The following is a 56,750-nucleotide window of genomic DNA, read 5'->3' as shown; positions in this document are numbered from 1 at the left end:
ACGTCGTGCTGATGCCGTCCTTCGTCAATCTCGGCGCCTATGTCGACGAGGCGACCATGGTCGACACCTGGTCGACGGTCGGCTCCTGCGCCCAGATCGGCAAGCGCGTGCACATTTCCGGCGGCGTCGGCATCGGCGGCGTGCTGGAGCCGCTGCAGGCCGGTCCCGTCATCATCGAGGATGACTGCTTCATCGGCGCGCGCTCGGAGGTTGCCGAAGGCGTGGTCGTGCGCAAGGGCGCGGTGCTGTCGATGGGCGTGTTCCTGGGCGCCTCGACCAAGATCGTCGACCGCGAGACCGGCGAGGTTTTCGTCGGCGAGGTGCCGGAATATGCCGTCGTGGTGCCGGGCGCGCTGCCGGGCAAGCCGATGAAGAACGGCCAGATCGGCCCCTCCACCGCCTGCGCCGTCATCGTCAAGCGCGTCGACGAGCGCACCCGCTCCAAGACCTCGATCAACGAGCTGTTGCGCGACTGATCGAACCCCCATTGCGGTGAAGACGACGAATCTCCGGACCGGCCACGCCGCCCGTCCGGAGATCGCCCATGGATTGGACCTGGTTTCTGTTCCGCTTCGACGGCCGCATCAACCGCGCCAAGCTCTGGCTGTCGCTGCTGGTGATCTTTGGCTGGATGCTCTTCGCCGTAGCGCTGATGGCCGGCGCAAGCCGGCTGCTGGGCGGCCCGGCGGTCGCCAAGCTCAATCTCGCCGACATCTTTGCAGTCCTCGACCCCGACACCTTTCGCGGCCTGACGCGTGCCGATCTCCCGTCCGTCGCCGTCCATGTCGTTCTCACCCCGGTGTTCGCCTGGGTGTTTGCTGCGGGCGTCATCAAGCGGCTGCACGACCGCGACAAGAGCGGCTGGTGGATGGTGCCGTTCTTCGTCGGTCCCGGACTGGCCAACCAGTACGCCGAGCGCCTGCCCGGCACGATCCTTCCGACGATCATGGAGGGCCTGACCGCACTGCTCTCGCTGTGGGGCTTCATCGAGTTGTACTGCCTGGCCGGCGATCGTTGGACCAATCGGTTTGGGCCGAGCCCCTTGGCGAAGGTCGGGCCCAGCGGACGCTGCGGCCAGCAGACCCCGCCGCGGGGCGCCTGGGACCAGCACAAGGAGCTGGAATTCGCGCCGCATGTGAGCAGCCCCGCTGCTGGCCGAAGCGGCAATCGGCAGCACTAGCCGGCTGCCAAATGAGCATGTTAAGCGGAGGACATGACGGATGCCCTCACCATCACCCGCGACCTGATCCGCTGTCCCTCCGTGACCCCCGCCGATGCCGGGGCGCTCGGCGTGCTCGAAACCCTGCTGAAAGAGGCGGGGTTCACCACACATCGCGTGACGTTCTCCGAAGCCGGCACTCCCGACATCGACAACCTCTATGCCCGCATCGGAACCGATGGGCCGCACATCACCTTCGCCGGTCACACCGATGTCGTGCCGCCCGGCGATGAAGCGGCGTGGAGCCTGCCCGCGTTCTCGGGCGAGGTGAAGGACGGCTACATCTATGGCCGTGGCGCAGTCGACATGAAAGGCGGCATCGCCTGCAGCGTCGCCGCGGCGCTGGACTATCTGCGCGACAAGGGTGGACGGCCGAGAGGCTCGATCTCGTTCCTCATCACCGGCGACGAAGAGGATGTGTCGATCAACGGCACCATCAAGCTGCTGCAATGGGCGGCCGAGCGCGGCGAGCGCTTCGACCACTGCGTGCTCGGCGAGCCGTCGAACCAGGAAGTCATGGGTGACTGCATCAAGATCGGCCGCCGCGGCTCGCAGTCGGGCACCCTGATCGTCGAGGGCAAGCAGGGCCACGTCGCCTATCCGCACCGCGCCTCGAACCCCGTGCCGGATATCTCGCGCCTGATCGTGGCCTTGTCGGACGAACCGCTCGACCACGGCAGCGCGCAGTTCCAGCCGTCGAACCTCGAATTCACCACGGTCGACGTCGGCAACGCCGCCAGCAATGTCATTCCCGGACTGGCGCGGGCGAAATTCAACATCCGCTACAATGACTGCCATACGCAGGAGACGCTGCGCGCGCTGGTCGAGGAGCGGCTGGCGAAGGCCTGCGGCAATCGCATCCGCGCCCGCATCGACTGGCTGCCGTCGAACTCCAACGTGTTCCTGACCAAGCCCGGACCGTTCACCGACCTCGCGGTTGCCGCGATCGAGAGCGTGACGGGCCGCAAGCCGGAGCTCTCGACCACCGGCGGCACCTCGGACGCGCGCTTCATCTCGAGCTACTGCCCGGTGATCGAGTTCGGCCTGGTCGGCCAGACCATGCACCAGATCGACGAGCGCGCCTCGGTCGCCGACATCGCCACCCTGACGAAGATCTATCGCGGCATTCTCGATCGCTACTTCGCGTGACCCACTCGCTGCGGATCATTGCGAGCACAGCGAGGGATCCAGGGTGTCTCCGCGGCAGCGATCTTGATCGCTTCGCGCCTCGATTGTGCGCCACCGCAATCTCCAGTGGAGCAGCCTCAATTAGTAGTCGACCTTCACGAGATAGAGCCCTTCCGGTGGCGCGACGACGCCACAGGCGGCGCGATTGCGCGCGGCGAGCGCGGCGGCGAGATCATCTGCGGTCCAGCGGCCCTGCCCGACCCACACCAGCGAGCCGACCATCGAGCGCACCTGGCTATGCAGATAGGAGCGCGCGGAGGTGAGGATGGTGATCGCATCGCCGTCCCTCACGACATCGAGTTGATCGAGCGTCTTCTCCGGCGACTTCGCCTGACATTCCGTATCGCGGAAGGTCGTGAAATCATGCCTGCCGAGCAGCCGCTGCGCCGCCGCATGCATCGCCTCCGAATCCAGCCGCTGCGGCACGCGCCAGACGCGGCCGACCTCGAGCGCAAGATTGGAGCGGCGATTGACGATGCGATAGCGGTAGTGCCGCTTCCGCGCGGAGAACCGCGCTTCGAAGCTGTCGGGCACGATCTCGGCATGGAGCACCGCAACCGGGTTCGGCCGCAGATGCGCGTTGAGTGCGTCGCGCAGCTTGTCGGGGCGGAACTCCTTGGCGATGTCGCAATGCGCGACCTGCCCCATGGCGTGGACGCCGGCGTCGGTACGGCCAGAACCGTGCACGCGCGTCGGCACGCCGCAGGTCGCCTGCACCGCCGCTTCCAGCGCGCCCTGCACCGACGGCAAGGTCGCCTGCAGCTGCCAGCCGCAGAACGGCGCGCCGTCATATTCGATGGTGAGCTTGTAGCGGGGCATCGCCTCGATCGCGTTTGGCCGTCATTGCCGGGCTTGACCCGGCAATCCATCCATGGACGAAGCTTGTTCGCGAGATGGATGCGCGGGTCAAGCCCGCGCATGACGAGCTGAATTGGTCAGCCGAAGCGCCGGCCCGGCGCGACGGGCGTGCCGCGCAGGAAATCCGCGGCTTTCATCGGGCCCTTGCCGGCGCGCTGCAGCTCGGTGACGCGGATGGCGCCGTCGGCGCAGGCGATGGTGAGCTGCTCGTCGAGCACGGCGCCGGGCTCGCCCCGGCCGTCGGCGAGCGCGCAGCGCAGGATCTTCAAACGCGCCGCCTCGCCATCGAGGGTGACCTCGCTCCAGGCGCCGGGGAACGGCGACAGGCCGTGGATGTGACGCAGCACCGTATGCGCCGGCTTCGTCCAGTCGATCCGCGCCTCGGCCTTCTCGATCTTGGCCGCGTAGGTCACGCCGTCCTCGGCCTGCTTCGTCAACGTCAGCCCGCCGCGCGCCAGCGCCGCGATCGCGCGCACCATCAGGTCGGCGCCGATCCGCGACAGGCGATCGTGCAGGTCGGACGCCGTCATCGCGTCAGTGATGGGCAGACGCTCGGCCATCGCGACGTCGCCGGTGTCGAGACCGACATCCATCTTCATGACCATCACGCCGCTTTCGGCGTCCCCTGCCATGATGGCACGGTTGATCGGCGCAGCGCCGCGCCAGCGCGGCAGCAGCGAGGCGTGGAGGTTGTAGCAGCCGAGTTTTGGTGCATCGAGAATCGCCTGCGGCAGGATCATGCCATAGGCGACGACGACGGCGGCGTCGGCCTGGTGGGCGCGGAACGCAGCCAGCGCGTCCTCGGTCTTCAGCGTCTTCGGCGTGAGCACGGGAATGCCGAGCCGCCGCGCCTCGGTCTCGATCGGAGTCGGGGCCAAGGCCAAGCCACGGCGGCCACCGGGCTTCGGCGCGCGCGTGTAGACGGCCACGATCTCGTGGCCGTGGCCGGCGAGCTCGAGCAGGGTCGGCACGGCGAAATCCGGCGTGCCCATGAAGATCAGGCGAAGCGGCATCTGGTGCGCCCCTCAAGGCTTCATCCTGCCGTCATTGGCCGGGCTCGTCCCGGCCATCCACGTCGCAATGCCAACGCGAGAGGCAAGACGTGGATGCCCGGGTCAAGCCCGGGCATGACGGAGGAGAGAGTTGATCGTTACTCGCCGGCGCGCTTGGCGGCCTTGGTGAACTTCTTCATCACGCGGTCGCGCTTGAGCTTCGACAGATAGTCGATGAATAGCACGCCGTTGAGATGGTCGATCTCGTGCTGGATGCAGGTGGCGTAGAGCCCCTCCGCATCCTCCTCGCGGACCAGCCCGTCGAGATCGGTGAAGCGTACGCGCACACGCGCCGGCCGCTCGACCTCCTCGTAATATTCGGGGATCGACAGGCAACCTTCCTCGTAGACCGACAGCTCGTCCGACTTGGCAACGATCTCCGGATTGATGAAGACGCGCGGCTCGCGCTTGCCTTCCCCGTTCGCGTCGGGCTTGGCCAGATCCATGGTGATGACGCGCAGCGGCTGCGCGACCTGAATCGCTGCGAGCCCGATGCCTGGCGCGTCGTACATGGTCTGAAACATGTCGTCGACCAGCTGCCGGATCTCCGGCGTGACCTTCTCGACCGGCTTGGACACCAGCCGCAACTGCCGGTCCGGCAGGATGATGATTTCTCTTAGGGACATGGCGCGCGATTTAAGCCGCGGAACCGGCGCGGTCAATGTGATGGCTCGCAGTTAAGACTTCGCTAACCATGAATTTCAATGTCTCGTTAACCATGATTCTTTACCCGGCCTTAACCATAAACGTTCTCTCTTCGTTCGCGAGGTCTTGCGAATCGGATAGACGGGGGTGATGACCGCCAGCCAGTCCCTCAATCCTGTCGTCGTCATGATCGGCGATCTGCCGGTGCGCGCCAGCGACGCGCTGATCGGGTTTGGCGTGCTGGTTCTGCTCCTGCTGCTGATGATCGTCGCGGCCGTGGTGCGCTCCGGCCGGCGCGGCGCCGAGCTCGCGGCCCAGCAGGCGATACGCGCCGATGAGATCGAACAGCGGTTCGGCGAGATGATCCGGGTGCAGAGCGAGGCCTCCGGCCGGGTCGACGCGATGGCGCAGCTGCTTGCCGGGCGGCAGGTGGACCTGGCGCGCAGCGTCAACGAGCGGCTCGACGCCGTCACCCATCGCGTCGGCCAATCGATGGAGCAGACCACGCGCCACACCATGGATTCCTTGCGCGTGCTGCACGAGCGGCTCGGCATCATCGACAACGCGCATCGCGATCTCAGCGAGCTCACGACACAGGTCACGACCTTGCGCGACGTGCTCGCCAACAAGCAGTCGCGTGGCGCATTCGGCCAGGCGCGCATGGAGGCGATCGTCCAGGACGGGCTGCCGAAGGGCAGCTACGCCTTCCAGTACACGCTCGTCAGCGGCAAGCGGCCGGACTGCGTCGTGTTCCTGCCCGACACGCGGCCGCTGTGCATCGACGCCAAGTTTCCGCTCGAGGCAGTGACCGCGCTGCACGACGCGGAGACGGAGGACGAAAAGCGCGCCGCCGCGCAGCGCCTGCGCACCGACGTGCTGCGCCACGTCAACGACATCGCCGAGAAGTACCTCGTGGTCGGCGAGACGCAGGACACGGCGCTGATGTTCGTGCCGTCGGAATCGGTCTACGCCGAGATCCATGACGGCTTCGACGATGTCATCCAGAGAGCCTATCGCGCCCGTGTCGTGCTGGTGTCGCCGTCGCTGCTGATGCTCGCGATCCAGGTCATGCAGCAGATCATGAAGGACGCGCGCATCCGCGACGCCGCCGACCAGATCCGCAACGAGGTCATCCATCTCGGCGACGACCTCGGCCGCCTGCGCGAGCGCGTGCTCAAGCTGCAGAAGCATTTTGGCGATGTCGGCGAGGACATCCGCCAGATCCTCATCTCCGCCGACAAGATCGAAAAGCGCGCCGCGCGGATCGAGGAGCTCGATTTCAGCAAGCCGGATGCGCCGGCGGACTCTCCGCGCGTTGCGCCGGGCGCGGGCGCGACGCCGGACCTGTTTCCGCTGGCGGGGCGGATGCAGGCGGGGGAATGACCGCGGCGTCGCGAAAGCTGTCCAGATCTGCTACCACCCATCGATGACCGCACCTGACGCCGCCTCCGACATCAGAGCAACCGCTGCAAAGCCTGAGGCCAAGCTCGCCCCCACCTGGCGCGAAAGCATGGCCGTCTACCTGCAGCCGCGCGTGCTCGTGGTGCTGTTCCTCGGCTTCTCCTCAGGTCTGCCGCTGGCGCTGTCCGGCTCGACGCTTCAGATCTGGATGCGCGAGCTCGGCGTCGATCTCGGGACCATCGGGCTGTTCGCGCTGGTCGGCACGCCCTACACGCTGAAATTCCTTTGGGCGCCGCTGGTCGACGCGCTGCACGTGCCGCTGCTGACGCGCGCCTTCGGGCGGCGGCGCGGCTGGCTGGTGTTCGCGCAATTGCTGCTGATCGCGGCCATCCTGCTGCTGGCCGTGACTGACCCGGCGCATGCGCCGTTCATGGTCGCGCTGGCCGCGCTGCTGGTCGCCGCGATGTCGGCGACCCAGGACATCGTGGTCGATGCCTTCCGCGTCGAGAGCCTTCCGGAGAGCGAGCAAGCCGCGGGCATGGCGGCGTATGTCGCCGCCTACCGCATCGGCATGCTGGTCTCGACCGCCGGCGCGCTGGTGGTGGTCAGTGCATTCGAGAACTCGGGGTTGACGCGTCCGTCGTCCTGGATGTGGGGCTATGTCGCGATGGCCGGAATGGTGCTGATTGGCACGATCACGGCCCTCGCGGCGACCGAGCCGGCACAGTCGCAGCAGGCGGAGGCCGCGATGGGCGCGGACACCGCGCTCACCCGCGTGATGCATGCGGCCGCCGGAGCCTTCGTCGAGTTCCTCAGCCGACGTGATGCGCTCACGGCGCTCGCCTTCGTCGTGCTGTTCAAGTTCACCGACGCCTTCTCCGGCACGATGACCGCGCCGTTCGTGATCGATCTCGGCTTCAGCAAGGTCGACTACGCAGCGATCGTGAAAGGCGTCGGCCTCGCCGCCACGCTCGCCGGCGGCTTTGCCGGCGGCTTCGTCGCGCGGCGCTATTCGCTCGCCACCAGCCTGTGGATCGGCGGCATCGTGCAGGCGCTGGCCAACCTGTCGTTCTCATGGCTCGCCATCGTCGGCGTCAATCAATGGGCGCTGGCGCTGGCGATCTCTGCGGAGAACTTCACCAGCGCGATCGGCACCGTGATCTTCGTCGCCTATCTCTCTGCGCTGTGCCAGAATCCGCTGCACACCGCGACCCAATATGCGCTGCTCACCGCACTCGCCGCGGTTGGACGAACCTATCTGTCATCGGGCGCGGGCTATGTGGCGAAGGCGACCGGCTGGCCCACATTCTTCGTCATCTGCGCGCTCGTCGCGATCCCGAGCCTCGTGCTGCTTGCTTGGCTGCAGCGGCGCGGGCATTTCGATGAATTGGGGCCAGTGAAGGTCTAGCTGCCGCCTGGAGTTAGACTGTCATCCTCCGCGAAGGCGGGTGATCCGGCATTGCGGAGACGTCGGCGATCGACCGCGAGACCGCGGCGTACTGGATCGCCCGGTCAAGCGGGGCGATGACAGCGGAAATCGTGGCGTTGCATTCGCGTGAATGCTCCCAGCGGCCTCAACGCTTCACCAAGCTCCACTTGGTCACGACCGCCTCGCTCATCTGTCCCGCATCATGCGCGCAGGCGATCTCGTCGACCTTGACCGCGATCTGCTTGCCGAGCAACCCCTTGAGCTGCGACGCCTGAGCCGTGTTCGCGGTGACGAGCTGGAACGTCTCCGGGCCGGTCTCGAGATTGCACAACCCGCTCGGCGGCGGCAGACGGCGCGGCTCGCTGGTGATCTGATAGGCCGCGGAGGGCTGGCCCGGCTTGGCGCCTTTCAGCTTCAGCGCGTTCAGCTCGCCGGACAGCACGTCACCGGCATTGAGCGGCTTGCCGACCTTCTGCGGTGTCTCGCTCTGCTGCGCCAGGACGGACGGAGCCGAGAGCGCCACCCAAATCGCGCCCAAAGCCAGCCGTTTGCCGAATCCGCGTTTCGTCATCATTCCACTTTCGTCTGTGCCTAGAACAAGGTCCGCTGCCGCATCGCGGCCGAGAGCGTGCCTTCGTCGAGATAGTCGAGCTCGCCGCCGACCGGCACGCCATGCGCCAGCCGCGTGACCTTGACGTTCGCCTCCTGCAGGAGGTCGGTGATGTAGTGGGCGGTGGTCTGGCCATCGACCGTCGCGTTCAATGCGAGGATGATCTCCTGCACCTCCGGCGCATGCGCGCGCTGCACCAGCGCGTCGATGGTGAGGTCCTGCGGACCGACTCCGTCGAGCGGCGACAAGGTGCCGCCGAGCACGTGATAGCGGCCGTTCGAGGCCTTGGCGCGCTCCAGCGCCCAGAGATCGGCGACATCGGCGACGACGACGATCATCGCGGGATCGCGCCGCGGATCGGTGCACACCGTACAGGGATTCTGGGTATCGATGTTGCCGCAGGTCTTGCAGACCTGGATGCGGTCGATCGCGACCTGCAGCGCCGAGGCGAGCGGCACCATCAGCGCCTCGCGCTTCTTGATCAGATGGAGCGCGGCACGCCGCGCCGAGCGCGGCCCGAGGCCGGGCAGGCGCGCAAGCAGCTGGATCAGGCGTTCGATCTCAGGACCGGCGACGGCCATCAGTTCACGAATGTCATCGGGTCAACTAACCAAAACCGAAGCCTGGCGGCAGGCCGAGCTTGCCGGTGATGGCCTGCATCTTCTCCTGCATCGCGGCTTCCGCCTTGCGCCGCGCGTCGCCGTGCGCGGTGACCAGCAGGTCTTCCAGGATCTCGGCCTCCTCCGGCTTGAGCAGCGACGGATCGATCTTGATGCTCTTCACGTCCATCTTGGCGGTCATGCGCACGGCGACCAGACCGCCGCCCGAGATGCCCTCGACCTCGACGTTGCCGAGCTCCTCCTGCATTTCCTGCATCTTCGTCTGCAGCTGCGCCGCCTGTTTCATCATGCCGAGAAAGTCAGCCATCGGAGCACCTCATCATCAGCCTTCTTGTTGAGCATGATCTTTCGGAAGACCGGTTTCCACGTTTCCGGATCATGCTCTAGAAATCGTCATCGTCGGACTCGTCGGGCGGCTCGACAGCACTGGCGTCCGATTCGGGCGGCTCGGGGGCGAGCCGGCGCACTTCGACCACCTTGGTGCCCGGGAACCGCGCCAGGATCTCCTGTACGCGCGGATCGGCCTCCGCCGCCGCCTCGCGCTCGCTCTTGGCGCGCAGATTCTGCTCGCGCAAGGTCGCCTGACCCGGCTCGTTGGAAACGATCACCGTCCAGCGCCGGCCGGTCCAGTCTTCCAGCTTGCGGCCGAGGTCCGAGACAAGCGAGCGTTGCGCCGTCCGTTCCAGCGCGATCTCCAGCCGTCCCTCTTCGAAGCGGACCAGCCGCACGTCCATCTCCAGCGCGCTCTTGGTGATCAGGTCACGATTCTTGCCGGCCAGCGCGACAAGTTCCTGGAAGCTCGCCAAGCGCAGCGCGGGCTGGTCCTGCGATGCCGGTGACGGCTGCGATGACATCGCCTGCGGGCGCATCGAACCGCCGACCGCGGCGAGCGTCGGGCCTTGCGCGCGCGGCGCCTGCATCGGCGCCGACGTCATCACAGGCGGCGTTCCCGCGCTCATGGTGGATGCCGGCGCAGGACGTGCCCCGCCGCCGTTCGTGACGATCGGCGAGCCACCACCGTTCTGGTCGATCATCCGAATGGCTTCGTCAGGCGTCGGCAGATCGGCCGCATAGGCAATCCGCACCAGCACCATTTCCGCCGCAGCCGCAGGCCGCGTCGCACCTTGAGTCTCGGCGATGCCCTTCAGCAGCATCTGCCACATCCGCGACAGCACGCGCATCGATAGCTTGGTGGCGAAGTCGCGCGCGCGCAGCCGCTCGGTCTCGCTGAAGGCGACGTTGTCAGCCGTGGCCGGCACGACCTTCACCCGGGTGACGAAGTTCACGAACTCGGCCAGGTCCGACAGCACGACCACGGGGTCGGCGCCGACGTCATATTGCTCGCGGAATTCCTTGAAGGCGGCGGCGATGTCGCCGCTTGCGAGATGGTGGAACAGGTCGATGACGCGAGTGCGGTCGGCGAGGCCGAGCATCTGCCGGACATCGTCGGCGCGGACTTCTCCGGCGCTGTGCGCGATCGCCTGATCGAGCAGCGACAAGGAATCGCGCACCGAGCCTTCGGCGGCGCGCGCGATGATGCCGAGCGCCTCGGGCTCGATCGTCACGCCTTCCTTGGTCGCGATGCCCGAAAGATGTTTCATCAGCACGTCGGCCTCGACCCGCCTCAGGTCGAAGCGCTGGCAGCGCGACAGCACCGTCACCGGGACCTTGCGAATCTCGGTGGTGGCGAACACGAACTTGGCGTGCTCCGGCGGCTCCTCCAAGGTCTTCAGGAAGGCGTTGAACGCCGCCGTCGACAGCATGTGGACTTCGTCGATGATGTAGACCTTGTAGCGCGCGCTGGCCGGCGCATAGCGGACGCTGTCGTTGATCTGGCGGACGTCGTCGACGCCGGTATGCGACGCCGCGTCCATCTCCAGGATGTCCATGTGCCGGCTTTCCATGATCGCCTGGCAATGGGTGCCGAGCACCGGCATGTGGATCGTCGGGCCCTTCACCGAACCGTCGGGCAGCTCGTAGTTCAGGGCGCGGGCGAGGATGCGGGCGGTGGTGGTCTTGCCGACGCCGCGGACGCCGGTCAGGATCCAGGCCTGCGGAATCCGGCCGGTCTCGAACGCGTTCGAGACCGTGCGCACCACGGCCTCCTGGCCGATCAGATCCGCGAAGCTGGAGGGGCGGTATTTGCGCGCCAGCACCCGGTAGGGCTTGGCGGGAGCGTCGGCGCTGTCAGGCGGAACAGGTGGGGCGCCAGCGTCAGTCATCGAGCGATCCGCAAGTGAGCATTCCAGTCCGGCATCGATCGCGATCGTCGACGCCATCAGCCTCGACGCAATCAACCGGAGCGCGGTCGAGCGCCCGCCCTGCGCGGGGTCCCCGCCATCTTTGCGCGATTCGCTCGAAAAAACAGGTAGGAGACTGACGAGCGACCCGATCCGGACCTCGTTAGGGCTGCTTCCTTCCGGACCTGACCCGGTTGGCGAGTGGCTCGTCCACCGCCAATCTCCCGCTGCCTATTTGGGGCCAAACGGTCCGGAAAGCAAGCGCGAGCTTCGCCGGCCCGCTCTACCGCCCCGCGGGCTTGTGCCGCAGCTCGGAAAGGCTTTAGGTGCCGTCGAGCTCCCGCCTGACCATCCGCCAGGAACCGCCGCATGCCCGAATCAGCCTGGTCGCTGCATCCGCAACTTGCGAAGGATACGATCGACATTGGCGACCTGCCGCTGTCCCGCGTGCTGGTGATCAAGGACGCGAACTATCCCTGGCTGCTGCTGGTGCCGCGGCGCGAGGGCGCGGTCGAGATCATCGATCTCGACGAGGTCGCGCAGGCGCAGCTGATGACCGAGATCACGCGGGCGTCACGCGCGCTCAAAGAGATCACCAAATGCGACAAACTCAACGTCGCCGCGCTCGGCAACATGGTGCCGCAGTTGCACGTCCACATCATCGCGCGACGCACAAGTGACGTGGCCTGGCCGCGACCGGTGTGGGGCGCCGCGCCGCCCGTGCCCCACGATGCGCAGGAGGTGCAGCAGTTCATCAGCGCTATCAGGCGCAAGATCTGGCTAGGGTGAGAGATGTCGCCATTCGACTTGTTTCCGCTGGGCAAGCCGGCCTTCGTCGGCCATCCGATCGATCGCGCCGCCCATCTGCGCTTCCACGACGACAAGCTGATTGCCTTCGAGAGCAAGCCGTCGACGCGGGCCTATGTCGTGCATCGCGATTCGCTGGTGCTGAAGCGCGAGGGCGACCAGCTGCGCGCGCTGCTGTCGATCGACGAGGCGCTGAAGTTCGGTGCCAATCCGGGAACGATCTTCCTCGGGCTGCAGGACGGAGCGGCCGTGTTCGGCATGGGCATCTCGCCGGCCGCGGTCGAGAAGCTCGCCGGGCGGGAGGACGTGTCCGTGACCGAGTTGCGCGGCATGGCGATGCAGGGCGCGATCCCGGTCGACCAGCTCGCCACCATCGCGATGGCCAAGTCCCTGGTGTCCTGGCATCAGCGCCACGGCTTCTGCGCCAATTGCGGCGCCAAGACCGCCATGCGCGAGGGCGGCTGGAAGCGCGAATGCCCGAGCTGCAAGACGGAGCATTTCCCGCGCACCGATCCGGTCGTGATTTCGCTGGTCGCCTCCGGCGACAAGTGCCTGCTCGGGCGGCAGAAGCAGTTTCCGACCGGCATGTATTCCTGCCTCGCCGGCTTCGTCGAGGCGGCTGAGACGATCGAGGACGCCGTCCGTCGCGAGGTGTTCGAAGAATCCGGCATTCGCTGCACCGACGTGACTTATTACATGACCCAGCCTTGGCCCTACCCCTCGTCGTTGATGATCGGCTGCAGCGCCCGGGCGCTCAACGAAGACATCGTCATCGACCGCACCGAGCTCGAGGACGTGCGCTGGTTCAGCCGCGACGAGGCCCGGCAGATGCTGCTGCGGCAGCATCCGGATGGCTTGGCAGGACCGCATCCGTTCGCCATTGCTCATCATCTGGTCGGCCGCTGGTTGAAAGAGAACGACGAGCGGTAGCAGGAAACCAGCCTGCCTCGCCGCGGAAACGGCCAGACCCGGCGGCAAAGGGCTGAACGGCCGATCCTTGCCTTGGAACGATTTTCTCTATATGAGGGTTTTATAGCCTTCTTATGGAACAAGTTTCTCCATGACCGATGTCGCCGCCCAAGGCTCCGAGGCCAATCGCCGGCTCGATGCGATCGACCGCAAGATTCTGATGGTCCTGCAGGAGGACGCATCGCTGTCCGTCGCCGAGATCGGCGATCGGGTCGGATTGTCGTCGACACCGTGCTGGAAGCGCATCCAGCGGCTGGAGGCCGATGGCGTGATCCTGCGCCGGGTGGCCCTGGTCGATCAGAACAAGATCGGGCTCGGCATCTCCGTGTTCGTGTCGGTGGAGAGCGCGGACCATTCCGAGGCCTGGCTGCGCAAATTCGCCGAGGCGGTCAGCTCGATGCCGGAGGTGATGGAGTTCTACCGGATGGCCGGCGACGTCGACTACATGCTGCGCGTCGTCGTTGCGGACATGCAGAGCTACGATGTCTTCTACAAGAAGCTGATCAGCGCGGTGCCTCTCAAGAACGTCACCTCGCGCTTCGCCATGGAGAAGATCAAGTCGGTCACGGCGCTGCCGGTGCCGCCGGTCTGAGCCGAGCATTCCGGGCCGCTTGGATGTTGCAGCGCTGGCGTCCCCAAACTCAGGCGTCATCCCTAACGAACGTTTACCGGAAGTTATTCCCATCCCTCTATTCTTGGATGCGATGACGTCCGGTGCAACCATACCTCAGTCTTCGCGCCCGTGGCTCAATGCCACGGCGCTTCTGATCGCGAGCTTTGTCGCGGTCGCCGCGCTGTCACTCCAAGTGCGCGCGGGGAGCGAAATCGTGGCCGTCGCTTTCCCACCTTGGTGGAGCGCGCAACACGCAATGCTCGCCGCGGCCTCGGCTGACGCCGCGCTCGTGCGCACAACGGCCATTTCATCGCTGCTGGTCGTTCGTCCCGGCGAACACGACGGCTCGGCGCGGCTGCGCGAGGCCGGCGCCTGGCTCATCATCGATCCGCAGGCGGTCTCTGCCTGCTTTGCAAAATGATCAAAATGATCTCTTTGGGGGAATCGGAAATGAACGTCGAGACCAGCGATCTGGCAACCCTCCGGCACACGACCAGCAAGCTTCTGCTGGCGATGCTCTGGGTTCACGTTCCGCTCTCCCTCATCATCGGGCTGTCGCGCGGCGACTGGCTGATGCCAACCATGCTCATGATCGTCATGGCCGTGGTGGCAACCCTTTCCTGGCGCAGCGCCGGCGACGCCTTGTCGACCCAGCTCACCGTCGCAGTCGCCGTCATGGGCGGCGTATCCGTGCTCGTCTACCAGATGTCCGGACATCCCTGGCAGATCGACATGCACATGTATTTTTTCGCCGCGCTCGCCTGTCTGGTCGCATATTGCGACTACCGGCCGATCCTGGCCGGCACGGTCGCCGTCGCGCTGCATCATCTGGTCCTGAACTTCGTCTTTCCTGCAGCGATCTACCCGGGCGGCGCTGATTTCGGCCGCGTTGTGCTGCATGCGGTCATCCTGCTGATCGAGGCCGGCGTTCTCATCGCCCTTGCGCTCAAGCTGACGCAGCTGTTCGAAACCAGCGCGCGCAAGACCGCGGAAGCCGAATCGGCGATCGCGGCCGAAGCGCGCGCCAACGCCGAGCGGTTCGAGGCCGAGCAACGCGTCAAGCAGCAGGCCGATCTTGCCCGTCGCGAGCTCGCCGAAGGCTTCGAGCGCAAGATCGGGGGCATCGTCGAGGCGGTGGCCGTCGCCGCCAACGAGATGCAGAGCCTGTCCTCGTCGATGAGCCGGAGCAGCGCGGAGTCCTCGCGCCAGACGTCGGCCGCGGCCGGCGCCTCGCAACAGGCGTCGACCAATGTCGAGACGGTCGCTGCCGCAACGGAAGAGCTGACCGCGTCGATCAACAATATCTCACAGCAGGTGACGCGGTCGGCGGAGATCGCCGCGAAAGCGGCGGACGAAGCTCGCCGCACCAACACGGTGGTCGAGAGCCTGGCTGCCGGCACCCAGAAGATCGGCGAGGTGGTGACGCTGATCCAGACGATCGCCAGCCAGACCAACCTGCTGGCGCTGAACGCCACCATCGAGGCGGCGCGCGCCGGCGAGCACGGCAAGGGTTTTGCCGTCGTGGCAAGCGAGGTCAAGGCGCTCGCCAATCAGACCGCGAAGGCCACCGAGGAAATTTCCAGCCAGGTGCAGAGCATCCAGAGCGCAACGGGTGACGCCGTCTCCGCCATCCAGGCGATCGGGGGAACGATTGCCGAGATCGACGACATCTCCAAGGAGATCGCCACCGCGGTCGAGCAGCAGGGCCTCGCCACCGGGGAAATTTCCGGCAACGTGCAGCAGGCGGCCGAAGGCACGCGGCTGGTCAGCCAAAGCATGGGCAGCGTGACCCGCGCTTCCGACGAGACCGGCAGCGCCGCCTCGCGGCTGCTGGAATCCGCGAACGGACTCACCTCGCAATCGAGCCGACTCAAATCCGAGGTCGATCAGTTCCTGAGCTCCCTGAGGGCCGCTTGATCGCATCGAACAGGATGGGATCGGCGCGAGCATCGGCCCTAGCGGGATATCATCAACGCGGCCTCAGATCGTCTGGTTGTAGGCGCCGACTTCGGGATGCGTCCGCAGCACCTCGTTGACCGCCTCGAACATGTCGTGCATGCGCCGCTCGGACACCGGGCTTTCGACCACCACCACGAGTTCGGGCTTGTTCGATGAGGCCCGCACCAGACCCCAGCTGCCGTCTTCGACCGTGACGCGGACGCCGTTGACGGTGACGAGATCGCGGATCTGCTGCCCCGCCACCTTGCTGCCCTGCCGCTGCAGCGCCTGGAAGTGCTTCACGACGGCGTCGGCGACGCCGTATTTGACCTCGTCGCCACAATGCGGCGACATGGTCGGCGACGACCAGGTCTTTGGCAGCGCGTCCTTCAGGTCGGCCATCGACTTGCCCGGCGCCCGATCGAGCATCTCGCAGATCGCGATCGCCGAGACCAGACCGTCGTCATAGCCCCGCCCGAACGGGCGGTTGAAGAAGAAGTGGCCCGACTTCTCGAAGCCGGCAAGCGCACCGAGCTCGTTGGTGCGGCGCTTCATGTAGGAATGGCCTGTCTTCCAATACGCCGTCTTCGCGCCCTGCGCCTGCAGCACGGGATCGGTCATGAACAGGCCGGTTGACTTCACGTCGACGACAAACTGCGCGTCCTTGTGGATCGCCGACATGTCGCGCGCCAGCATCACGCCGACCTTGTCCGCGAAGATCTCCTCGCCGGTGTTGTCGACTACGCCGCAGCGATCGCCGTCGCCATCGAAGCCGAGGCCGACATCGGCCTTATGCGCGAGCACGGCATCGCGGATGGCATGCAGCATCTCCATGTCTTCGGGATTGGGATTGTATTTCGGGAAGGTGTGATCGAGCTCAGTGTCGAGCGGAATGACCTCGCAGCCGATCGCCTCGAGCACGTCAGGCGCGAACGCGCCGGCGGTGCCGTTGCCGCAGGCCGCAACGACCTTGAGCCTGCGCTTCAGCTTCGGCCTGCTGGTGAGATCGGCGATGTAGCGCGCCGGGAAATTCTCGTGGAACTGATAGGAGCCGCCGCCGGCGTTCTTGAACTCGGCGTTGAGCACGATCTCCTTCAGCCGGGTCATCTCTTCCGGGCCGAAGGTGAGCGGGCGGTTGGCACCCATCTTCACGCCGGTCCACCCATTGTCGTTGTGCGAGGCGGTCACCATGGCGACGCAGGGCACATCGAGATCGAACTGGGCGAAATAGGCCATCGGCGTCACCGCAAGGCCGATGTCGTGCACCTTGCAGCCGGCGGCCATCAGGCCCGAGATCAGGGCGTATTTGATCGAGGCGGAGTAGCCGCGGAAATCGTGCCCGGTCACGATCTCCCGCTTGACGCCGCGTTCGGCGATCAGCGCGCCCAGCCCCATGCCGAGCGCCTGCACCCCCATCAAGTTGATTTCCTTGCTGAAGAGCCAGCGCGCGTCATATTCGCGGAAGCCCGTCGGCTTCACCATCGGCTCGGATTCGAAGGCGTAGGTATTGGGAACCAGGACGGGCTTGGGTTTCGGAAACATCAGGAGACGGCCTCGGGAAATCACATCAACGGAAGAATGCAGTCGTGCCTGATACGACGTCGGACGACAATGGCAGAAGGCAGATGAATGCAGGCAACAATCAGGCGGGACCGCCCCGTCCGCTGAACCAATCCGCCTGCCGGTATATGGGGGCCGTCACTGCATGCACCAAGATGCGGTGAAGGCGCAGCCTACTGCTCCAACACCATCTGGCCGTTGGCGTAGGCGAAGCGCTTCAGCTTGGACAGGAAGGACAGGCCAAGCAGGTTCTCCGACAGCGCGGTATCGGGCAGCACCAGGGCATCGACGTCGCGCACGGTGAGCTCGCCGAGCTCGACCATCGCGAGCCTGGCGCGGGCCGCCTTCACGGTGCCGTTCGCCGTGGTCACGGTGGCGGTGTAGTCGCCGCGCGCCGGACGGAGGCCGAAGCGGGCGGCCGAACTCTCGTTCAGCGCGACCATCGAGGCGCCGGTATCCACCATGAAGCTGATGCGCTGACCGTCGATGCGGCCGTCGGCGCGGAAGTGACCGCGACGGTCGGTCGGAATGCTGAGGCTGCGCTGGCCCGCGGCAGAGGATTCCACCGTGGCAACCCGCGCGGACGGTGTCGCGGATGCCGACGCGGGGGTCAGGCGATCGGCCAGTTGCGCCATGAAGGTGCCGAGACCGACGAGAACGGCCGCAAAGATCATTATGTTACGCATGACGCAAACGCCCGACTTTACCCCGCAACCGATTTGACCATCAAAGCCGCTGACGGGCGACTGCGAGTGACCGGCTGCCGCCGCCATTTTGGCGAAAACGATGAGTGAAGCGTTAACGACAACGACGGCGGCGGTACAATTTGCATGAGCTATGTCCCCCGCGGCTTGGCCCGCCGGGTCGGCTCGGCATGGGCGGGATCGTCGGGCCAGGGATGGCGCGGATAGCGGCCGCGCAGATCGGTGCGGACCGCGGCATAGGAGCCGCGCCAGAAGCCGGGCAGATCGCGCGTCACCTGCACCGGCCGCTGCGCCGGCGACAGCAGTTCCAGCACCAGCGGCACGGCCCCCCTGGCGATAGACGGATGGACGTTGAGACCGAACAGCTCCTGCAGCCGGACCGCGATGGTGGGCCCCTGCTCAGCCTCGTAGTCGATCGCCAGCATGGTGCCGGTCGGCGCCTCGAAATGGGTCGGCGCCTCCCGGTCGAGCCGGGCGCGCAGATCCCACGGCAGCAGCGCCATCACGGCATCGGAGACGTCGCCGGGCGAGGCGTCCTTGAGCGAGGTCTTGTCGGCCAGCAGCGGCACCAGCCACTCCTCCCGCCGCTCGGCGAGGCCCGCGTCCGACAGGTCCGGCCAGCTGTCGCCCTCCGCCTTGCGCAGGAAGGCGACGCGATCGCGCCATTGTCTGGCGGCCTTCGACCAGGGCAGCCGGTCGAGCCCGGCCGCGCAGATTCCTTCCGCGAAGATGCGCGCGGTCTCCTCCGAAGGCGTCAGCGCGACCGGCGCATCGGCCATGGTGATCGCGTGCAGCTTGCGCTTGCGGCGCGCCCGCAATGCCATCGCGCCATGATCGAAGCTGACCTCGTCCTTGGCTTCGATATGCGCAGCGAAGTGGCGCTCGATGTCCTCGATCGCCAGCGGGGCCGCCAGCAGGATACGGCCGCTGGCCGCCGTTCCCGTCAGCTCACCGACCGCGATATAGGGCACGCGCGCCAGCGACGAGGTTGGGTCGACGGCAGCGCCGCGGCCATTGGCGAGCACGAAGCTGCCATTGCCGCGATTGCGCGCCACCCGGTCGGGAAAGGCGAAGGCGAGCATCAGGCCGGTGGAGATATCCGCTTCTCCGGCGGGGGCGGACGCGGACGACACCTGCTGCGCCCACCGCCGCACCAGGTCGCGGGCACTTTGCGCGCGCGGCGAGCGGTCGCGGCGGAACTGATCGAGCCGCACCTCGAGATCAACGCTGTCGCCGCCCAGCCCGCGCTCGGTCAGGATGGCGGCGATGTCGGCGGCCTGCGCCGCCGCGCCGTGGTCGGCGGCATCGACGATCATCCGCGCCAGCCGCGGCGGCAGCGCCAGCGCCCGCAGCCGCCGGCCCTCGTCGGTCAGCCTGCCATCGGCATCGAGCGCATCGAGCTCGCGCAGCAGGTCCCTCGCCTCCTTCCAAGCCGGTTGCGGCGGCGGATCGAGGAAGCTCAGCGTGGAGGGGTCACTGACACCCCATTGCGCCAGATCGAGGACCAGCGAGGACAGGTCGGCGCTGAGAATTTCCGGCTGCGTATAGGCCGCCAGCGAGGCCGTCTGCGGCTCGTCCCATAACCGGTAGCAGACGCCAGGCTCGGTGCGGCCGGCGCGGCCGCGGCGCTGATCCACGGCGGCGCGCGAAGCCCGCACCGTCTCCAGCCTGGTCAGGCCGATGTCCGGCTCGTAGCGCGGCACCCGGGCGAGGCCGGAATCGACCACGATGCGCACGCCCTCGATGGTCAGCGAGGTCTCGGCAATCGAGGTCGCCAGCACCACCTTGCGCTGCCCCTTCGGGGCGGGCGAGATGGCGCGGTCCTGCACGGCGGAATCGAGCGCGCCGAACAGCGGCACGATCTCGACGCTGGCATCGTGGACGCGCTCGGCCAGCATGGTCTGGGTGCGCCGGATTTCGGCGGCCCCCGGCAGGAACGCCAGCACCGAGCCCGCGTCGGCGCGCAGCGCGGCCGCGATGGTCTCAGCCATCTGGCGTTCGACCGGCGCATCCGGCTTGCGGCCGACATAGCGCGTCTCGACCGGATAGGCGCGGCCTTCGCTCTCGACCACCGGCGCATTGCCGAGCAGGCTGGCGACGCGGGCGCCGTCGAGCGTCGCCGACATCACGAGGATGCGGAGATCCTCGCGCAAGCCCTGCTGCGCATCGCGTGCCAAAGCGAGGCCCAGATCGGCATCGAGCGAGCGCTCGTGGAATTCGTCGAACAGCACGGCGGCGACGCCGGTGAGCTCGGGATCGTCGAGGATCTGCCGGGTGAAGATGCCTTCGGTGACGACCTCGATGCGGGTCGCGCGCGAGACCTTCGAGCCGAATCGTACGCGATAGCCGACGGTCTCGCCGGCACGCTCGCCGAGCGACTTCGCCATCCGCTCGGCGCTGGCGCGGGCGGCGATCCGGCGCGGCTCCAGCACGATGATCTTGTTGGTCCCGACCCACGGCGCATCGCGCAGCGCCAGCGGCACCCGGGTCGTCTTGCCGGCACCAGGCGGCGCCACCAGCACGGCGGTGCTGCTGCGTGCGAGCGTGCCGGACAGTTCGTCCAGCACGGCATCGATGGGCAGCGGTGTATCGAAGCGAAGCGGCAATCGTCGAACCCGTCATTGCCCGCGAAGGCGGGCCATCCAGTAAACGCAGATCTCGCAGATGACGAAGATCGGGCGTACTGGATACCCCGCCCTCGCGGGGTATGACAACGCCATGTCACGCACGCCGCATCACGCGCCCTTCACGCCCGGCCGGCCCACGCTCTCGTAGACGAAGCCGTGCGCCGCCATCTCATCCGGGCGGTAGACGTTGCGCAGGTCGACGACGACAGGACTGGCCATCACCTCCTTGAGGCGATCGAGATCCATGGCGCGGTACTGCACCCATTCGGTCACCAGCACGATCGCATCGGCGCCCGTCGCGCACGCATAGGGATCGTCGTAATAGGCGATCTCCGGCAGCTCCTTCTTGGCCTGCTCGATGCCGACGGGATCATGCGCCCGCACCTTGGCGCCCATGTCGAGCAACCCGGTCACCAGCGGGATCGACGGCGCCTCGCGCATGTCGTCGGTCTCCGGCTTGAAGGTGAGGCCGAGCACAGCGACTGTCTTGCCGCGCAGATTGCCGCCGACGGCATGCGCCACCTTGCGCGCCATCGCACGCTTGCGGTTGTCGTTGACGGCCAGGACGGATTCGACGATGCGCAACTGCGTATCGTAGTCCTGCGCGATCTTGATCAGTGCGCGCGTGTCCTTCGGGAAGCACGAGCCGCCGAAGCCGGGACCGGCATGCAGGAACTTGGCGCCGATGCGGTTGTCGAGACCGATGCCGCGCGCCACCTCCTGCACGTCGGCGCCGACCTTCTCCGCGAGATCGGCGACCTCGTTGATGAAGGTGATCTTGGTCGCGAGGAACGCGTTGGCGGCGTATTTGATCAGCTCGGCGGTGCGCCGCGCCGTGTACATGACCGGCGCCTGGTTCAGCGACAACGGCCGATAGATGTCGCCGAGCACCTTGCGACCGCGGTCATCGTCGGTACCGACCACGATACGATCGGGCCATTTGAAGTCGCGGATCGCCGCACCCTCGCGCAGGAATTCCGGATTGGAGGCGACCACGACGTCGGCCGCCGGATTGGTCTCGCGGATGATGCGCTCGACCTCGTCGCCGGTACCGACCGGCACGGTCGATTTGGTCACGACGACCGTGAAGCCAGTGAGCGACGCGGCGATCTCGCGCGCCGCGGCATAGACGTAGGTGAGGTCGGCGTGACCGTCGCCGCGCCGCGACGGCGTACCGACCGCGATGAACACGGCGTCGGCTTCCGCGACCGGCTGCTTGAGATCGGTGGTGAAATCGAGCCGCTTGGCCTTCACGTTGGCCGCGACCAGCGCATCCAGCCCGGGCTCGAAGATCGGGATTTCTCCGCGATGCAGCGCGGCGATCTTGCTCTCGTCCTTGTCCACGCAGGTCACCTGGTGACCGAAATCGGCGAAGCAGGCACCGGACACCAGACCCACATAGCCCGTGCCGATCATCGCAATTCGCATCGAAACCCATCCTTCAAGGTTAATACTTTCGCGTCTTAAACCATTTGCGGTTCAAGGGGAATTTAGAAAACGGCATGACGTTTGGATGACAGAGAGGAGTATTAACGGCTCTGCCCGACAATGCGGCAGCTCCGCGCCAAAGAGGGACAGCATGACCGCGAATGGTACGCCGAAAACGGCCGGAACCGAGACGCGCATCGACTGGGTGGACTACGCCAAGGGTATCTGCATCATCATGGTGGTGATGATGCATTCGGTGCTGGGCGTCGAGCTCACCGCCGGCGAGACCGGCTTCATGCACGCCGTCGTCGCCTTCGCCAAGCCGTTCCGGATGCCCGACTTCTTCCTGATTTCCGGCCTGTTTCTGCCACTGGTCATCAACCGCGACTGGCGCACCTATCTCGACCGCAAGGTCGTGCATTTCGCCTATTTCTACGTGCTGTGGGTGACCATCCAGTTCGGCTTCAAGGCGCCCGGCTTCGCCGCCGCGTCCGGCTGGCCGCACGCCGGCTATATGTATCTGGAATCCTTCATCGAGCCGTTCGGCACGCTGTGGTTCATCTATCTGCTGCCGATCTTCTTCGTCGTCATCAAACTGACACGGAGGCTGCCGGCGCCGGTGATCTGGGGCATCGCGGCCGGCCTCGAAATGGCGCACATCGTTACCGGCTGGACCGTGATCGACGAATTCTGCGCCCGCTTCGTCTACATCTATTCGGGCTATCTGTTCGCGACCTACATCTTCGCAGTGTCGGACCGGGCCCGCGCGCAGCCCATGCTCGCGATCATCGGCCTGCTCGCCTGGGCTGTCATCAACCAGTCGCTGGTGAACCTCGGCGTCAGCGAGTGGCCGGCTGTCTCCCTCATGCTCGGCTATGCCGGCGCCGTCGCCATCATCATCGCCGGCACGCTGCTGGCGCGCGCGCAGCTCCTCAACGCATTGCGGTTCTGCGGCGAGCATTCGATCGTGATCTATCTCGCCTTCTTCCTGCCGATGGCGGCGACGCGTACGGTGCTGCTGAAGACCGGGATCCTCACGGACATCGGAACGATCTCGCTGCTCGTCACCATCGCCGGCGTGCTCGGCGCGCTCGCGATCTGGCGCCTCGCGCTGCGTACCGGCGCCCGCTTCCTGTTCGAACGCCCGATCGCGTTCTGGATCGCGCCGCCAAAGCCGAAGGCTGTGTTGCAGCCGGCGGAGTAGCCACATCCATGGTGTCGTCCCGGGCGAAGACCCGGGACCCATAACCGCCGTCCTCCATGTGAGGCACGCTGTGGCTCCAGCATGCCGCCTCATCACCGCCTGGGAGTGTAGGTCCCGGGTCGGCGCCCCGCCAGCGCTTCGCGCCGTCGGGGCTTGCCTGGGACGACAGCGGAGTTTTTGGCGCGAGCACGGCTCGCAGCCGGCGCCGATTTGCGTGGGGAACGCGCCGGATTCTGCCGTTCCGAGGGTGTCAATCCCGGCCAAATTCCCTACATTGCGGCCATGCCCAAAGCTCCCCAGAAAGCCGCCGCCACGCCCGCCGCCCCTGTGCCTGCCGCCGCCAAGAATTTGGCGAAGGGCGCGGCCAAAGGCGATCATGTGTTCCTGGTCGACGGCTCGTCCTACATCTTCCGCGCCTATCACGCGCTACCGCCGCTCAACCGCAAGTCCGACGGTCTGAATCTCAATGCCGTGCTCGGCTTCTGCAACATGCTGTGGAAGCTGCTGCGCGACATGCCCGAGACCGACCGGCCGACGCATCTGGCGATCGTGTTCGACAAGTCCGAGGTCACGTTCCGCAACAAGATCTATGCCGACTACAAGGCGCACCGGCCGCCGGCGCCCGACGACCTGATCCCGCAATTCGCGCTGATCCGCGAGGCGGTCCGCGCCTTCGACCTGCCGTGCCTGGAGCAGTCGGGCTTCGAGGCCGACGACCTGATCGCGACCTATGCGCGGCTCGCCTGCGAGCGCGGCGCCACCACCACCATCGTGTCCTCGGACAAGGACCTGATGCAGCTCGTCAACGACTGCGTCACGATGTACGACACGATGAAGGACCGACGCATCGGCGTCGCCGAGGTGATCGAGAAGTTCGGCGTGCCGCCGGAGAAGGTGGTCGAGGTGCAGGCGCTGGCCGGCGATTCCACCGACAACGTGCCGGGCGTGCCCGGCATCGGCATCAAGACCGCGGCGCAGTTGATCACCGACTATGGCGACCTCGAAGGCCTGCTGACGCGCGCGGGCGAGATCAAGCAGCCGAAGCGACGCGAGGCTTTGATCGAGAACGCCGAGAAGGCGCGGATCTCGCGCCAGCTGGTGCTGCTCGACGACAAGGTCGCGCTCGAGGTGCCGCTGGACGATCTGGCCGTCCACGAGCCCGATCCGCGCAAGCTGATCGCCTTCCTCAAGGCGATGGAGTTCTCGACGCTGACGCGACGCGTCGCGGAGTATTCGCAGATCGATCCGGCGGATGTGACGGCGGATGAGCAGTTGAAAAGTGGCGCAGGCACTGCTCCCTCCGTTCCCTCCCCCCTTGTGGGGGAGGGTCAGGGAGGGGGGCGCTCCACGAGCGGTCCCTCCGGAGCACCCCCCTCCCCAACCCTCCCCCACAAGGGGGGAGGGAGCCCCCGCACCGGAGATCCGCGGATAGACAAGTCCGCAATGAGCAAGGGCACTCCGGCTGGACTTGCCGAGTCCAGGGCCGAGGCGGCGAAGAGCGCGCGGATCGATCGCGACAAATATCAGACCGTGCGCAGCCTGCCTGAGCTGAACGACTGGCTGGCGCGCGTGCACGATCTCGGCCGTGTCACGATCGATGTGAAGGCCAGCTCGATCGACCCGATGCAGGCGAGCCTGTGCGGCCTTTCGCTGGCGCTGGCGCCGGGCGAGGCCTGCTACATCCCGCTGGCGCATCGCCAGGCCGGCGATGGCGGCGGGTTGTTCGATGCCGGGCTCGCGCCCGACCAGATCAAGGAGAGCGATGCGCTTGCGGCGCTGAAGCCGATCCTCGAATCGGCCGGGTTGCTGAAGATCGGCTACAACATCAAGTTCCTCGCCGTGCTGCTGGCGCAACACGGCATCATCCTTGCGAATGTCGACGACATCCTGCTGATGAGCTACGCGCTCGACGCCGGGCGCGGCTCGCACAAGCTCGACTCGCTGGCCGAGCACGTGCTCGCCCACGCCCTCCTCAGCGAGAGCGAGCTGATCGGCAGCGGCCGGAACAAGCTGACATTCGAGCAGGTCGCAATCGATCGCGCCACCGCGCATTCCGCGGAAGCCGCCGATGTCATCCATCGCGTCTGGCGCGTGCTGAAGCCGCGCCTCACGGCCGAGCGCATGATCGCCGTCTACGAGACCTTGGAGCGGCCGCTGGTCTCCGTGCTCGCACGCATGGAGCGGCGCGGCATCTCGATCGACCGGCAGGTGCTGTCGCGCCTCTCCGGCGACTTTGCCCAGACGGCGGCGCGCGTCGAGGCCGAGCTGCAGGAGCTGGCCGGCGAGCCGATCAATGTCGGTAGCCCCAAGCAGATCGGCGACATCCTGTTCGGCAAGATGGGGCTTTCGGGCGGCACCAAGACCAAGACCGGCGCCTGGTCGACATCCGCATCGATCCTCGATGACCTCGCCGAGCAAGGCAACGATTTCGCGCGCAAGATCCTGGAATGGCGCCAGGTCTCGAAGCTGAAATCGACCTACACCGATGCGCTGCCGACCTATGTCAACCCGCAGACGCATCGCGTGCACACCACCTATGCCCTGGCGGCGACCACGACGGGACGGCTGTCGTCGAACGAGCCGAACCTGCAGAACATCCCGGTCCGGACCGAGGACGGTCGCAAGATCCGCCGCGCCTTCATCGCCGCACCCGGCCACAAGCTGGTGTCGGCCGACTACTCGCAGATCGAGCTGCGGCTGCTGGCGGAGATCGCCGACATTCCCGTGCTGAAGCAGGCGTTCAAGGACGGGCTCGACATCCACGCGATGACGGCCTCGGAAATGTTCGGCGTGCCGATCAAGGACATGCCGAGCGAAGTCCGCCGCCGGGCCAAGGCGATCAATTTCGGCATCATCTACGGCATCTCCGCCTTCGGCCTCGCCAACCAGCTCGGCATCGCCCGCGAGGAGGCTTCGGCCTACATCAAGCGCTATTTCGAGCGCTTCCCCGGCATCCGCGACTATATGGACGAGACCCGCGAGTTCTGCCGCAAGAACGGCTATGTCGTCACGCTGTTCGGCCGCAAGTGCCATTACCCGGAGATCAAGGCGTCGAACGCCTCGGTCCGCGCCTTCAACGAGCGCGCCGCGATCAACGCGCGGCTGCAGGGCACGGCTGCGGACATCATCCGCCGCGCCATGACGCGGGTGGAAGAGGCGCTGGCGCAAAAGAAGCTGTCGGCTCAGATGCTGCTGCAGGTGCATGACGAATTGATCTTCGAGGTCCCGGACGACGAGGTCGCGGCAACTCTGCCGGTCGTGCAGCACGTCATGCAGGACGCGCCGTTCCCGGCCGTGCTGCTGTCGGTCCCGCTGCACGTCGACGCACGCGCGGCTGATAATTGGGACGAGGCGCATTGAGCTGATAACACGGCGCCCTCCTGCATCATCGACGGTTGGTGGAGGCCTCGCTGTATCGCCGCCCCCTTCTGTCGTCCCGGCCTTGAGCCGGGATCCATACCCCCAGGGAATGGTTTGAGGCGCACTGGTCATTGGCCCTTTGCCCGACACGACCGCCGCGGCGTATGGGTCCCGGATCGGCGCCGTGCCGCGCTGGCGCGCGTCACGGCTTGTCCGGGACGACAGCGGGGCGAGAAGACGCATTCACGTTTCAAACAACTGACGACAGAATAAGGACAAGGATTTGCATTCTCGCGGCACATCGTGCCCGAGGCTTGCGATCAGTCGGCCCTTTTGCAACGGCGCAAAGGGCGCAGGGAAGGCCGGGCCCCGACTGAGGCCCGTGGCCCGCCTGCGAAAAAAATGCAGGCGGCAGGTACCACAGGTTCAGCCGGACAGACCCGGCCCTCCCTGCGCGATGGGTTGAACGTCTGCTCCGCGCTCTTGTGTGTTCGAAACCTGCCAGAATGTGCGAACGGGCGGTTCTGACCAACCGCCCGTCGCTGGATCTGAGCCCGATCGTGCTCAAAGGCCCTAGAGCCTGTCGGGGAGCGTGGGACAGGTCCGGTGTCTTCCTTCAACCCGAACAGTTGCACGGGCTTCGAGCCCGCACCTTGCAAGGAAGGGAGCTGGATGATGGCACAGAATGATCTCGTTGTCGCGGGTGTCGATGTCGCCAAGGATAAGGTCGATGCTTGTACCCGAGCGCCCGGGTCCAAGCAGATGTTTGAAAGGACGAAGGAAGGCCAGCGCGACTTCGTGGCGTGGCTGCGCCGGCACGGCGTCACCAAGGTCGTGATGGAGGCCAGCGGCGGCTACGAGCGGGAGTGGGCCAAACTGGTGCGAGCCGCCAAGATCGACGTTCGTATCGTCGATCCAAAGCGGGTGCGGAGCTTCGCTCAATCGGCCGGGCGCCTGGCCAAGAACGACAGTATCGATGCGGACACGATCGCCTGGTTCGCCGAGACCTTCAACGAAGCTGCGGTGCAAGCCTACGATGCCGCCCGAGAGAAGCTTCAGCAGATGGTCAATGTGCGCCAAGCGACGAAAGATATGCTGGTCAGACTGAAGAACCAGGGCGAGCATAAATTGCCTGTAGAAGTACAGCGTCTGCATACGCGCATCGCCAAGGCGATCAGCGCCGAGCTGGCCGAGCTCGAGGCAGAGATCTCCGCCCTGATCGAAAGCACGCCGCATTTTGCGGAGCTCGCCGAGATCATCGAAAGCGTTCCGGGCATCGGCCGCACGACGTGTGCTACGCTGATAGCAACCATGCCGGAGCTCGGCCAGACCAGCGACAAAGCCGTCGCGGCGCTGCTGGGTGTTGCGCCGTACGATGATGACAGTGGCCGGCGTCGCGGGGATCGGCACGTCAAGGGCGGACGCCGCAGAACTCGCAACACATTCTACATGGCCTGCGTGGGCGCCGCGACGCGGTGCAATCCAGTCCTGAAGGCCTTCTACGAGCGCCTGCTCGCCCAAGGTAAGTTGAAGAAGGTCGCGCTGACCGCCTGCATGCGCAAGCTGATCTGCATTCTCAACGTCATGGTCAAACGCCGCCAAAAGTGGAATCCGGCGCTCCACGTTGTGAACGGGTCGAGCGCCTCATAGCCGCTCGGGCTCCGCCCGAGCGCACGCCAAGCCAACAGACCGGCGAGCGGACGGGGTCAAGGCCGTCAGCCGCCGAAGGCGGTGGCGCGCCTTCGCGCCAGCCTTGAGGCCGGCCGATCACCGGTCTACAAAAAAGACAGTTGCTCCCCGGGGACCGGCTTGTTTGCCCCCGTCACCAGCGCGACACGTGATGTCACGCAGGCTTGGCGCCAGCTTCGGGGCGCCAGGACCACACGGCTTGAACGTCCGCGAGCTGCCAATCGTCCAGCGCATCAGCACCTGACAGGCCCGCGGCCACCGCTCCCCGCCTCTACGTATCGTGACGACGCGTACGCCCCTCTGCATGAGGACGGGATGCACGGATCAAACCATGATTTCGGAAAAATAGCAACAAGAAAGTTTTGGGGCGAGAACGTTGCTTGATGCGGCGGCGACGCCGGCCCCCAACCGAGGTCACTCGGCCCCCGCGGCGATTTTACCTGTCGTTAGGCACGATGAGATCGCGCCTGGTCATCCGGACGGCCGGTAACACGGCGTGCAGCGTGCCCTGGCAGAGTTGGAGGGGCACCGCGTGCGCGTGATCGCGTGACGGCATCGACCAACCCTACGCCACGACTGCGCCGATGGCGCCGAACACCCTGGCCTCGACAGGCTCCCATGACCGCGATCTCATCCGCAGCCCACCCCGAGATGCGCGACCGGCGCGCGCTGCTGATCGTGCTGGTCGCGCTCGTGCTCTACAATGGCGCCTATCTCGTCAGCTGGGCGCTGTCCTCGCCGCAGCCGGCGTTCGGTGACTTCTTCGGCCTGTGGTCGTTCGGCAAGTATGCCGCGCTGTCTGGCGCCGGCATCTACGATCCTGTCGCGCTCGCGCGCTACCAGCAGACGCTGGATCCCGCCCTCGGCGGCGGCGGATTTCCCTATCCTTACCCGCCGACCTTCCTGCTGGCGTTGATCCCACTGGGGATGCTGGCGCTGCCTGTCGCCTATGTCTCTTGGATCTCGGTGACGTTCGCGCTGCATGGCCTGGCGACGCTCGGCCGCGACTGGCGCTCGCTGTCGGGCCTTGCGCTGCTCGCCGCGCCGACGACGCTGATCAACGCGATCACCGGCCAGAACGGTTTTCTCTCGGCGGCCTTGCTGATCGGCGGACTGCGCCTGCTCGCGCGCCATCCCGTCATTGCCGGCGTCCTGCTCGGCCTGCTCGCCTACAAGCCGCAATTCGTGCTGTTGATGCCGGTCGTGCTGCTGGCGTCGCGCAACTGGCGCGCCATCCTGTCGGCCATCGCCACGACCGTGATCGTCGCGGTCGTTACCAGCGCTGCGCTCGATCCGTGGATCTGGCTCGAATGGATCGTGAAGTTTCCGAGCTATCAGGCGCAATTGCAGGCCAACCAGCCCAGCCTCGATCACATGATGCCGACGGTCATCGCGGGCCTGCACACGCTCGGCGCGCCGCCGCCGATCGGCTACCTGGTTCAGCTGCTGTTGTCCTGCTCCATCGTCGTGATGGTCTGGGATGCGTGGCGACGCGGCTCAACGCAGCAGGCGATCGCGCTGGTCGCGGTCGGCAGCATCATCGCCACGCCCTATGCGATGATCTATGACATGCCGATGGTGGCGGCGGGGATCGCGATCCACTGGAAGGCGCGGAGCGACGCCGGAGAGCCGATCGCGCCGCTGGAGATCGGCGTGGTGATCGCGCTGGGGGCCTGCCTGCTCGCCATGATCGGGCACTCCGTGCCGCTCGCGGCGGCCATTCTGCTGGTGCTGCTGGCATTGAGCATCGCCGGTGTGTTCGACCGCTCCGGCAGACGGCTGCCGGCGCTGAACGCCGCGCCGCCGCCGGCGGGCTGATTGCTCTCGGTGCAATCGATCGGATGACGATGCGTGATCGTCCGCGCTAAAGCAGGCGGCAGAGATCCCGATCATCGAGCCAGTCATGCCGCACACATCGTCCCTGCTCGCCTTCGCGCTCGTCTCGCTCGGCATGGTGCTGACGCCCGGGCCGAACATGATCTATCTGATCTCGCGCTCGATCACGCAGGGCCACGCCGCCGGCCTGATCTCGCTCGGCGGCGTCGCCACAGGCTTTCTGGCCTACATGCTGGCCGCGGCGTTCGGCATCACGGCGCTGCTGTTTGCCGTGCCGTTCGCCTATGACGCGCTGCGCCTCGCCGGCGCGGCCTACCTGCTTTATCTGTCCTGGCAGGCGGTGAAGCCGGGCGGACGCTCGCCATTCCAGGTGAGGAAGCTCGCCATCGACAGCCCGCGTCGGCTGTTCCTGATGGGGCTCGCCACCAACCTGCTGAACCCGAAGATCGCGATGCTGTATCTGGCGCTGCTGCCGCAGTTCATCGATCCCGCCGTCGGCAGCGTGCTGACGCAGTCGGTGGTGCTGGGCGCGATCCAGATCGTGATCAGCGTCAGCGTCAACGCCATGATCGCCATGGCGGCGGGATCGATCGCGCTGTTCCTGGCGACACGGCCGAGCTGGGCGCTGGTACAGCGCTATCTGATGGGCACGGTGCTCGCGGGACTTGCGGTGCGCATGGCGCTGGAGGCGCGACGGGGGTGAGGCTCGACCCGGCTCTCGGAAGTCTCCGTCAAACCGATACTGCCTGTGTGGCTCCCTCTCCCCCGCCCTCCCCCCGCAGGCGGGAGAGGGAGCGCACCGCCGATGTGGAAAATGCGGCGCCTTTCGTCGACGGAGGCGGTTCTCAATCCAGCTTCGCCTCCATGCCGCGCTTCACGGCGGGGCGGGCCATCAGGGTATCGTACCAGCGCTTGACGTGGGGGAAGTCGGCCAGATCGACCTTGTGGCGCGGGTGGCGCCAGGCCCAGCCGAGAATGGCGAAGTCGGCGATCGAGAGCGCGCCTGCGACGAACTCGTGCTGCGCCAGCCGGCGGTCGAGCACGCCATAGAGCCGGACCGTCTCGGCCATGTAGCGCTTGAGGCCGTAGGCGCGGTCCTGTTCGTCGGTCAGCGCGATGAAATGGTGCACCTGGCCGGGCATCGGGCCGAAACCGCCCATCTGCCACATCAGCCATTCATAGACCGGGATCCGCTCGGCGACGGATCTCGGCAGGAACTGGCCGGTCTTCTCGGCCAGATAGAGCAGGATGGCGCCGGACTCGAACACGCTGACCGGCTTGCCATCCGGGCCGTCGGGATCGACGATCGCCGGGATCTTGTTGTTGGGGCTGATCGCCAGGAACTCCGGCGCCATCTGGGCGCCCTTGGTGATGTCCACCGGAATGACGCGGTAGGGCAGCGCCATCTCCTCCAGCGCGACCGAGATTTTGCGCCCGTTCGGGGTGTTCCAGGTGTACAGCTCGATCGTCATACGGGCATCCTTCCCAATCGTCCTTGCTTGGTCGCGGGCTCCCATTAGCTCGAAACTGCATCCGGCTTCAAACGTAGCGTTGTTGATGGGACATCGTGGCGGCTGGTCTCCGCCGCCCGCCCCCGATAGATTGCGCCACCCAAGAATCCACCCTCAGGGGAAACGCCGTGTCCAAATCCGCCTCCCGCGCCCGCCTCCTCGAGATCATCCGCAGGCGCTCGTTCGGCCGTGGCGAGATCACGCTGGCCTCCGGCCGCAAGAGCGACTTCTATTTCAACCTGAAGCCGACCATGATGGACCCGGAGGGCGCCACGTTGCTCGCCGAGCTCACCTATGAGGCGCTGAAGGACGAAGGCTTCGATTATATCGGCGGCCTGGAGATGGGCGCGGTGCCGCTGGCCGGCGCCATCGCCCAGATCTCCTGGATCAAGGGCCATCCGATCGCGGCCTTCTTCGTGCGCAAGAAGCCGAAGGAGCACGGCGCCAGGCTGGCGATCGAGGGCCTCGCCCGGGACGAGACCCTGGCGGGCAAACGCATCGTCGTGGTCGAGGACGTCACCACCACCGGCGGCTCGGCGATGAAGGCGGTGGAAGCCCTGCGCGAGGCCGGCGCCGAAGTGGCGCTGGTGTTCACCATGGTCGATCGCGAGGAAGGCGCCGCCGAGACCTTCGCCCAGGCCGGCCTGCCGTTCCAGGCGCTCTACAAGGCGCGCGAATTCCTCTGAGGCGCCTGGCGCGCGGCGCAATTCGCCGTCCGCGCATACCGCTCATTTACCAACGCCCGTTAAGGTTACCGCAAAGCTGATGACGCCGTGCCTTGGGCATGGCGCGTTCGATCGCACATGATCGGGCGACATGGGTTGCCGCGTCACGGCGTGGCTTTGCGGTGAAGATCCTGGCGATGGAGCGGGCGTTGCGTAGCGTGTTGTCGTTTCGGCGGAGGATCCGCCACGTCGCTGTCGCGGCGACGGTCGGCCTCGTCGCGGCCGGCGCGCTGGCGCCGCGGATGGCGTCGGCCCAGGGCCTGTTCGACTTCCTGTTCGGCGGCTTCAACAAGCCGCAATCGGAGCGGCCGGCGCAGGGCAGCTCCTTCTCCGATCCGTTCGGAACCAATCCGCAAGGCTCGCCGCAGCCGCGCGTGGCGTCTGGATCAGGCGCGGCGTTCTGCGTGCGCACCTGTGACGGCCGCTATTTTCCGCTGACGCGCGGCCTCGCCTCGCCGGCGCAGATGTGCCAGGCGTTCTGCCCGGCGAGCCCGACCAGGATCTATTACGGCTCCAACATCGACTACGCGACCGCCAGCAATGGCGAGCGCTATGCCGACAGCGAGACCGCGTTCGCCTATCGGCAGGCGCTGCGCGCCGACTGCACCTGCAACGGCCGCGATCCGGCCGGGCTGGCGCCGGTCGACCTGTCGCTCGACACCTCGCTGCGTCCCGGCGACGTGGTCGCCACCAGCGACGGCCTCGTCGCCTATTCGGGCACGCGCGGCAGCGGCGGCCAGCCGGCCGACTTCAAGCCGGTCGCCTCCTATCCCGGGCTGACCTCGGACACGCGGGCCAAGCTGAGCGAGATGAAGGTGGCGCCGGTGCGCGCCGAGATGCTGGCGGCCGATGCGCTCGCCGCCATGCCGCCGCCCGAGGCCAATGCCGGCAATGTCAGCGTCGCGCCGCCGATGGCAATCGCGCCGAAGCCGGCCGCGGGCCGCGCCAAGCGCGCGGATGTGGATTGAATTTTAGTCCTCGTCATTGCGAGCGCAGCGCAGCAATCCAGAGTCTCGCACTCCACCCTGGATGCTTCCGCCTTCGCCCTGCGGGCTTCGGCGGACACGTCGCTGCGCTCGCAATGACGGAACGCTGACCTAGCGTCCCACGATCACGCCGATGACGTTCGGCGCTTCCAGGTACTTTTCCTCGATCGCCGCCCGCGCGGCGGCGCGGTTGTCCGGCGTCAGCAGGCCGCGCTTCTCGGCGAGGATCATCCAGCAGAAGCCCCACCAGTCCGACAGCATGCCTTCGTCGTCGACCAGGTCGTAGCCTTGCTCGGCGGCAAAGATGCGCGCCCGCGCCTCGTCGAGGCCATCGAGGAAGGTGTGGTCGGTGGCCGAGAACAGGTCGTCGGAAATGTCGTCGGTGGTGTAGCCCCAGACCGACATGCACACCGCGTTGAACGCGCGGTCGATCTGGTCGTCGTCGACGGCCCGCCGCCGCGCGGTCTTGTGCAGCCGCGTCAGACTGCGCGCGAAGTCGGCAATGCGGGTCAGGGCCAGAGGATCGAAGGCGATATTGGACATGGGTGTCCTCGCGGGATGCACTGATGCCGGGGGCTGGCGGATCGAATCGCTGTAGGGATAACGATCGCTTGCTAAATTGTTCTTAATTTGTTCTATTTGAAAAAGGAAGTCAATTGTCGTCGTCCCGGCCCCGAGCCGGGACCCAGACCCACCGCAGCCGATTGTTTGGCACGCGCTATGAGCACTGAGGCCGCATGGACGGTCTACATTCTTGCCAGTGGCCACCACGGCACGCTGTACATCGGGGTGACCAACGATGTCAGGAAGCGCCTTGAAGACCACCGTGCCGGGCGAGGGTCCAAGTTCGTCAGCAGGTACAAGGTTTTTCGGCTTGTCTATGTCGAACGTTTCGCGCGCCCGCTAGAGGCGATCGCCCGCGAGAAGCAGCTCAAGAATTGGCATCGCGACTGGAAGGTCGAGCTGATTGAGACGGACAACCCTGATTGGAGTGACTTGTCGGGCCTGATCGTAGGCCGGTGAGTCTGGATCCCGGCTTTCGCCGGGATTGACGACGGTCGAGAGACCTCGATCCATCTCTCCCACGCACCCGCAGCAACAGCCTTCCGCGTTCCCTGCCCGGAACCCGGCCTGAACTTTGCATCATTTTCCATCACCTTGCTGTGCGGACCAGCCTTTCCCCGGGTTTCGGACCGCGCGCAACCATCGTATGCTTTTACCGGTTCCTCGTAGCATCACAGGTTTCCAAGGTGACAGATCAGCCGTCCCAGCGCAGCTTCGTAAGCACCGGCCAGCCCGTCGACGAATTGGCGGTCGCTGAGATCAAGAGCGACATCCTGGCCAAGCTTCGCCTCGCCATCGGCAAGGAGGCGAGCCAGGCGACGCAACAGGACTGGTATCACGCCGCGGCGCTGACCTTGCGCGACCGCATCGTGCATCGCTGGCTGACCGCGGACAAGGAGAGCTACGATGCCGGGCGCAAGCGGGTCTATTATCTCAGCCTCGAATTCCTGATCGGCCGTCTGTTCACCGACGCGCTCAACAACATGGGCCTGATGAAGGTGTTCGAGACCGCGCTCGGCGATCTCGGCGTCGGCCTGATGGACCTGCGCAAATGCGAGCCGGATGCCGCGCTCGGCAATGGCGGCCTGGGACGACTGGCGGCCTGCTTCATGGAAAGCATGTCGACGTTGCAGATCCCGGCGATCGGCTACGGCATCCGCTATGATTTCGGCCTGTTCCGCCAGGTCATCGTCGACGGCTGGCAGCACGAATATCCCGACGTCTGGCTGTCGTTCGGCAATCCCTGGGAGTTCCAGCGCCCCGAGGTGGTCTATCACGTCCATTTCGGCGGCGGCGTCGAGCATGTCGACGACAAGGGCCGCGACCGCGCGATCTGGCATCCCGGCGAAACCGTGCAGGCGGTCGCCTATGACACGCCGATCGTCGGCTGGCGCGGCCAGCATGTGAATGCGCTCAGGCTGTGGTCGGCGCGCTCGCCCGATCCGCTGAAGCTCGACGTGTTCAACTCCGGCGACTATCTCGGCGCCTCCGCCGAAGAGGCGCGCGCCGAGGCGATCTGCAAGTTCCTGTATCCGAACGACGAGAGCCCGGCGGGCCGCGAGCTGCGGCTGCGCCAGGAATACTTTTTCGTCTCGGCCTCGCTGCAGGACCTCGTCAAGCGCCATCTCGGCTCCGACGGCCAGCTGCGCAGCCTGGCGCAGAAGGCCGCGGTGCAGCTCAACGACACGCATCCTTCGCTCGCGGTCGCCGAGCTGATGCGGATCCTGGTCGACCTGCACAATTTCCGCTGGGACGAGGCCTGGAAGATTACCATCGCGACCTTGTCCTACACCAACCACACGCTGCTGCCGGAGGCACTCGAGACCTGGCCGGTCGAGCTGTTCGAGCGGCTGCTGCCGCGGCATCTCGAGATCATCTACCGCATCAATGCGCAGCATCTCGCGCTCGCCGAGCAGCGCGCACCGGGTGACATCGACTACCGCGCCTCGGTGTCCCTGATCGACGAGAAGAGCGGCCGCCGCGTGCGCATGGGCCAGCTCGCCTTCGTCGGCTCGCACCGCATCAACGGCGTCTCGGCGATGCATTCCGACCTGATGAAGGAGACCGTGTTCCACGATCTCAATCATCTCTATCCCGGCCGCATCACCAACAAGACCAACGGCATCACCTTCCGCCGCTGGCTGACCCTGGCCAATCCCAAGCTGACGAACCTGTTGTGCGAGGCCTGCGGCGACGCCGTCGTCGACGATCCGACCTTGCTCTCGAGCCTCGAGAGCTACGTGGCCGACGCCGGCTTCCACCAGAAGTTCCGCAGCGTGAAGCACCACAACAAGGTGCTGCTGGCGCGCCTGATCGGCGAGCGCATGAACGTGCGCCTCGATCCGGGCGCGCTGTTCGACGTGCAGATCAAGCGCATTCACGAATACAAGCGCCAGCTCCTGAACATCCTGGAAGCGGTCGCCCTGTACCAGGACATGAAAGATGATCCGCAGCGCGACTGGGTTCCGCGGGTGAAGATCTTCGCCGGCAAGGCGGCGGCGAGCTACCGCTACGCCAAGCTGATCATCAAGCTGATCAACGACGTCGCCGAGGTCGTCAACAACGATCCCGCGATCGGCGGCAAGCTGAAGGTCGTGTTCATGGCGGACTACAATGTCAGCCTGGCCGAAGCGATCATTCCCGCGGCGGATCTCTCCGAGCAGATCTCGACCGCCGGCATGGAGGCCTCCGGCACCGGCAACATGAAGCTGGCGCTGAACGGCGCGCTTACCATCGGCACGCTGGACGGCGCCAATATCGAGATCCGTGACAATGTCGGCGCCGACAACATCGCGATCTTCGGCATGGAGGCCGACGAGGTCATGCTCCGCCGCAAGCAGGGGCTGGACGCGACCGACGTGATCCACCGGTCACCGCGGCTGGCGCGCGCGATCGATGCGATCGCGACCGGCGCGTTCTCGCCGGACGAGCCCGGCCGGTTCGAGCCCATCGCACATGCGCTGCGCCATCTCGACCACTACATGGTCTCGGCCGATTTCGATTCCTACTACGAGGCCCAGCGCGGCATCGATGCACGCTGGCAGACCGTGCCGGCCTGGACCCGCGCCTCGATCCTCAACGTCGCGCGCATGGCGTGGTTCTCCTCCGACCGCACCATCCGCGAATATGCCGACGATATCTGGAACGTGCCGGTCGGCCCGGTGATGGCACCGGTGCACGCGCAGCGGGCGTGACGGGCCCTTCCCCTCGCCTTCAGCAATGACCCATGACGTCATTGCAGAGGCGTTCCATTGCGTTTCACCTGACGGCCATCATACGATGACCGTCAGGAGGAATGCATGACCGAACCGCCAGTTCACCTGTTCGACGAGGCCACCCGCGTCACCGCCGGCGACAGCCGCTGGCAGGGAAGGACCAGCCCGGACTACTGGGCTTTCGTCGGCCCGTTCGGCGGCGTCACGGCGGCGACCGTGCTGCGCGCCTTGATCCAGCATCCGCAAATCGCCGGCGATCCGCTGGCGCTGACGGTCAACTACTGCGCGCCGATCGCGGAAGGGCCGTTCGATCTCGACGTCCGGCTGGTGAAGGCCAACCGCTCCTCGCAGCATTGGTGCGTCGAGCTGAGCCAGGGCGATGCCGACGCGGCCACGCTGGCGACCGCTGTCTTCGCCGAGCGCCGGCCATCGTGGTCGCACCAGCCGGCCGTCAAGCCCGACGCGCCGCCGTTCGATCAGGTCAGGCGCTATCCTGATGCGGGAATGTCCTGGACCAAGCAGTACGACTTCCGCTTCGTGGAGGGACGGCCGGAGTTCGGCAGTCGTTCAGACGAACCGCGCAGCGCCTATTCGCGGCTGTGGATCTCCGACCGCAAGCCGCGCAAGCTGGATTGCCTGTCGCTGCTGTCGATGTCGGACGCCTTCTTCGGCCGCGCGTTCCATGTCCGTGGCGAGTTGATTCCGTTCGGCACGGTGTCGCTGACCACCTACTTCCACGTCAGCCGCGAGGAACTGGCCGCCGAGGACATCACGCATGTGCTCGCGACCGCAGACGCCAAGGTGTTCAACCGCAGCTACCAGGACCAGCATGGCGAGCTGTGGTCGCCGTCCGGCCGGCTGCTCGCGACGACGACGCAGATCGCGTATTTCAAGGCGTGAGCCTGGACGCCGGCAAAATGAACGGTGTCGTCCCGGCCTTGAGCCGGGACCCATAACCACCGTCGGCAATTTGGCGAAGGCTGGAGCGGCCAGCATGCCGCATCACACCGCCCTGTGGTTATGGGTCCCGGCGTTCGCCGGGACGACAGCGGTGGATGGGGCTTGAGTTCGCCCCTCTCGTGCATCAGCAGAGGGAGCGGGAAAATAGTAAGAGCCAGCCGCAATGCGGCTGGCCCATTTGCGTTTGCAGCCCTACTCCGCAGCCAGCTTCAGATCCGGCGCCGCAGCGCGGACGTCGGCGTCAACCTGGGCTTCGAACTTGGCAAAATTCTTCTGGAACATGCCGACCAGCGCGCGCGCAGTCTTGTCGAACTCGGCCTTGTCCTTCCAGGTGTTGACCGGGTCGAGAATCTCGCTCGGCACGCCCGGCAGCGCGGTCGGCACCGCGAAGCCGAAATATTTGTCGGTGCGGAACTCGACGTTGCGCAAGGAGCCGTCGAGTGCCGCCGTCAGCAGCGCACGCGTCACCTTGATGGGCATGCGCGAGCCCGTGCCGTACTTGCCGCCGGTCCAGCCGGTGTTGACCAGCCAGCAGTCGACATTGTGCTCGGCGATCAGCTGCCGCAGCATGTTGCCGTAGACCGACGGATCGAGCGGCAGGAACGGCGAGCCGAAGCAGGTCGAGAACTCCGGCTGCGGCTCGTTGCCGAGGCCGCGCTCGGTGCCGGCGACCTTGGCGGTGTAGCCGGACAGGAAGTGGTACATCGCCTGCGCCGGCGACAGCTTTGCGATCGGCGGCAGCACGCCGAAGGCGTCGGCGGCGAGCATCACGACGTTCTTCGGATGCGGCGCACGGCCCGTGCGCGAAGCGTTCGGAATGAAGTCGAGCGGATAGGCGGAGCGGGTGTTCTCGGTCTTGGAGCCGTCGTCGAAATCGGGGACGCGGTTGTCCTCGTCGAGCACCACGTTCTCGAGCACGGCGCCGAAACGGGTCGACGCCGCGAAGATCTGCGGCTCGGCTTCCTTCGACAGCTTGATGCACTTGGCGTAGCAGCCGCCCTCGAAGTTGAACACGCCGGACGGGCCCCAGCCGTGCTCGTCGTCGCCTATCAGGGTGCGGTTCGGATCGGCCGACAGCGTGGTCTTGCCGGTGCCGGACAGGCCGAAGAAGATCGCGGTGTCGCCCTTCGGCCCGACATTGGCCGAGCAGTGCATCGGCATCACGCCGCGCGCGGGCAGATAGTAGTTGAGCGTCGTGAACACGCTCTTCTTCATCTCGCCGGCATAATAAGACCCGCCGATCAGGACGATCTTGCGGGCGAAATCGATCGCGACGACGTTCTGCGAGCGCACGCCGTGACGTTTCGGGTCGGCGCGGAAGCTCGGCATGTCGATGATCGTGAGCTCCGGCACGAAGGTGTCGAGCTCGATCTTTTCGGGGCGGATCAGAAGCGTGCGGATGAAAAGCGAGTGCCAGGCGAGCTCGGTGAAAACGCGCGTCTTGATGCGGAAGGTGGGGTCGGCGCCGCCATAGAGATCCTGCGCGAACAGGGTCTTGCCTTCGGCGTGCTTGATGAAATCCTGATGCAGCGCCTCGAACTGCTCGGGCGTGATCGCCTGGTTGCCCGCCCACCACATTTTTTCGGTGGAGGCGTCGCGCACCGTGAACTTGTCCTTCGGGCTGCGACCGGTGAACTCGCCAGTATCCGCGCAAAGCGCCCCGTCGGCCGACAGCACCGCCTCGCCCGCCGCCAGCGAATACTGATAGAGCTGGGGAGCGCCGAGATTCCAGTGCACCTGCTTGAGGTTCTTTAAGCCGAACTTGTCGGCACCGAAGGCGCCGTTGCGAATACCCGTCTCTTGCACGAAGATCCCTCCTGAGAGCCCGCGTCTGTTGCGCGCAGTCGCGCGCGTTGCGCGGTGACCGTTGCCGTTACATCGCCTTATCGAAGCGCGGTCGCCGACCTAATACTGATCAACGCTGGTCTTGCCAAGACGATCCGGCCTAATTGGTTATTGGCAATTCGTGATGCACGTAGCTCATCTTTTGCCGCGTCATGCACATTCCAGCAGCAGCCACCCCGCGCTGCGCTGAGATGCTGCAACGCAACAGATATATCAGCGCGGTTGGGTTTCACAAGGAACGATGAACGACGCTCGAATCGACGGATTCGCGCAGGCAAACGAAGACCAAGCGACGACCGAGCATCCGGCAGCGGCTCTCGCAGCGCCTCGCGGAAACCGATCAAGGGAGGCCGCCCGAGCCGACGGAATGTGCCGGTGATCGGCCGTGTCGTCGCCACACCCGATCAGCCAGCTTCCCTTCACGATGGCCTCGCGCCTGCGGGATCACATCGTCCGATTCTCCCGGCCGCGACGTCAACGAGCTCACTCGCGCCCACGCCACGAAGTTTGCGCGACGCTCACCCCTCTGCAGGACAGGGAGCGCGCACATCGAGATTCACCACAAGCTGCCTTCATGCGTGAACTTCGCCGTCTTCCGTCACGGGAGATGAGCACAGTCATCAAAGTGGGCTCGAACTACACCTCACTTCGCGCGGGCCTCGTCAGCAAGCCGCACCAGCATCTTGCGCAACGCCCCGGGCGTGGTCACGCGCTCGGGAAACTCGAGCCGCAGCGTCCTGCCGTCGGCCATCAGATCCAATCCCTCCGGGTCACAGCCGCTACACCGCCACTCCGCTGCTTCGGCGCCGAGCAGCTTCGTCGCGTAGAGGGCGAGCGCCTCGCGGTGATCTTCGTTCATGTGATCGACGGCGCCCTGCTCTGCCAGAATCAGTTCGTCAGCAACGGATATATCCGTGAGAAACTGCTCCGGCTTGAGATCGACGATGCGGCCGAATCCGGCGACGAGATGCGCGCCTGACGGACGAATCACGAAGAACGAGAAGTCGGCGAATTCAGCATAGTCCGCAGCGGACGGATGCGCATTGAGATACCGACGGCGCAGCACCTCGCGATTGTCGTCGGCGGCCTGCTCGGCCTTGCCCGACAGCATGATGCGAGATCCCTCGAGCGGATCGCCCGGCGCGCGTTCATCGAGCATCAGCGACACGCGCGAATCGGCAATTAGATTTCTGGTGTGCACAGCTAATCGCGAAATCAGGATGATCGGAGCACCATCGGACGCGGTGGCGACGTTGACGAGGGAGCAGTAGGGATCGCCAGAACCAACCATCAAGGTCGCAAGGGCGCCCTGCCGGCTTCGGCGCAGCAGGGAATGCGTGACGCGGTTAGGGTTAAAGCTCGCAGACATCGTCTTTCCCTCGTCCATCCAGTTGCAATGAAGGCCTTTTTTCGGCTAAACGGGCCACAAACCTGGGCACGGCACAAGACTTTGCCATGGTATTTGTGGAACTCGGTCACACTTCAGCCCAGCTTGCATTGCTCGTTGACCATGTTCGAAGCCCAAATACGCGGCCCTTATCTTGATTCTCGAAGTCTCGGCGTAACCAGACTCTGAAAGCAGGCTCATGCCCACAATCGCCTTGGTCGATGACGACCGCAACATTCTGACATCCGTCTCCATCGCGCTCGAGGCCGAGGGTTATCGGATCATGACCTATACCGATGGTGCGTCGGCGCTCGACGGTTTTCGGACCAGCCAGCCTGATCTCGCCATCCTCGACATCAAGATGCCGCGCATGGACGGCATGGAGACCCTGCGGCGGCTGCGCCAGAAGTCCGACCTGCCGGTGATCTTCCTCACCTCCAAGGACGAGGAGATCGACGAGCTGTTCGGCCTGAAGATGGGCGCGGACGACTTCATCCGCAAACCGTTCTCGCAGCGCCTCCTGGTGGAGCGCGTCAAGGCCGTGCTGCGCCGCTCGCAGCCCAAGGATCCGACGGCGCTGCCGAAGGAGAACGACGCCAAGGCGCTCGATCGCGGCCTGCTGCGCATGGATCCGGAGCGCCACACCTGCACCTGGAAGAACGAGCCGGTTACGCTGACCGTCACCGAGTTCCTGATCCTGCAGGCGCTGGCGCAGCGTCCGGGCGTGGTCAAGAGCCGCAATGCGCTGATGGACGCGGCCTATGACGACCAGGTCTATGTCGACGACCGCACCATCGACAGCCACATCAAGCGGCTGCGCAAGAAATTCAAGATGGTCGACGAGGAGTTCGAGATGATCGAGACCCTCTACGGCGTCGGCTATCGCTTCAAGGAAACCTGATGCCAAGGCCTGAAGCAGGGACCTGAAGCATTGCCTTGCGCGACGTCATGCGAAATTGCGCGCTGACGTCGCGGTCTGGATTGGGATAGGCTACGCCTCCTGCGCGTTTATCCGGGCGCAGATGCCGGAACGGGGCCATTGTTGCGGCGAATTCGGGTGCGGCAAGTCGAGTTCTCACGGGAATTCGCCGCACAACCCCTACGAAATTCGGAATCGGAGCACTCACATTGCTCGATCGCACGCAGCTTGACCCAGCAGTGAATGGCCACGACGCCGCGGCGACGATCGCGTCCGACGCGGCGGAGGAGACCCCGAGGGTCTCCGGCTGGCAGCGTCCGCTGAGCTGGCTGCGCCGCGCCGGACAGTTCCTGTTCGCGCTGTCGTTCTCGAGCCTCACCCGCCGCATCGTCTCGCTGAACATCGCCGGCTTGCTCGCACTGGTTGCAAGCATTCTGTATCTGTCGCAGTTCCGCGCCGGCCTGATCGACGCGCGCGCGCAGAGTCTGCTGGTGCAGGCCGAGATCATCGCCGGCGCCATCGCCGCCTCGGCAACCGTGCAGACCAACACCATCACCATCGACCCCGAGCGCCTGCTCGATCTCAAGCCGGGCGAGAGCTACGGCGCGCCGGACGAATATTCGCCGCTCGATTTCCCGATCAATCCGGAACGCGTCGCGCCGGTGCTGCGCACGCTGATCTCGCCGACCAAGACGCGCGCGCGCATCTACGATCCGAATGGCGGGCTGCTGCTCGACAGCCGCAATCTGGAGAACGTGCTGCGGTTCGACCTGCCGCCGCCGTCGAGCGAGAAGCCCGGCTTCGTCGAGCGCGCGCTGATCTCGGTGCGCACCTGGCTCAATCGCGGCGACCTGCCGCTGTACCGCGAATACGGCCCCGAGAACGGCAACGGCTACGAGGAAGTCGCCGACGCGCTGAAGGGCCAGAAGCGCAGCATGGTCAGGGTCAACTCGCGCGGTGAAGTGATCGTCTCGGTCGCGGTGTCGGTGCAGCGCTCGCGCACCATCCACGGCGCCCTGATGCTGTCGACGCAGGGCGACGACATCGACCAGATGGTCACCGCCGAGCGGCTTGCCATTCTGAAGGTCGGCGGCGTTGCCTCCGCGGTGATGATCGTGCTGTCGCTCTTGCTCGCCAGCACCATCGCAGGTCCGGTGCGCCGGCTCGCCGACAGCGCCGAGCGGGTCCGCCGCCGCATCAAGACCCGCGTCGAGATCCCCGACTTCACCCGCCGCCGCGACGAGATCGGCCATCTCTCCGGCGCGCTGCGCGACATGACGGACGCGCTCTACAACCGCATCGAGGCGATCGAGATGTTCGCCGCCGACGTCGCCCACGAGCTCAAGAACCCGCTGACCTCGCTGCGCTCGGCGGTCGAGACCCTGCCGCTGGCGCGCAACGACAACAGCCGCGCCCGCCTGCTGGCCGTGATCGAGCATGACGTGAAGCGGCTCGACCGGCTGATCTCCGACATTTCCGACGCCAGCCGGCTCGATGCCGAGCTGCAACGCCAGGACATGACCCTGGTCGATCTGCGCCGCCTGCTGAACACGCTGACCTCGGTCGCCAACGAGACCAAGCTCGGCACCGACGTCACCGTCGAGGTCCGCTTCGAGGGCCGCGGCGCCAACGACACCTTCTCGGTGCCTGGTCATGATTCGCGGCTCGGCCAGGTGATCTCCAACCTTCTGTCGAATGCGCAATCGTTCTCCGCCGCCGGCGGCAAGGTGCGCATCACCTGCCGGCGCGTGCGCTCGGAGATCGAGATCACCGTCGACGATGACGGTCCCGGCATTCGCGAGGACGCCCTGCAGCGCATCTTCGAGCGGTTCTATACGGACCGGCCGCACCAGGGCTTCGGCCAGAATTCCGGCCTGGGCCTGTCGATCTCCAAGCAGATCATCGACGCTCATGGCGGGCGGATCTGGGCCGAGAACCGGCCCGGCCCTGTCGACGCCGACGGACATCCGACCTCGGCCGGGGCTCGCTTCATCGTCCGGCTGCCGGCGTCGTGACGAACGAAACGGCGAGCATCCATGCATCTGCCGTCCAGGTGGGGGAGCAGGCCGTCCTGATCCGGGGTCCCTCCGGTTCCGGCAAATCCCGACTCGCCTTCGATCTGATCCTCGCCGGACGCGCGGGGCAGCTGCCGCCAACGGTTCTGGTGGGCGACGACCGTGTTCATCTCGCCACACGCAGCGGGGAAATGTGGGTGAGCCCCGCGCCCGCCCTGGCCGGGCTGATCGAGATCCGCGGCCTTGGAATCCGCGCCTGCGACCATGTGTCGGAGGCGAAACTTGGGCTTGTGGTTGACCTGATGGCCGAGGACGCTGCCCGCCTGCCGAACGCCGAATCGCTTCGGATTCACCTCAACGGTATCGAATTGCCACGGATACCCGTGGGGCCGGGTTTTTCACCCTTCCCGATGGTTGTGGCGGCACTTATTACCACCCAGACTTTCATGTTCCGGTAATCTTTCGGCCGATTGTGTGGAGCAAATTGGTAACCATATCAGCCCCACTATCGCGACCGATTAGACCGCCGCCAGCTCCCATTCTGTATGCCAGAATCCGGGAGACTCGCGAATATGCCCCCTTGCGCGAGGGCTCCGGATGGTCAAAGTGGCGCGTTCGTGCGGTGCACCCAAGGCGCCCGCGAGGAGTATCCGATGATTGGCCTGGTACTGGTGACCCATGGGCGCCTCGCCGACGAGTTCAGGGCGGCGCTGGAACACGTCATGGGTCCTCAAAAACAAATCGAAGCGGTCACGATTGGCGCCGACGATGATTCCGATCTCTGTCGCAGCGACATCATCGAAGCCGTGAACCGCGTCGACACCGGCGACGGTGTCGCCATTCTCACCGACATGTTCGGCGGCACGCCGTCGAACCTCGCCATCTCCTGCATGAGCCGGCCCAAGGTCGAGGTGCTCGCCGGCATCAACCTGCCCATGCTGGTGAAGCTCGCCAAGGTGCGCGAGGAACGCTCGCTGCCCGACGCCATCGCCATGGCGCAGGAGGCGGGCCGCAAATACGTCACCATCGCCAGCCGCGTGCTCGCCGGCAAATGAGCGACGAGGATGCTCCGCAGGACAACGTCGCCGGCCCGGCCGTCCCTGCCGGAGCCCTCTCGCGAGAGCTGCTGATCACCAACAAGCGCGGCCTGCATGCGCGGGCCTCGGCGAAATTCGTGCAGATGGTCGAGAAGTTCCAGGCCGAGGTCTGGGTGACGCGCGGCGGCGAGACCGTCGGCGGGCGCTCGATCATGGGCCTGATGATGCTGGCGGCGGCGCCGGGAACCAAGATCCTGGTCTCCGCCACCGGCCCCGAGGCCGACGCCGCGCTGCAGGCGATCACCGACCTGGTGAACGACAAGTTCCACGAAGAAGGCGTGTGACCACCTAGGATCGTCATTCCGGGGCGCGCGAAGCACGAACCCGGAATGACGTGCTCTGGGTTACCTGCCCGGTCCCTGAATATACACCTTCCAAACGATTGCAGGGCCCGCCTGGCCGTGGAAGAAGCGCTGGGTGGTCATCACCAGCGGCTCGGCCTTCGGGGCCTCCTTGGCCATCCAGGCCTCGCAGGCCGCGATCCGGTTGTCGGTGGTGTCGCAGATGCCGATGAACCCCTCGCGCTCGAGGTCTTCCAGCGTGCTCAGGCCGGAACTCCAGGTTTCCTCTGCCGTGTAGGGCACGGTGAACGGCCGCGGGTGGTCCGGGCTGTAGAAGGTCATCGGCGTGTTCATCTCGGAAAAGCCGGCCACCAGCGGCCACGGCGAGCCGAATCGGGCGTGCCAGGCTTTGGTCAGTTCCCGCGCCAGCTCCGAACGGGCGCCGTAGCCGGTGGCGCCGTTCGGATTGGCGGCCATCTCGCGCCGGGCAATCCAGGGCGAGGCGATCAGCGTGAGCAGCGACAGGACGAGCCAGACGGCGGCCAGCCGCGGCAGCATGACCGACCGCAGCCGCAGCGCAGGGATCGCGACCAGCGCCAGCGGCACCAGGAAGAACAGCGAGATGCCCCAATCGGTCTTCATGTAGATCGTGAAGGCGAGGCCGCCGAGCGGCGGCCCGACGGCAACGATCGCCTGCACCAGCCAGACATTGATCGCCTGGCTCACATTCACGCCGGGATTGGGACCGCCGCGCCAGTTGCGGAAGGCGAAGCGCGGCGGCCAGGCCATCACCAGCGCCGCCAGCGCCAACGGCAAAGCCAGCAGCGCCAGATTGTGGCCGACATAGCCGAGCACGAGCTCGGCGGCCCGGCCGCGGTCCGACAGCGTATAGACATCCCCGGCATAGGTGATGGCGACGAAATCGACCCGCCACAGCCACACCAGATGCGGGATCATTGCCACCAGCATGGCGACGATCGCGACCCACGGCGCGGGCGACGCCAGGAAGCGCAGCCGTTCCGGGTGCAGCAGCGCGGCAAGGCCGATGGCGCCGATCATGGTCAGCACCCAATATTTGGTCATCAGCGCGGCCGCGCCGGCGAGGCCGAGCCACAGGCCGGAGGCGGCGCTGCGCTTTTCGAACGCGTTGAGATAGGCCAGCACCAGCAGCGGCAGGCTCAGCAGCTGCACCAGGTCGGCGTTGTACTTGAAGCCCTTGAAATTGAAGATCGGGTACAGCGCGACCATCACCATGACGAAGAAGGCGCGGCGGCGGTCGACCACCTTGAGGCTGGCGAGCCAGACGATGACGAGGCCGCTGCCGTTCACGGCCATCGCCAGCGCATAGGTCGCCCAGTCCTTGACCGGAAACACCGAGAACCACAGCCCGGCGATCCAGCCCGACAGTGGCGGATGCTTGCCGTAACCGAACAGGAAGCGGCTGCCCCAGGCATAGGCCTCGGCAACGTCCATGTGGACGTCCTGCGCCGCCTTCAGATTGGTCAGGATCGCGGTCCACAGCACGGCATGGACGACCACGAAGGCGATGACCACCCAGGCCGACGTTGCAGGCGCCGTGGCGCGCGCCACCAGCCAGGCGGAGATTCGCCGCGGTCCGAGACGGCCGCGCATGCGCGCCGCGAGAGGCGGAAGAGAGGTACTCGACATCCGCCCTCGGTAGCCTGTTTTCGGGCCACGGGGAATCAGCTTGGCGTGAAGAAAGGCCCTGGAAATTCAGCAATATGGTTGCTGGTTGGGGGCTCGGGATGCTATCTGCGCGACCCATGACGACCGTCCCCATTCCCAACATCCGCAACTTCTCCATCGTCGCTCATATCGACCATGGAAAGTCCACGCTCGCCGACCGCCTGATCCAGATGACGGGCGGCCTGTCGGACCGCGAGATGGCGGGCAAGGAACAGGTGCTCGATTCGATGGATATCGAGCGCGAGCGCGGCATCACCATCAAGGCGCAGACCGTGCGCCTGCAGTACCGCGCCAAGGACGGCAAGGACTACATCTTCAACCTGATGGACACGCCCGGCCACGTCGACTTCGCCTACGAGGTCTCGCGGTCGCTGGCGGCGTGCGAGGGCTCGCTGCTGGTGGTCGACGCCAGCCAGGGCGTCGAGGCGCAGACGCTCGCCAATGTCTACCAGGCGCTCGACAACAACCACGAGATCGTTCCGGTCCTCAACAAGATCGACCTGCCGGCCGCCGAGCCCGAGAAGATCAAGCAGCAGATCGAGGACGTCATCGGCATCGACGCCTCCGACGCGGTGATGATCTCGGCCAAGACCGGCCTCGGGATTCCCGACGTGCTGGAGGCGATCGTCACCCGGCTGCCGCCGCCGAAGGGCGACCGCGATGCGACCCTGAAGGCGCTCTTGGTCGACAGCTGGTACGACGTCTATCTCGGCGTCGTCGTTCTCGTGCGCATCGTCGACGGCGTCATGAAGAAGGGCCAGCGCGTCCGGATGATGGGCACCGGGGCCGCCTATGACGTTGAGCGCGTCGGCTTCTTCACGCCAAAGATGCAGCAGGTCGATGAGCTTGGGCCCGGCGAGATTGGCTTCATCACCGCCGCGATCAAGGAGGTGGCCGACACCCGTGTCGGCGACACCATCACCGACGACCGCAAGCCGGTCTCGGAGATGCTGCCGGGCTTCAAGCCGGCCATCCCGGTCGTATTCTGCGGCCTGTTCCCGGTCGACGCCGACGATTTCGAGACGCTTCGCGCAGCGATGGGCAAGCTCCGGCTCAACGACGCCAGCTTCTCGTTCGAGATGGAGACATCCGCCGCGCTCGGCTTCGGCTTCCGCTGCGGCTTCCTTGGCCTGTTGCACCTCGAGATCATCCAGGAGCGGCTGTCGCGCGAGTTCGATCTCAACCTGATCGCGACCGCGCCCTCCGTCATCTACAAGATGAAGCTGACCGACGGCGAGGAGATCGAGATCCACAACCCTGTGGACATGCCCGACGTGGTCAAGATCGCCGAGATCCAGGAGCCCTGGATCGAGGCCACGATCCTGACCCCGGACGAATATCTCGGCAGCGTGCTGAAGCTGTGCCAGGACCGCCGCGGCAATCAGAAGGAGCTCACCTACGTGGGCGCCCGTGCGATGGTCAAATACGACCTGCCGCTGAACGAGGTCGTGTTCGATTTCTACGACCGGCTGAAATCGGTCTCCAAGGGCTACGCCTCGTTCGACTATCATTTGACCGACTACAAGCCGGCCGACCTCGTCAAGATGCAGATCCTCGTCAACAACGAGCCGGTCGATGCGCTGTCGATGCTGGTGCACAGGACCCGCGCCGAAGGGCGCGGCCGCGCCATGGTCGAGAAGATGAAGGACCTGATCCCGCCGCACATGTTCCAGATCCCGATCCAGGCGGCGATCGGCGGCAAGGTGATCGCGCGCGAGACCGTGCGCGCGCTGCGCAAGGACGTCACCGCCAAGTGCTACGGCGGCGACATCACGCGCAAAAGGAAGCTTCTGGAGAAGCAGAAGGAAGGCAAGAAGAAGATGCGGCAGTTCGGCAAGGTCGACATCCCGCAGGAAGCCTTCATCGCCGCGCTCAAGGTCGACAGCTGAGGGCGGATCGCCGCCCGCTCGATCGACCGCAGGGCTATCGCCCATAGAACGGCTGGGCAGTCGCGACGAGCCATCCTGCCAATTAGTTACTCCGTCATGGCCGGGCTTGCCCTGGGCATCCACGTGGTTGTCAGCGTGCCGAACGACGGGGATGGCCGGGACAAGCCCGGCCATGATGACGTCGTGACGGAAGAGCACGACACCCCGATCGTCCAATGCGATCGACGGGAACGCGGAACGTGGGACGCCCTCGGCTGAATCGGTGTTCCCGTACAACTACGGTATCTGTTCCTTAATGGTATTCTGGGACCCTTGCTGCAAAGCAAGGAATGCCCCAATGTCCCGCCTCCGATCGATCTCCGCCCGCCTGATCATCGCGCTCTCACTCACCGTCGCCATCGCCTGTGCCGTGCTCGGCACCTTCTCCGTCATCCAGCAGCGCGCCCTGACCCGACTGGCGCTGGAGCAGCAGTTGAAGCTGCAGTTCGACAGCGTGTCGGCCGGCATCGACTATGAAGGCCGCGCCGCGCTGGCGGTGAGCTCCACCCTGGCGGCGCTGCCGCCGATCGCCGATGCCTATCTCAAGGGTGACCGCGACGCGCTCGGCGCCCTGCTCGGCGGCGCCATGACGTCGCTGAAGGCGCAAGGCATTCCGCTGGTGAACGTATGGGCGCCGCCGGCCACCAATTTCTATCGCGTGCATGAGCCGAAGGTGTTCGGCGACGACACCTCGAAGCGCCGCATCACGGTGGTGCAGGCCAACCAGACCGGCCGCCTGATCGCCGGCGTCGAGCAGAGCCGGCTGTCGCTCGGCATCTTCGGCATGACCCCGATCGTGCGCGACGGCAAGGTGATCGCGACCGTCGACGTCGGCGCCGCCTTCGGCAAGGAATTCGTCGAGCGCGCCAAGCAGCGCTTCGGCATCGATCTCGCCGTCTACTGGATCAACGACGGCCAGCCGAAGCGGCTGTCCTCGACGTTCGGCGACGAGACCGTCGCTACCCCGGACGAGGTGCTCGCAGTGTTCAAGGGCACGGCGCTGCTGCGCGATGCCACCCTGGCCGGCAAGCCCGCCGCGGTCTATGCCGGCCAGATCAGGAACTACGCCGGCGACCCGATCGCCGTGCTCGAGCTGATCAAGGACACCACGGCTTACGAGGCCGCCGCCGCCAGCGCGCAGCAGCAGCTGATCATCGGCACGGTCGTGATCCTGCTGCTCGCCGTCATCGTTGCGCTGTTCGTCGCCCGCGGCATCTCGCGTCCGCTGGTCGCGATCACTGCCGTCATGCACCGGCTGTCGAGCGGCGACACCGAGGTCGCAATCCCCGGCGGCCAGCGCAAGGATGAGCTCGGCACGATGGCGCAGGCGGTCGACGTGTTCCGCCGCAACATGATCGAGACGGCCAGCCTGCGCGAGTCGCAGGAGGCGACGCAACACCGCGCCGAGCAGGAGAAGCAGGCGCTACAGCGACAGATGGCCGACCGGTTCGAGGCCGACGTCAAGGGCGTGGTGTCCTCGGTCGCCAAGGCGACGGCGGACATGGAGCGCGTCGTCCACGAGATCACGGTCAGCGTCAACGGCACCTCGCAGCGCACGGCGGCCGCGGCGGCGGCGTCCGAGGAAGCCTCCAGCGGCGTATCGACCGTCGCCGCGGCCTCGGAGGAGCTCGCCTCCTCGGTGACCGAGATCGGCCGCCAGGTCGCGCATTCCAGCAAGGTCGCCGACGGCGCCGTGGTCAAGGCGCGGCAGACCACCGAGATGGTCGAGAGCCTCGCCGCCGCCGCCGAGCGGATCGGCGACGTGCTGCGCCTGATCGACGCGATCGCGAGCCAGACCAACCTGCTGGCGCTCAACGCCACCATCGAGGCGGCGCGCGCCGGCGAGGCGGGCCGCGGCTTTGCGGTCGTCGCCGCCGAGGTCAAGGAGCTGGCGGGTCAGACCGCCAAGGCGACGGAAGAGATCGCCGGCCAGGTCACCTCGATCCAGGCCGCGACGTCCGACTGCGTCAGCGCCATCGGCGGCATCAGCGGCACGATCCAGGAGATCAGCGGCATTGCCGCGACCATCGCCGCCGCCGTCGAGCAGCAGGGCTCGGCGACGCGCGAGATCGCGCGCAGCGTCCAGCAGGCAGCGTCCGGCACCAACGAGGTGTCGCAGAACGTCGTCGGCGCCAGCGACGCGGCCGAGCAGTCGCGCCAGCTCGCCGATCACGTCATGGTCGCGACGCGCGACCTCGGCAAGCATGCGAACGACCTGTTCAAGAGCGTCGACACCTTCCTCGCGGGCTTGCGCAAGGCGGCATAGTGATAGTTGCCGACGCTGCGCCTCCGAAAACCGGTGTCGTCCCGGCCCCTTGAGCCGGGATCCATAGCCACCGGCTGGCGTGAGGCAGACAACTGCCAGCCCCCGTCCCTCGATAGCTCCCGCGGTATGGATCCCGGCGTTCGCCGGGACGACACGGAGGATGGCGTAAGAACCGGGTGCTCAGGTTCAATCGCCGGCCGTGAGCGCAAAGCCCTCGTCGAGCCAGCCGGTGATGCCGCCGATCATCATCTTCACGGGCCGTCCCTGCCGCGCAAGCCGGATCGCGGCGCGGTTGGCGCCGTTGCAGTGCGGGCCGGCGCAGTAGACCACGAACAGCCTGTGGTTCGCGTACTCGGCCATCCGCTCCGCGGTCATGGTCCGGTGCGGGATGTTGATGGCGCCGGCGATATGCCCCCTGGCAAACGAGGCCGGGCCCCTGACATCCACCAGGATGAAGTCCGGAGCTGCTGCATGCAGACTCTCGTGCACGTCCCAGCAATCGGTCTCGAAGGAGAGCATCGCCTCGAAATGGGCGAGCGCCTGGGCTGACGGGGCTGCGGGCACCTCGGTGACATCGGTCGTCATCGTCTCTCTCCTGCGACGTTGCGTGAGCTCCAATCTCGCGCGCTGCGCCGGGCGACCCAAGTGACGGATCGGACAAAGTCCGGTAGGTTTCCGCCAATGCCGTCAGCCGCAGCCAGCAGCCCTCCGCACGATCCCGGCCTCGTCGCCGTCATCGCCTATGACGGGCTGTGCACGTTCGAGTTCGGCATCGCGGTCGAGGTCTTCGGGCTGCCACGGCCGGAGTTCGATTTCCCGTGGTACCGGTTCAAGGTGGTTTCGGCCGAGGGACGAAGGTCACGCGCCATCGGCGGCATCGTGGTGGAGGCCGGCGCGCCGCTTGCGCGGCTGAAGGTTGCCAGCACGATCATCGTGCCGGGATGGCGCGATCGCAACGAGCGGCCGCCCGAGCGCCTGCTGCGCGCCATCGCGCAGGCGGCGGCGCGCGGGGCGCGGTGCCTGTCGATCTGCTCGGGCGTGTTCGTTCTGGCGGCGGCAGGGCTGCTCGACGGCAGGCGCGCCACCACGCATTGGCGGCACATCCCCGACCTGAAGCGACTCTATCCGAATATTCGCATCGAGGAGGACACGCTCTATGTCGACGAGGGCAATGTCGTCACCTCGGCCGGCAGTGCGGCGGGCATCGACGCCTGCCTGCATCTGGTCCGGCGCGACTTCGGCAGCAAGGTTGCGAACAGCGTTGCCCGGCGGCTGGTGATGCCGCCGCACCGGGACGGCGGGCAGGCGCAATACGTCGTCGCACCGGTCCAGATCCGCCCGGGACGGACGATCGGCGACGTCATGGATTGGGCACGCGCGCGACTGGCGCAGCCGATCGCGATCAGCGCGATGGCCAAACGCGCCGGAATGAGCGAGCGGACCTTGCTGCGGTCGTTCAGGGACAGCACGGGCGCGAGCCCCGCGGCCTGGCTACAGCAGGAGCGCATGACGCGGGCGCGGGAGCTGCTGGAGAATGCGACGCTCTCCCTGGCGGACATCTCCGCGCAGTGCGGCTACCGGTCGCTCGAAACCTTTCGCGTCGCTTTCCGGCGCATCGTCGGAACATCACCCGCGGCTTATCGGCGGCGCTTCGAGGCGCGTCCAACAGCGGCCAGCGTCGCTCGCTCAAGCCACCAGCGCGTTGCCGGGTGAGGCGCCGTCCATGGCGTCCCGCTGCGCCTGCAACAGCCGGACGATGTCGACATTGGGCCGGGGCCGGCTGAACAGATAGCCCTGCCCTTCATGGCAGCCCTCGGCGCGCAGACAGCGGAGCTCCGCCTCCGTCTCGACGCCCTCGGCCGTGATCGTCACGCCGAGCCCCTTGCCGAGGCTGACGATCGAGCGGACGATCGCCTGCGCCTCGCGATTGGCGGCGAGACCGCGGATGAAGGACTGATCGACCTTGATCTTGTCGAACGGAAAGCTGCGCAGATAGCTCAGGCTGGAATAGCCGGTGCCGAAATCGTCCATCGAAATGCGGACGCCCAGCGCGCGCAACGCATGCAGGGTGGCCAGCACCTGGCCGCTCTTCTCCAGCACCAGCGTCTCGGTGATCTCGAGCTCGAGCCGGCTCGCCGGCAGGCCCGACTGCTTGAGCACGTCCATCACCAGCGACAGCACATTGCCGACGCGGAACTGCAGCGGCGACATGTTCACGGCGACACGGACGTCGTCCGGCCATTTCGCCGCGTCGTTGCAGGCCTGGCGCAACATCGCGCGGCCAAGCGCCGAGATCAGGCCGGTCTCCTCGGCGACCGGGATGAACTCCGACGGCGGGATCATGCCGCGCTCGGGATGCGGCCAGCGCGCCAGCGCCTCGAAGCCGGTGATGCGTCCGGTCGAGAGGTCGATCAGCGGCTGATAATGCGGCTGTAGCAGGTCGCGCTGGATGGCCTCGCGCAGCTCGGATTCGATCTTGCGCCGGCTCTGCGCCCGCGCATCCATGCCGGACTCGAAATAGCTGAAGGTGCCGCGCGTCTCGTTCTTCGCGCGCGACAGCGCCATGTCGGCATTCTTGAGCAGCTTCTCGGCGTCGTCGCCGTCGTTCGGCGCCATGGCGATGCCGATCGTGGCGCCGATCGTCACCGAGCTGCCGTCGATGAGATAGGGATCGGCGATCGCCTCCAGCAGCCGGCGGCAGAGCTGGGCCGCATCCTCCGGCCGCGCCTGCCCTCCCTGCACCACCGCGAACTCGTCGGAGTTCAGTCGCGCGACGATGTCCTCCTGACGCAGGACCGAGCGCAACCGCTTGCCGACCCCGCGCAACAGCCGGTCGCCGACCGCGTGGCCGAGGGTATCGTTGATCGACTTGAAATTATCGAGGCCAAGCACCAGCACAGCGATCTTCTCGGAGCCGCGCCGCATCTGGGAAAGCTTGTCATCGATCTTCTGGCGCAGCAGGTTGCGGCTCGGCAGGCCGGTCAGTGCGTCGTGCTGGGCGAGGAAGGCGAGCCGCGCCTCGGCGCGCTTGCGCTCGGTGATGTCCATCAGCGCCAGCAGCACCGCGGGCTGGGCGTTGTGGACAAGATGGCGCGAATAGATCGCGAGATCGATCAGGGCGCCATCGGCGCGGACATGCTTCCAGGTGCGCGCCGCCTGCTCCTCGCTGGACTGCTCGCCTGCCCAGGGCGGCTCGCTGTCATAGGCCTGCAGGCTGCGGATGCTGAGCCGCTCGAAGGCGTCCCGGCTATAGCCGTAATGCTGGGCCGCCGCTTCGTTGACGCCGAGCACGCGCCCATCATCCGTCGCGCAGACGATCATCGGCACCGGATTGCCGTCGAACAGCAGGCGGAACGACTCCTCGCGCTGCTTCAATTCGGTAATGTCGACGCGCAGGCCAACGATGCCGCCATCGCCGGTCAGACGCTCCTCGATCAGGATGGTGCGGCCGTCCGACAGCTTCTGCTCGTGGCGGCCGCTCGGATGAAACAGCTTTTCGAGCCGTTCGGCGATCCACTCCTCCTCGCGGCCGGCGGCTTCCGGATAGTCGCCGCGGGCAACGCCGATCCGGATCGTGTCCTGCAGCCGGGCGCCGGATTCGAACAGGTCCGAGCTGCGGTTGTAGATTTCGGCGTATTTCTTGTTCCAGAGGATGTAACGGCCGTCGGCGTCGAGGAACACGATCCCCTCGGGAAGAAGGTCGATCGCTTCGATCAGCCGATCATGCGCCTTCTTCGCCTCCGCCATCGCCATTTCGGCGCACTTGCTCCCATCGCCAGGGCCAAGCTTGCGCAGGTTGTGCCGCCGCAATTTCGGGCTTGGCTTGACCGGGTGAACTGCATCGCGGGCGCTTGGCACGCGATTGCGCTTTTTTGCCGTGGGTGGCCGAACGGGCCGCATCGCGTGCCTCACTCTCCTTCTCAAAAGGCAGTTTTCAGCCACGTTTCTGAAAAAATGGTATCTTGATGCAGAACACGACAGCCATTGGTTACGGGAATAGGGAGATGCACTCGCGTATTTGGAGAGTTGAGCCTTGCGCCGAGGATCAACCAAGGGCTGCGGTACAACCAGCGATATGTGACGTCGGTTGCCACCGGCCAGAAAAGACCCGCATACCGTGCAGTGGCCTTGCGCTTATTGTTCATTTACCGAACGAACTCACGCAATTGAACCGAGTTCAGCCAGTTCCGCCAATCCGGCAGCAGGGTTAGAGCCAGGTTAAAATAGCTTGAATGACCTGCTGTTGACGTAGAATTGGGCAACTCGGCCGGTCGGCAAACGCTACACTGGCTTCATGCATGTCCGCCTGATTCTGGTCGCCATCATCAGTTCGGCCGTCATTGCCGCGGCGACCCCGGCCCATGCCCAGGACAAGGGCAGCGTCGAGCCAAAGGCCCTGCCGCCATTGGCGCATCCGGACGATCCGAATACGCCGGCCAAGGAGCTGTTCGCTCGCAGGATCCTGCCGTCGGCGCAACCGACCAAGGTGATTGGAACCTACAATCGCGGCTGCATCGCCGGCGCCGAGCGAATGCCGATCAATGGCGAGGGCTGGCAGGTGATGCGGCTGTCGCGCAACCGCAATTTCGGCCATCCCAACCTGATCGCGCTGCTGAAGCGGCTGGCGACCCGCGCGCACAAGGATGCTGGCTGGCCCGGCATCCTGGTCGGCGATATCGGCCAGCCGCGCGGCGGTCCGGCGCTGAGCGGCCATGCCAGCCATCAGATCGGGCTCGACGCCGACATCTGGCTGACGCCGATGCCCGACCACAGGCTGTCGCGCAACGAGCGCGAGGAGATGTCGGCGGTCATGATGGTTCGGCCCGATCGCCTCGATGTCGATCCGCGCGTGTTCACGAAGGGCCACCTCGCCGTGATCCGGGCCGCCGCCCAGGAGCCGTCGGTGCAGCGCATCTTCGTCAACGCCGCGATCAAGAAGGCGCTGTGCCGGGACGCCAGGGGCGACCGCAGCTGGCTCACCAAGGTGCGGCCGTGGTGGGGACACGACTATCACTTCCACATCCGCATGGTGTGCCCGCCGGGCAACCCGGACTGCCACGGCCAGACCAACCAGGAGGGCGGCGATGGCTGCGGCGACCTCGACTATTGGTTCTCGGACGCGGTGCTGCATCCGCTGCCGCCGAAAGAGCCACCCAAGCCGCCGCAACCGATTACGATGGCGCAACTGCCGCCTGGCTGCCGAGCGGTGCTGCATGCGCCGGACGCCAAGAATTGATTCAGCGACGGCTGACGCGGCGCAGGAATCGCAGTAAGGCTGAATCGCAGTAAGGCTGGATTGCTTTAGAATGACATCGTTCGCGCCGTGAGCGCGACGATCGAAGGGGAT

Annotated in this window: 48 protein-coding genes and 1 other RNA gene (1 of these 49 only partly in view); 30 read left to right on the top strand and 19 right to left on the bottom strand. The window is 66.1% G+C overall.

Annotated elements, in window-relative coordinates; all coding sequences use genetic code 11:
* The 3 genes from dapD to dapE all read left to right on the top strand — a co-directional run.
* Positions 1-476 carry the 3' portion of a 2,3,4,5-tetrahydropyridine-2,6-dicarboxylate N-succinyltransferase gene (gene dapD, locus ACQR1F_RS15655; protein WP_315800476.1) on the top strand. Its footprint begins 370 nt before the window's first position, so the window shows 476 of its 846 coding nt (coding positions 371-846); its start codon lies beyond the left edge, outside the window; it ends in the stop codon at positions 474-476.
* 68 nt (positions 477-544) lie between these two features.
* Positions 545-1,180 (top strand): DUF805 domain-containing protein, encoded by a 636-nt coding sequence (locus ACQR1F_RS15650; protein WP_434913403.1) that lies wholly within the window; start codon positions 545-547, stop codon positions 1,178-1,180.
* Between the two features lie 33 nt (positions 1,181-1,213).
* Entirely contained in the window at positions 1,214-2,368 is a 1,155-nt protein-coding gene (dapE, locus tag ACQR1F_RS15645; RefSeq protein ID WP_434913402.1) for a succinyl-diaminopimelate desuccinylase, read from the top strand.
* 120 nt (positions 2,369-2,488) lie between these two features.
* On the opposite strand, the gene truA is transcribed toward dapE, so the two are convergent.
* From truA to def, 3 genes are all read right to left on the bottom strand, one after another.
* On the bottom strand, positions 2,489-3,226 hold the full coding sequence (gene truA, locus ACQR1F_RS15640; protein WP_434838490.1) for a tRNA pseudouridine(38-40) synthase TruA: 738 nt from the start codon (positions 3,224-3,226) through the stop codon (positions 2,489-2,491).
* Between the two features lie 116 nt (positions 3,227-3,342).
* Complete coding sequence (gene fmt, locus ACQR1F_RS15635) at positions 3,343-4,278, bottom strand: methionyl-tRNA formyltransferase (protein ID WP_434913401.1); 936 nt, start codon at positions 4,276-4,278, stop codon at positions 3,343-3,345.
* Between the two features lie 137 nt (positions 4,279-4,415).
* Positions 4,416-4,943, bottom strand: a complete 528-nt coding sequence (gene def / locus ACQR1F_RS15630) for a peptide deformylase (RefSeq protein WP_315800481.1) — start codon at positions 4,941-4,943, stop codon at positions 4,416-4,418.
* A 169-nt stretch (positions 4,944-5,112) separates the two neighbouring features.
* Between def and ACQR1F_RS15625 the strand changes: the two genes are divergently transcribed.
* Both ACQR1F_RS15625 and ACQR1F_RS15620 read left to right on the top strand, forming a co-directional pair.
* Entirely contained in the window at positions 5,113-6,345 is a 1,233-nt protein-coding gene (locus ACQR1F_RS15625) for a DNA recombination protein RmuC (RefSeq protein WP_434893219.1), read from the top strand.
* Positions 6,346-6,388: 43 nt separating this feature from the next.
* A complete protein-coding gene (locus ACQR1F_RS15620; RefSeq protein WP_434913400.1) occupies positions 6,389-7,771 on the top strand; it encodes an AmpG family muropeptide MFS transporter in 1,383 nt (460 codons plus the stop codon).
* Between the two features lie 166 nt (positions 7,772-7,937).
* Here ACQR1F_RS15620 and ACQR1F_RS15615 read toward each other — a convergent pair whose 3' ends face one another.
* The 5 genes from ACQR1F_RS15615 to ffs form a co-directional block, all read right to left on the bottom strand.
* Entirely contained in the window at positions 7,938-8,363 is a 426-nt protein-coding gene (locus ACQR1F_RS15615) for a hypothetical protein (protein ID WP_434913452.1), read from the bottom strand.
* Positions 8,364-8,383: 20 nt separating this feature from the next.
* Positions 8,384-8,983, bottom strand: a complete 600-nt coding sequence (recR, locus tag ACQR1F_RS15610) for a recombination mediator RecR (RefSeq protein ID WP_315715349.1) — start codon at positions 8,981-8,983, stop codon at positions 8,384-8,386.
* A 25-nt stretch (positions 8,984-9,008) separates the two neighbouring features.
* Positions 9,009-9,329: a YbaB/EbfC family nucleoid-associated protein gene (locus tag ACQR1F_RS15605; RefSeq protein WP_315715348.1), complete on the bottom strand. Its 321-nt coding sequence runs from the start codon at positions 9,327-9,329 to the stop codon at positions 9,009-9,011.
* 76 nt (positions 9,330-9,405) lie between these two features.
* Positions 9,406-11,244, bottom strand: coding sequence for a DNA polymerase III subunit gamma/tau (locus ACQR1F_RS15600; RefSeq protein WP_315800483.1), 1,839 nt, complete (start codon positions 11,242-11,244; stop codon positions 9,406-9,408).
* A 146-nt stretch (positions 11,245-11,390) separates the two neighbouring features.
* Positions 11,391-11,487: signal recognition particle sRNA small type (ffs, locus tag ACQR1F_RS15595), an RNA gene on the bottom strand.
* A gap of 144 nt (positions 11,488-11,631) precedes the next feature.
* Between ffs and ACQR1F_RS15590 the strand changes: the two genes are divergently transcribed.
* The 5 genes from ACQR1F_RS15590 to ACQR1F_RS15570 all read left to right on the top strand — a co-directional run bounded on the left by ACQR1F_RS15590 (position 11,632) and on the right by ACQR1F_RS15570 (position 15,568).
* On the top strand, positions 11,632-12,051 hold the full coding sequence (locus ACQR1F_RS15590) for an HIT family protein (RefSeq protein WP_315715346.1): 420 nt from the start codon (positions 11,632-11,634) through the stop codon (positions 12,049-12,051).
* A 3-nt stretch (positions 12,052-12,054) separates the two neighbouring features.
* Complete coding sequence (gene nudC / locus ACQR1F_RS15585; protein WP_315800484.1) at positions 12,055-12,999, top strand: NAD(+) diphosphatase; 945 nt, start codon at positions 12,055-12,057, stop codon at positions 12,997-12,999.
* A gap of 130 nt (positions 13,000-13,129) precedes the next feature.
* Positions 13,130-13,630 carry an Lrp/AsnC family transcriptional regulator gene (locus ACQR1F_RS15580; protein WP_315715344.1) on the top strand — a complete coding sequence of 167 codons (501 nt, stop codon included), beginning with the start codon at positions 13,130-13,132 and terminating at the stop codon, positions 13,628-13,630.
* Positions 13,631-13,742: 112 nt separating this feature from the next.
* Complete coding sequence (locus ACQR1F_RS15575; protein WP_315800486.1) at positions 13,743-14,072, top strand: hypothetical protein; 330 nt, start codon at positions 13,743-13,745, stop codon at positions 14,070-14,072.
* A gap of 29 nt (positions 14,073-14,101) precedes the next feature.
* Positions 14,102-15,568, top strand: coding sequence for a methyl-accepting chemotaxis protein (locus ACQR1F_RS15570; RefSeq protein WP_434873461.1), 1,467 nt, complete (start codon positions 14,102-14,104; stop codon positions 15,566-15,568).
* A 63-nt stretch (positions 15,569-15,631) separates the two neighbouring features.
* Here the strand turns inward: ACQR1F_RS15570 and ACQR1F_RS15565 are convergent, their stop codons facing one another.
* From ACQR1F_RS15565 to ACQR1F_RS15550, 4 genes are all read right to left on the bottom strand, one after another.
* Positions 15,632-17,131 (bottom strand): phosphomannomutase/phosphoglucomutase, encoded by a 1,500-nt coding sequence (locus tag ACQR1F_RS15565; protein ID WP_434913399.1) that lies wholly within the window; start codon positions 17,129-17,131, stop codon positions 15,632-15,634.
* Between the two features lie 191 nt (positions 17,132-17,322).
* Positions 17,323-17,823 (bottom strand): TIGR02281 family clan AA aspartic protease, encoded by a 501-nt coding sequence (locus ACQR1F_RS15560; RefSeq protein ID WP_316183297.1) that lies wholly within the window; start codon positions 17,821-17,823, stop codon positions 17,323-17,325.
* Positions 17,824-17,984: 161 nt separating this feature from the next.
* Positions 17,985-20,459, bottom strand: a complete 2,475-nt coding sequence (gene hrpB / locus ACQR1F_RS15555) for an ATP-dependent helicase HrpB (protein ID WP_434913398.1) — start codon at positions 20,457-20,459, stop codon at positions 17,985-17,987.
* A 129-nt stretch (positions 20,460-20,588) separates the two neighbouring features.
* On the bottom strand, positions 20,589-21,908 hold the full coding sequence (locus tag ACQR1F_RS15550) for a UDP-glucose dehydrogenase family protein (RefSeq protein WP_434913397.1): 1,320 nt from the start codon (positions 21,906-21,908) through the stop codon (positions 20,589-20,591).
* A 151-nt stretch (positions 21,909-22,059) separates the two neighbouring features.
* On the opposite strand from ACQR1F_RS15550, the gene ACQR1F_RS15545 reads away from it, so the two are divergent.
* The 5 genes from ACQR1F_RS15545 to ACQR1F_RS15525 all read left to right on the top strand — a co-directional run bounded on the left by ACQR1F_RS15545 (position 22,060) and on the right by ACQR1F_RS15525 (position 30,700).
* Positions 22,060-23,112 carry an acyltransferase family protein gene (locus ACQR1F_RS15545; protein WP_434913396.1) on the top strand — a complete coding sequence of 351 codons (1,053 nt, stop codon included), beginning with the start codon at positions 22,060-22,062 and terminating at the stop codon, positions 23,110-23,112.
* Between the two features lie 282 nt (positions 23,113-23,394).
* The gene (gene polA / locus ACQR1F_RS15540) at positions 23,395-26,472 is read left to right on the top strand and encodes a DNA polymerase I (protein WP_434913395.1); all 3,078 of its coding nucleotides are present in this window, start codon (positions 23,395-23,397) and stop codon (positions 26,470-26,472) included.
* Positions 26,473-27,147: 675 nt separating this feature from the next.
* A complete protein-coding gene (locus ACQR1F_RS15535; protein WP_316239658.1) occupies positions 27,148-28,122 on the top strand; it encodes an IS110 family transposase in 975 nt (324 codons plus the stop codon).
* Between the two features lie 657 nt (positions 28,123-28,779).
* On the top strand, positions 28,780-29,979 hold the full coding sequence (locus ACQR1F_RS15530; protein ID WP_434838480.1) for a glycosyltransferase family 87 protein: 1,200 nt from the start codon (positions 28,780-28,782) through the stop codon (positions 29,977-29,979).
* Between the two features lie 85 nt (positions 29,980-30,064).
* Entirely contained in the window at positions 30,065-30,700 is a 636-nt protein-coding gene (locus ACQR1F_RS15525) for a LysE family translocator (RefSeq protein WP_434913394.1), read from the top strand.
* A 142-nt stretch (positions 30,701-30,842) separates the two neighbouring features.
* On the opposite strand, the gene ACQR1F_RS15520 is transcribed toward ACQR1F_RS15525, so the two are convergent.
* Entirely contained in the window at positions 30,843-31,469 is a 627-nt protein-coding gene (locus ACQR1F_RS15520) for a glutathione S-transferase family protein (RefSeq protein WP_316183114.1), read from the bottom strand.
* A 167-nt stretch (positions 31,470-31,636) separates the two neighbouring features.
* On the opposite strand from ACQR1F_RS15520, the gene pyrE reads away from it, so the two are divergent.
* Both pyrE and ACQR1F_RS15510 read left to right on the top strand, forming a co-directional pair.
* Positions 31,637-32,194 carry an orotate phosphoribosyltransferase gene (gene pyrE / locus ACQR1F_RS15515; RefSeq protein WP_316183115.1) on the top strand — a complete coding sequence of 186 codons (558 nt, stop codon included), beginning with the start codon at positions 31,637-31,639 and terminating at the stop codon, positions 32,192-32,194.
* Positions 32,195-32,382: 188 nt separating this feature from the next.
* A complete protein-coding gene (locus ACQR1F_RS15510) occupies positions 32,383-33,201 on the top strand; it encodes a DUF2865 domain-containing protein (RefSeq protein WP_434913451.1) in 819 nt (272 codons plus the stop codon).
* Between the two features lie 129 nt (positions 33,202-33,330).
* Here the strand turns inward: ACQR1F_RS15510 and ACQR1F_RS15505 are convergent, their stop codons facing one another.
* Positions 33,331-33,762, bottom strand: a complete 432-nt coding sequence (locus tag ACQR1F_RS15505; RefSeq protein WP_315800497.1) for a hypothetical protein — start codon at positions 33,760-33,762, stop codon at positions 33,331-33,333.
* 177 nt (positions 33,763-33,939) lie between these two features.
* Here ACQR1F_RS15505 and ACQR1F_RS15500 point away from each other — a divergent pair, with 177 nt between their 5' ends.
* From ACQR1F_RS15500 to ACQR1F_RS15490, 3 genes are all read left to right on the top strand, one after another.
* A complete protein-coding gene (locus ACQR1F_RS15500; protein WP_434838479.1) occupies positions 33,940-34,242 on the top strand; it encodes a GIY-YIG nuclease family protein in 303 nt (100 codons plus the stop codon).
* 227 nt (positions 34,243-34,469) lie between these two features.
* Entirely contained in the window at positions 34,470-36,977 is a 2,508-nt protein-coding gene (locus ACQR1F_RS15495) for a glycogen/starch/alpha-glucan phosphorylase (RefSeq protein ID WP_315800499.1), read from the top strand.
* Between the two features lie 105 nt (positions 36,978-37,082).
* A complete protein-coding gene (locus tag ACQR1F_RS15490) occupies positions 37,083-37,898 on the top strand; it encodes an acyl-CoA thioesterase (RefSeq protein WP_315800500.1) in 816 nt (271 codons plus the stop codon).
* A 252-nt stretch (positions 37,899-38,150) separates the two neighbouring features.
* On the opposite strand, the gene ACQR1F_RS15485 is transcribed toward ACQR1F_RS15490, so the two are convergent.
* Together ACQR1F_RS15485 and ACQR1F_RS15480 are read right to left on the bottom strand one after the other, a co-directional pair.
* Positions 38,151-39,764 (bottom strand): phosphoenolpyruvate carboxykinase, encoded by a 1,614-nt coding sequence (locus tag ACQR1F_RS15485; RefSeq protein ID WP_315800501.1) that lies wholly within the window; start codon positions 39,762-39,764, stop codon positions 38,151-38,153.
* A gap of 682 nt (positions 39,765-40,446) precedes the next feature.
* Positions 40,447-41,172: a HugZ family protein gene (locus ACQR1F_RS15480; protein ID WP_434913450.1), complete on the bottom strand. Its 726-nt coding sequence runs from the start codon at positions 41,170-41,172 to the stop codon at positions 40,447-40,449.
* A gap of 217 nt (positions 41,173-41,389) precedes the next feature.
* Between ACQR1F_RS15480 and ACQR1F_RS15475 the strand changes: the two genes are divergently transcribed.
* The 5 genes from ACQR1F_RS15475 (at position 41,390) to ACQR1F_RS15455 (ending at position 45,505) form a co-directional block, all read left to right on the top strand.
* Positions 41,390-42,091 carry a response regulator transcription factor gene (locus tag ACQR1F_RS15475; RefSeq protein ID WP_006611449.1) on the top strand — a complete coding sequence of 234 codons (702 nt, stop codon included), beginning with the start codon at positions 41,390-41,392 and terminating at the stop codon, positions 42,089-42,091.
* A 227-nt stretch (positions 42,092-42,318) separates the two neighbouring features.
* Entirely contained in the window at positions 42,319-44,124 is a 1,806-nt protein-coding gene (locus ACQR1F_RS15470) for a sensor histidine kinase (RefSeq protein WP_315800503.1), read from the top strand.
* The gene (locus tag ACQR1F_RS15465) at positions 44,121-44,582 is read left to right on the top strand and encodes an HPr kinase/phosphorylase (protein ID WP_315800504.1); all 462 of its coding nucleotides are present in this window, start codon (positions 44,121-44,123) and stop codon (positions 44,580-44,582) included. The genes ACQR1F_RS15470 and ACQR1F_RS15465 overlap by 4 nt, the downstream gene beginning before the upstream one ends.
* Positions 44,583-44,777: 195 nt before the next feature.
* A complete protein-coding gene (locus tag ACQR1F_RS15460; protein WP_006611446.1) occupies positions 44,778-45,179 on the top strand; it encodes a PTS sugar transporter subunit IIA in 402 nt (133 codons plus the stop codon).
* Entirely contained in the window at positions 45,176-45,505 is a 330-nt protein-coding gene (locus tag ACQR1F_RS15455) for an HPr family phosphocarrier protein (RefSeq protein WP_315800505.1), read from the top strand. The genes ACQR1F_RS15460 and ACQR1F_RS15455 overlap by 4 nt, the downstream gene beginning before the upstream one ends.
* Positions 45,506-45,565: 60 nt before the next feature.
* Here ACQR1F_RS15455 and ACQR1F_RS15450 read toward each other — a convergent pair whose 3' ends face one another.
* On the bottom strand, positions 45,566-47,170 hold the full coding sequence (locus ACQR1F_RS15450) for a glycosyltransferase family 39 protein (protein ID WP_316216772.1): 1,605 nt from the start codon (positions 47,168-47,170) through the stop codon (positions 45,566-45,568).
* 116 nt (positions 47,171-47,286) lie between these two features.
* On the opposite strand from ACQR1F_RS15450, the gene lepA reads away from it, so the two are divergent.
* The 3 genes from lepA (at position 47,287) to ACQR1F_RS15435 (ending at position 51,403) form a co-directional block, all read left to right on the top strand.
* Positions 47,287-49,098, top strand: a complete 1,812-nt coding sequence (lepA, locus tag ACQR1F_RS15445; protein ID WP_316183120.1) for a translation elongation factor 4 — start codon at positions 47,287-47,289, stop codon at positions 49,096-49,098.
* Positions 49,099-49,194: 96 nt separating this feature from the next.
* Positions 49,195-49,356 (top strand): hypothetical protein, encoded by a 162-nt coding sequence (locus ACQR1F_RS15440; protein WP_434913393.1) that lies wholly within the window; start codon positions 49,195-49,197, stop codon positions 49,354-49,356.
* Between the two features lie 79 nt (positions 49,357-49,435).
* Positions 49,436-51,403, top strand: a complete 1,968-nt coding sequence (locus ACQR1F_RS15435; protein ID WP_316239329.1) for a methyl-accepting chemotaxis protein — start codon at positions 49,436-49,438, stop codon at positions 51,401-51,403.
* Positions 51,404-51,589: 186 nt separating this feature from the next.
* Here ACQR1F_RS15435 and ACQR1F_RS15430 read toward each other — a convergent pair whose 3' ends face one another.
* Entirely contained in the window at positions 51,590-51,988 is a 399-nt protein-coding gene (locus ACQR1F_RS15430; protein ID WP_434907427.1) for a rhodanese-like domain-containing protein, read from the bottom strand.
* 96 nt (positions 51,989-52,084) lie between these two features.
* Here ACQR1F_RS15430 and ftrA point away from each other — a divergent pair, with 96 nt between their 5' ends.
* Complete coding sequence (gene ftrA, locus ACQR1F_RS15425) at positions 52,085-53,116, top strand: transcriptional regulator FtrA (RefSeq protein ID WP_434913392.1); 1,032 nt, start codon at positions 52,085-52,087, stop codon at positions 53,114-53,116.
* Here ftrA and ACQR1F_RS15420 read toward each other — a convergent pair.
* Complete coding sequence (locus ACQR1F_RS15420; RefSeq protein WP_434913391.1) at positions 53,090-55,303, bottom strand: putative bifunctional diguanylate cyclase/phosphodiesterase; 2,214 nt, start codon at positions 55,301-55,303, stop codon at positions 53,090-53,092. The genes ftrA and ACQR1F_RS15420 overlap by 27 nt on opposite strands.
* Positions 55,304-55,697: 394 nt before the next feature.
* Between ACQR1F_RS15420 and mepA the strand changes: the two genes are divergently transcribed.
* Complete coding sequence (mepA, locus tag ACQR1F_RS15415; RefSeq protein WP_316216777.1) at positions 55,698-56,639, top strand: penicillin-insensitive murein endopeptidase; 942 nt, start codon at positions 55,698-55,700, stop codon at positions 56,637-56,639.
* Positions 56,640-56,750 lie beyond the last annotated feature (111 nt).

It is taken from the genome of Bradyrhizobium sp. HKCCYLS3013 (assembly GCF_051167615.1).
Lineage (GTDB): Bacteria > Pseudomonadota > Alphaproteobacteria > Rhizobiales > Xanthobacteraceae > Bradyrhizobium.
Note: the sequence above shows the minus strand (reverse complement) of the source record. Positions and strands in the feature narration are given on the sequence as shown.

Bases quoted from the DNA above. Each gene is read 5' to 3' on its own strand.
- lepA (WP_316183120.1), top strand. From the start codon at position 47,287: ATGACGACCGTCCCCATTCCCAACATCCGCAACTTCTCCATCGTCGCT.
- ACQR1F_RS15475 (WP_006611449.1), top strand. From the start codon at position 41,390: ATGCCCACAATCGCCTTGGTCGATGACGACCGCAACATTCTGACATCC.
- ACQR1F_RS15530 (WP_434838480.1), top strand. From the start codon at position 28,780: ATGACCGCGATCTCATCCGCAGCCCACCCCGAGATGCGCGACCGGCGC.
- mepA (WP_316216777.1), top strand. From the start codon at position 55,698: ATGCATGTCCGCCTGATTCTGGTCGCCATCATCAGTTCGGCCGTCATT.
- dapE (WP_434913402.1), top strand. From the start codon at position 1,214: ATGACGGATGCCCTCACCATCACCCGCGACCTGATCCGCTGTCCCTCC.
- ACQR1F_RS15500 (WP_434838479.1), top strand. From the start codon at position 33,940: ATGAGCACTGAGGCCGCATGGACGGTCTACATTCTTGCCAGTGGCCAC.
- nudC (WP_315800484.1), top strand. From the start codon at position 12,055: ATGTCGCCATTCGACTTGTTTCCGCTGGGCAAGCCGGCCTTCGTCGGC.
- ACQR1F_RS15620 (WP_434913400.1), top strand. From the start codon at position 6,389: ATGACCGCACCTGACGCCGCCTCCGACATCAGAGCAACCGCTGCAAAG.
- ACQR1F_RS15430 (WP_434907427.1), bottom strand. From the start codon at position 51,988: ATGACGACCGATGTCACCGAGGTGCCCGCAGCCCCGTCAGCCCAGGCG.
- ACQR1F_RS15605 (WP_315715348.1), bottom strand. From the start codon at position 9,329: ATGGCTGACTTTCTCGGCATGATGAAACAGGCGGCGCAGCTGCAGACG.
- ACQR1F_RS15435 (WP_316239329.1), top strand. From the start codon at position 49,436: ATGTCCCGCCTCCGATCGATCTCCGCCCGCCTGATCATCGCGCTCTCA.
- ACQR1F_RS15570 (WP_434873461.1), top strand. From the start codon at position 14,102: ATGAACGTCGAGACCAGCGATCTGGCAACCCTCCGGCACACGACCAGC.
- ACQR1F_RS15565 (WP_434913399.1), bottom strand. From the start codon at position 17,131: ATGTTTCCGAAACCCAAGCCCGTCCTGGTTCCCAATACCTACGCCTTC.
- ACQR1F_RS15480 (WP_434913450.1), bottom strand. From the start codon at position 41,172: ATGTCTGCGAGCTTTAACCCTAACCGCGTCACGCATTCCCTGCTGCGC.
- ACQR1F_RS15545 (WP_434913396.1), top strand. From the start codon at position 22,060: ATGACCGCGAATGGTACGCCGAAAACGGCCGGAACCGAGACGCGCATC.
- def (WP_315800481.1), bottom strand. From the start codon at position 4,943: ATGTCCCTAAGAGAAATCATCATCCTGCCGGACCGGCAGTTGCGGCTG.
- ACQR1F_RS15600 (WP_315800483.1), bottom strand. From the start codon at position 11,244: ATGACTGACGCTGGCGCCCCACCTGTTCCGCCTGACAGCGCCGACGCT.
- ACQR1F_RS15575 (WP_315800486.1), top strand. From the start codon at position 13,743: ATGACGTCCGGTGCAACCATACCTCAGTCTTCGCGCCCGTGGCTCAAT.
- fmt (WP_434913401.1), bottom strand. From the start codon at position 4,278: ATGCCGCTTCGCCTGATCTTCATGGGCACGCCGGATTTCGCCGTGCCG.
- ftrA (WP_434913392.1), top strand. From the start codon at position 52,085: ATGCCGTCAGCCGCAGCCAGCAGCCCTCCGCACGATCCCGGCCTCGTC.
- ACQR1F_RS15590 (WP_315715346.1), top strand. From the start codon at position 11,632: ATGCCCGAATCAGCCTGGTCGCTGCATCCGCAACTTGCGAAGGATACG.
- ACQR1F_RS15525 (WP_434913394.1), top strand. From the start codon at position 30,065: ATGCCGCACACATCGTCCCTGCTCGCCTTCGCGCTCGTCTCGCTCGGC.
- ACQR1F_RS15625 (WP_434893219.1), top strand. From the start codon at position 5,113: ATGACCGCCAGCCAGTCCCTCAATCCTGTCGTCGTCATGATCGGCGAT.
- ACQR1F_RS15455 (WP_315800505.1), top strand. From the start codon at position 45,176: ATGAGCGACGAGGATGCTCCGCAGGACAACGTCGCCGGCCCGGCCGTC.
- ACQR1F_RS15460 (WP_006611446.1), top strand. From the start codon at position 44,778: ATGATTGGCCTGGTACTGGTGACCCATGGGCGCCTCGCCGACGAGTTC.
- ACQR1F_RS15505 (WP_315800497.1), bottom strand. From the start codon at position 33,762: ATGTCCAATATCGCCTTCGATCCTCTGGCCCTGACCCGCATTGCCGAC.
- ACQR1F_RS15615 (WP_434913452.1), bottom strand. From the start codon at position 8,363: ATGACGAAACGCGGATTCGGCAAACGGCTGGCTTTGGGCGCGATTTGG.
- ACQR1F_RS15550 (WP_434913397.1), bottom strand. From the start codon at position 21,908: ATGCGAATTGCGATGATCGGCACGGGCTATGTGGGTCTGGTGTCCGGT.
- recR (WP_315715349.1), bottom strand. From the start codon at position 8,983: ATGGCCGTCGCCGGTCCTGAGATCGAACGCCTGATCCAGCTGCTTGCG.
- polA (WP_434913395.1), top strand. From the start codon at position 23,395: ATGCCCAAAGCTCCCCAGAAAGCCGCCGCCACGCCCGCCGCCCCTGTG.
- ACQR1F_RS15440 (WP_434913393.1), top strand. From the start codon at position 49,195: ATGGCCGGGCTTGCCCTGGGCATCCACGTGGTTGTCAGCGTGCCGAAC.
- ACQR1F_RS15450 (WP_316216772.1), bottom strand. From the start codon at position 47,170: ATGTCGAGTACCTCTCTTCCGCCTCTCGCGGCGCGCATGCGCGGCCGT.
- ACQR1F_RS15560 (WP_316183297.1), bottom strand. From the start codon at position 17,823: ATGATCTTTGCGGCCGTTCTCGTCGGTCTCGGCACCTTCATGGCGCAA.
- ACQR1F_RS15535 (WP_316239658.1), top strand. From the start codon at position 27,148: ATGGCACAGAATGATCTCGTTGTCGCGGGTGTCGATGTCGCCAAGGAT.
- ACQR1F_RS15520 (WP_316183114.1), bottom strand. From the start codon at position 31,469: ATGACGATCGAGCTGTACACCTGGAACACCCCGAACGGGCGCAAAATC.
- ACQR1F_RS15580 (WP_315715344.1), top strand. From the start codon at position 13,130: ATGACCGATGTCGCCGCCCAAGGCTCCGAGGCCAATCGCCGGCTCGAT.
- ACQR1F_RS15490 (WP_315800500.1), top strand. From the start codon at position 37,083: ATGACCGAACCGCCAGTTCACCTGTTCGACGAGGCCACCCGCGTCACC.
- ACQR1F_RS15420 (WP_434913391.1), bottom strand. From the start codon at position 55,303: ATGCGGCCCGTTCGGCCACCCACGGCAAAAAAGCGCAATCGCGTGCCA.
- ACQR1F_RS15650 (WP_434913403.1), top strand. From the start codon at position 545: ATGGATTGGACCTGGTTTCTGTTCCGCTTCGACGGCCGCATCAACCGC.
- truA (WP_434838490.1), bottom strand. From the start codon at position 3,226: ATGCCCCGCTACAAGCTCACCATCGAATATGACGGCGCGCCGTTCTGC.